This is a genomic window from endosymbiont of Lamellibrachia barhami (assembly GCF_011947365.2).
Lineage (GTDB): Bacteria > Pseudomonadota > Gammaproteobacteria > Chromatiales > Chromatiaceae > QGON01.
On the sequence record NZ_JAAVSH020000001.1, the window covers coordinates 3153333 to 3210687 of the forward strand.

At 53.4% G+C, this 57355-nt stretch carries 59 protein-coding genes and 1 pseudogene (1 of these 60 running past the window's edge); 35 read left to right on the forward strand and 25 right to left on the reverse strand.

Annotation, left to right across the window (positions count from 1 at the left end; all coding sequences use genetic code 11):
• Positions 1–105 precede the first annotated feature (105 nt).
• The 4 genes from G9Q73_RS14370 to G9Q73_RS14385 are packed head-to-tail and all read right to left on the reverse strand — an operon-like array spanning position 106 to position 3076.
• Entirely contained in the window at positions 106–903 is a 798-nt protein-coding gene (locus G9Q73_RS14370) for a hypothetical protein (RefSeq protein WP_177420380.1), read from the reverse strand.
• 44 nt (positions 904–947) lie between these two features.
• The gene (locus tag G9Q73_RS14375; RefSeq protein ID WP_177420381.1) at positions 948–1472 is read right to left on the reverse strand and encodes a DUF7931 domain-containing protein; all 525 of its coding nucleotides are present in this window, start codon (positions 1470–1472) and stop codon (positions 948–950) included.
• Positions 1465–1911 (reverse strand): GNAT family N-acetyltransferase, encoded by a 447-nt coding sequence (locus G9Q73_RS14380; RefSeq protein WP_177420382.1) that lies wholly within the window; start codon positions 1909–1911, stop codon positions 1465–1467. The genes G9Q73_RS14375 and G9Q73_RS14380 overlap by 8 nt, the downstream gene beginning before the upstream one ends.
• Complete coding sequence (locus G9Q73_RS14385; RefSeq protein ID WP_177420383.1) at positions 1904–3076, reverse strand: cupin domain-containing protein; 1173 nt, start codon at positions 3074–3076, stop codon at positions 1904–1906. Before G9Q73_RS14385 ends, G9Q73_RS14380 begins: the two co-directional genes overlap by 8 nt.
• A 281-nt stretch (positions 3077–3357) precedes the next feature.
• Between G9Q73_RS14385 and G9Q73_RS14390 the strand changes: the two genes are divergently transcribed.
• Positions 3358–4080 carry a spondin domain-containing protein gene (locus tag G9Q73_RS14390; RefSeq protein ID WP_177420384.1) on the forward strand — a complete coding sequence of 241 codons (723 nt, stop codon included), beginning with the start codon at positions 3358–3360 and terminating at the stop codon, positions 4078–4080.
• Between the two features lie 231 nt (positions 4081–4311).
• Here the strand turns inward: G9Q73_RS14390 and purB are convergent, their stop codons facing one another.
• The 6 genes and pseudogenes from purB to cspD all read right to left on the reverse strand — a co-directional run bounded on the left by purB (position 4312) and on the right by cspD (position 9284).
• On the reverse strand, positions 4312–5679 hold the full coding sequence (gene purB, locus G9Q73_RS14395) for an adenylosuccinate lyase (RefSeq protein WP_177420385.1): 1368 nt from the start codon (positions 5677–5679) through the stop codon (positions 4312–4314).
• A 196-nt stretch (positions 5680–5875) separates the two neighbouring features.
• Positions 5876–6352 (reverse strand): hypothetical protein, encoded by a 477-nt coding sequence (locus G9Q73_RS14400; protein ID WP_177420386.1) that lies wholly within the window; start codon positions 6350–6352, stop codon positions 5876–5878.
• 100 nt (positions 6353–6452) lie between these two features.
• Positions 6453–7076, reverse strand: coding sequence for a high frequency lysogenization protein HflD (gene hflD / locus G9Q73_RS14405; RefSeq protein ID WP_177420387.1), 624 nt, complete (start codon positions 7074–7076; stop codon positions 6453–6455).
• Complete coding sequence (gene mnmA / locus G9Q73_RS14410; RefSeq protein WP_246345734.1) at positions 7073–8191, reverse strand: tRNA 2-thiouridine(34) synthase MnmA; 1119 nt, start codon at positions 8189–8191, stop codon at positions 7073–7075. The genes hflD and mnmA overlap by 4 nt, the downstream gene beginning before the upstream one ends.
• Before the next feature lie 54 nt (positions 8192–8245).
• Positions 8246–8755: pseudogene (locus G9Q73_RS19775) on the reverse strand (pseudouridine synthase); the annotation flags it as partial.
• 316 nt (positions 8756–9071) lie between these two features.
• Positions 9072–9284, reverse strand: coding sequence for a cold shock domain-containing protein CspD (cspD, locus tag G9Q73_RS14415; RefSeq protein WP_177420389.1), 213 nt, complete (start codon positions 9282–9284; stop codon positions 9072–9074).
• Positions 9285–9721: 437 nt separating this feature from the next.
• On the opposite strand from cspD, the gene clpS reads away from it, so the two are divergent.
• Positions 9722–10042: an ATP-dependent Clp protease adapter ClpS gene (gene clpS, locus G9Q73_RS14420; RefSeq protein ID WP_177420390.1), complete on the forward strand. Its 321-nt coding sequence runs from the start codon at positions 9722–9724 to the stop codon at positions 10040–10042.
• Between the two features lie 15 nt (positions 10043–10057).
• Positions 10058–12313 (forward strand): ATP-dependent Clp protease ATP-binding subunit ClpA, encoded by a 2256-nt coding sequence (gene clpA, locus G9Q73_RS14425; RefSeq protein WP_177420391.1) that lies wholly within the window; start codon positions 10058–10060, stop codon positions 12311–12313.
• A 35-nt stretch (positions 12314–12348) separates the two neighbouring features.
• On the opposite strand, the gene infA is transcribed toward clpA, so the two are convergent.
• From infA to aat, 3 genes are all read right to left on the reverse strand, one after another.
• On the reverse strand, positions 12349–12567 hold the full coding sequence (gene infA, locus G9Q73_RS14430; protein WP_005959039.1) for a translation initiation factor IF-1: 219 nt from the start codon (positions 12565–12567) through the stop codon (positions 12349–12351).
• A 156-nt stretch (positions 12568–12723) separates the two neighbouring features.
• Positions 12724–13476 carry an arginyltransferase gene (locus tag G9Q73_RS14435; RefSeq protein ID WP_177420392.1) on the reverse strand — a complete coding sequence of 251 codons (753 nt, stop codon included), beginning with the start codon at positions 13474–13476 and terminating at the stop codon, positions 12724–12726.
• Positions 13469–14173, reverse strand: coding sequence for a leucyl/phenylalanyl-tRNA--protein transferase (gene aat, locus G9Q73_RS14440; protein WP_177420393.1), 705 nt, complete (start codon positions 14171–14173; stop codon positions 13469–13471). The genes G9Q73_RS14435 and aat overlap by 8 nt, the downstream gene beginning before the upstream one ends.
• Positions 14174–14411: 238 nt before the next feature.
• Between aat and G9Q73_RS14445 the strand changes: the two genes are divergently transcribed.
• Positions 14412–15083, forward strand: a complete 672-nt coding sequence (locus G9Q73_RS14445; protein ID WP_177420394.1) for a flagellar brake protein — start codon at positions 14412–14414, stop codon at positions 15081–15083.
• Positions 15084–15149: 66 nt separating this feature from the next.
• On the opposite strand, the gene trxB is transcribed toward G9Q73_RS14445, so the two are convergent.
• Positions 15150–16112, reverse strand: a complete 963-nt coding sequence (gene trxB / locus G9Q73_RS14450; protein WP_177420395.1) for a thioredoxin-disulfide reductase — start codon at positions 16110–16112, stop codon at positions 15150–15152.
• A gap of 241 nt (positions 16113–16353) precedes the next feature.
• Here trxB and G9Q73_RS14455 point away from each other — a divergent pair, with 241 nt between their 5' ends.
• From G9Q73_RS14455 to serS, 7 genes are all read left to right on the forward strand, one after another.
• Positions 16354–17418: an alanine dehydrogenase gene (locus G9Q73_RS14455; RefSeq protein WP_177420396.1), complete on the forward strand. Its 1065-nt coding sequence runs from the start codon at positions 16354–16356 to the stop codon at positions 17416–17418.
• Between the two features lie 216 nt (positions 17419–17634).
• Positions 17635–19941 carry a DNA translocase FtsK gene (locus G9Q73_RS14460; RefSeq protein ID WP_177420397.1) on the forward strand — a complete coding sequence of 769 codons (2307 nt, stop codon included), beginning with the start codon at positions 17635–17637 and terminating at the stop codon, positions 19939–19941.
• 100 nt (positions 19942–20041) lie between these two features.
• Positions 20042–20662 (forward strand): outer membrane lipoprotein periplasmic chaperone LolA, encoded by a 621-nt coding sequence (lolA, locus tag G9Q73_RS14465; protein WP_177420398.1) that lies wholly within the window; start codon positions 20042–20044, stop codon positions 20660–20662.
• Entirely contained in the window at positions 20659–21981 is a 1323-nt protein-coding gene (locus G9Q73_RS14470; protein WP_177420399.1) for a replication-associated recombination protein A, read from the forward strand. The genes lolA and G9Q73_RS14470 overlap by 4 nt, the downstream gene beginning before the upstream one ends.
• Before the next feature lie 224 nt (positions 21982–22205).
• Entirely contained in the window at positions 22206–22580 is a 375-nt protein-coding gene (gene crcB / locus G9Q73_RS14475; protein WP_177420400.1) for a fluoride efflux transporter CrcB, read from the forward strand.
• Positions 22577–22879 carry a DUF190 domain-containing protein gene (locus G9Q73_RS14480; RefSeq protein WP_177420401.1) on the forward strand — a complete coding sequence of 101 codons (303 nt, stop codon included), beginning with the start codon at positions 22577–22579 and terminating at the stop codon, positions 22877–22879. Before crcB ends, G9Q73_RS14480 begins: the two co-directional genes overlap by 4 nt.
• A gap of 10 nt (positions 22880–22889) precedes the next feature.
• Positions 22890–24161: a serine--tRNA ligase gene (gene serS, locus G9Q73_RS14485; RefSeq protein WP_177420402.1), complete on the forward strand. Its 1272-nt coding sequence runs from the start codon at positions 22890–22892 to the stop codon at positions 24159–24161.
• Between the two features lie 106 nt (positions 24162–24267).
• Here serS and ccmI read toward each other — a convergent pair whose 3' ends face one another.
• Genes ccmI through ccmA form a run of 9 tightly spaced genes read right to left on the reverse strand, consistent with a single transcriptional unit; the run spans position 24268 to position 31279 of the window.
• On the reverse strand, positions 24268–25545 hold the full coding sequence (gene ccmI, locus G9Q73_RS14490) for a c-type cytochrome biogenesis protein CcmI (RefSeq protein ID WP_177420403.1): 1278 nt from the start codon (positions 25543–25545) through the stop codon (positions 24268–24270).
• Positions 25542–26021 (reverse strand): cytochrome c-type biogenesis protein, encoded by a 480-nt coding sequence (locus tag G9Q73_RS14495; protein WP_439654694.1) that lies wholly within the window; start codon positions 26019–26021, stop codon positions 25542–25544. The genes ccmI and G9Q73_RS14495 overlap by 4 nt, the downstream gene beginning before the upstream one ends.
• Positions 26022–26026: 5 nt before the next feature.
• Complete coding sequence (locus tag G9Q73_RS14500) at positions 26027–26572, reverse strand: DsbE family thiol:disulfide interchange protein (protein WP_177420405.1); 546 nt, start codon at positions 26570–26572, stop codon at positions 26027–26029.
• Positions 26569–28578, reverse strand: coding sequence for a heme lyase CcmF/NrfE family subunit (locus G9Q73_RS14505; RefSeq protein WP_177420406.1), 2010 nt, complete (start codon positions 28576–28578; stop codon positions 26569–26571). Before G9Q73_RS14505 ends, G9Q73_RS14500 begins: the two co-directional genes overlap by 4 nt.
• Positions 28575–29042 carry a cytochrome c maturation protein CcmE gene (ccmE, locus tag G9Q73_RS14510; RefSeq protein ID WP_177420407.1) on the reverse strand — a complete coding sequence of 156 codons (468 nt, stop codon included), beginning with the start codon at positions 29040–29042 and terminating at the stop codon, positions 28575–28577. Before ccmE ends, G9Q73_RS14505 begins: the two co-directional genes overlap by 4 nt.
• On the reverse strand, positions 29039–29206 hold the full coding sequence (gene ccmD / locus G9Q73_RS14515; RefSeq protein WP_177420408.1) for a heme exporter protein CcmD: 168 nt from the start codon (positions 29204–29206) through the stop codon (positions 29039–29041). Before ccmD ends, ccmE begins: the two co-directional genes overlap by 4 nt.
• Entirely contained in the window at positions 29203–29949 is a 747-nt protein-coding gene (locus G9Q73_RS14520; RefSeq protein WP_177421466.1) for a heme ABC transporter permease, read from the reverse strand. The genes ccmD and G9Q73_RS14520 overlap by 4 nt, the downstream gene beginning before the upstream one ends.
• A gap of 2 nt (positions 29950–29951) precedes the next feature.
• The gene (gene ccmB / locus G9Q73_RS14525; protein ID WP_177420409.1) at positions 29952–30635 is read right to left on the reverse strand and encodes a heme exporter protein CcmB; all 684 of its coding nucleotides are present in this window, start codon (positions 30633–30635) and stop codon (positions 29952–29954) included.
• Positions 30632–31279, reverse strand: a complete 648-nt coding sequence (ccmA, locus tag G9Q73_RS14530; protein WP_177420410.1) for a cytochrome c biogenesis heme-transporting ATPase CcmA — start codon at positions 31277–31279, stop codon at positions 30632–30634. Before ccmA ends, ccmB begins: the two co-directional genes overlap by 4 nt.
• Positions 31280–31731: 452 nt before the next feature.
• Here ccmA and G9Q73_RS14535 point away from each other — a divergent pair, with 452 nt between their 5' ends.
• From G9Q73_RS14535 to moaA, 12 genes are all read left to right on the forward strand, one after another.
• Positions 31732–32472, forward strand: coding sequence for a Crp/Fnr family transcriptional regulator (locus G9Q73_RS14535; RefSeq protein WP_177420411.1), 741 nt, complete (start codon positions 31732–31734; stop codon positions 32470–32472).
• Between the two features lie 152 nt (positions 32473–32624).
• Positions 32625–32933: a type IV pili methyl-accepting chemotaxis transducer N-terminal domain-containing protein gene (locus G9Q73_RS14540; RefSeq protein WP_177420412.1), complete on the forward strand. Its 309-nt coding sequence runs from the start codon at positions 32625–32627 to the stop codon at positions 32931–32933.
• Entirely contained in the window at positions 32911–34536 is a 1626-nt protein-coding gene (locus G9Q73_RS14545; RefSeq protein ID WP_177420413.1) for an ATP-binding protein, read from the forward strand. Before G9Q73_RS14540 ends, G9Q73_RS14545 begins: the two co-directional genes overlap by 23 nt.
• Entirely contained in the window at positions 34517–35161 is a 645-nt protein-coding gene (narL, locus tag G9Q73_RS14550) for a two-component system response regulator NarL (protein ID WP_177420414.1), read from the forward strand. The genes G9Q73_RS14545 and narL overlap by 20 nt, the downstream gene beginning before the upstream one ends.
• Before the next feature lie 286 nt (positions 35162–35447).
• Positions 35448–35954 (forward strand): ferredoxin-type protein NapF, encoded by a 507-nt coding sequence (gene napF, locus G9Q73_RS14555; protein WP_369408905.1) that lies wholly within the window; start codon positions 35448–35450, stop codon positions 35952–35954.
• 30 nt (positions 35955–35984) lie between these two features.
• Positions 35985–36254 (forward strand): chaperone NapD, encoded by a 270-nt coding sequence (locus G9Q73_RS14560; protein WP_177420415.1) that lies wholly within the window; start codon positions 35985–35987, stop codon positions 36252–36254.
• On the forward strand, positions 36241–38814 hold the full coding sequence (gene napA / locus G9Q73_RS14565; protein WP_177420416.1) for a nitrate reductase catalytic subunit NapA: 2574 nt from the start codon (positions 36241–36243) through the stop codon (positions 38812–38814). The genes G9Q73_RS14560 and napA overlap by 14 nt, the downstream gene beginning before the upstream one ends.
• Positions 38815–38899: 85 nt before the next feature.
• Positions 38900–39760, forward strand: coding sequence for a ferredoxin-type protein NapG (gene napG, locus G9Q73_RS14570; protein ID WP_177420417.1), 861 nt, complete (start codon positions 38900–38902; stop codon positions 39758–39760).
• Positions 39760–40668, forward strand: a complete 909-nt coding sequence (napH, locus tag G9Q73_RS14575; protein ID WP_177420418.1) for a quinol dehydrogenase ferredoxin subunit NapH — start codon at positions 39760–39762, stop codon at positions 40666–40668. The genes napG and napH overlap by 1 nt, the downstream gene beginning before the upstream one ends.
• A 55-nt stretch (positions 40669–40723) precedes the next feature.
• On the forward strand, positions 40724–41152 hold the full coding sequence (locus G9Q73_RS14580) for a nitrate reductase cytochrome c-type subunit (RefSeq protein ID WP_177420419.1): 429 nt from the start codon (positions 40724–40726) through the stop codon (positions 41150–41152).
• A 92-nt stretch (positions 41153–41244) separates the two neighbouring features.
• Positions 41245–41814, forward strand: coding sequence for a NapC/NirT family cytochrome c (locus G9Q73_RS14585; RefSeq protein ID WP_177420420.1), 570 nt, complete (start codon positions 41245–41247; stop codon positions 41812–41814).
• Between the two features lie 308 nt (positions 41815–42122).
• The gene (moaA, locus tag G9Q73_RS14590; RefSeq protein ID WP_177420421.1) at positions 42123–43097 is read left to right on the forward strand and encodes a GTP 3',8-cyclase MoaA; all 975 of its coding nucleotides are present in this window, start codon (positions 42123–42125) and stop codon (positions 43095–43097) included.
• A 441-nt stretch (positions 43098–43538) separates the two neighbouring features.
• Here moaA and G9Q73_RS14595 read toward each other — a convergent pair whose 3' ends face one another.
• Positions 43539–43832 carry a hypothetical protein gene (locus G9Q73_RS14595; RefSeq protein ID WP_177420422.1) on the reverse strand — a complete coding sequence of 98 codons (294 nt, stop codon included), beginning with the start codon at positions 43830–43832 and terminating at the stop codon, positions 43539–43541.
• 119 nt (positions 43833–43951) lie between these two features.
• Between G9Q73_RS14595 and G9Q73_RS14600 the strand changes: the two genes are divergently transcribed.
• Both G9Q73_RS14600 and lolD read left to right on the forward strand, forming a co-directional pair.
• Positions 43952–45199 (forward strand): lipoprotein-releasing ABC transporter permease subunit, encoded by a 1248-nt coding sequence (locus G9Q73_RS14600; protein ID WP_177420423.1) that lies wholly within the window; start codon positions 43952–43954, stop codon positions 45197–45199.
• The gene (lolD, locus tag G9Q73_RS14605; RefSeq protein WP_177420424.1) at positions 45192–45911 is read left to right on the forward strand and encodes a lipoprotein-releasing ABC transporter ATP-binding protein LolD; all 720 of its coding nucleotides are present in this window, start codon (positions 45192–45194) and stop codon (positions 45909–45911) included. Before G9Q73_RS14600 ends, lolD begins: the two co-directional genes overlap by 8 nt.
• 71 nt (positions 45912–45982) lie before the next feature.
• On the opposite strand, the gene G9Q73_RS14610 is transcribed toward lolD, so the two are convergent.
• Entirely contained in the window at positions 45983–46498 is a 516-nt protein-coding gene (locus G9Q73_RS14610) for a DUF2062 domain-containing protein (protein ID WP_177420425.1), read from the reverse strand.
• Between the two features lie 110 nt (positions 46499–46608).
• Here G9Q73_RS14610 and G9Q73_RS14615 point away from each other — a divergent pair, with 110 nt between their 5' ends.
• The 10 genes from G9Q73_RS14615 to G9Q73_RS14660 all read left to right on the forward strand — a co-directional run.
• Positions 46609–48903, forward strand: a complete 2295-nt coding sequence (locus G9Q73_RS14615; protein WP_177420426.1) for a DNA internalization-related competence protein ComEC/Rec2 — start codon at positions 46609–46611, stop codon at positions 48901–48903.
• A 72-nt stretch (positions 48904–48975) separates the two neighbouring features.
• Positions 48976–49596: a MotA/TolQ/ExbB proton channel family protein gene (locus G9Q73_RS14620; protein ID WP_177420427.1), complete on the forward strand. Its 621-nt coding sequence runs from the start codon at positions 48976–48978 to the stop codon at positions 49594–49596.
• Positions 49593–50012, forward strand: coding sequence for an ExbD/TolR family protein (locus tag G9Q73_RS14625; protein WP_177420428.1), 420 nt, complete (start codon positions 49593–49595; stop codon positions 50010–50012). The genes G9Q73_RS14620 and G9Q73_RS14625 overlap by 4 nt, the downstream gene beginning before the upstream one ends.
• Positions 50009–50998, forward strand: a complete 990-nt coding sequence (gene lpxK / locus G9Q73_RS14630) for a tetraacyldisaccharide 4'-kinase (protein ID WP_177420429.1) — start codon at positions 50009–50011, stop codon at positions 50996–50998. Before G9Q73_RS14625 ends, lpxK begins: the two co-directional genes overlap by 4 nt.
• Complete coding sequence (locus G9Q73_RS14635; RefSeq protein ID WP_177420430.1) at positions 50991–51179, forward strand: Trm112 family protein; 189 nt, start codon at positions 50991–50993, stop codon at positions 51177–51179. The genes lpxK and G9Q73_RS14635 overlap by 8 nt, the downstream gene beginning before the upstream one ends.
• A gap of 5 nt (positions 51180–51184) precedes the next feature.
• A complete protein-coding gene (gene kdsB / locus G9Q73_RS14640) occupies positions 51185–51943 on the forward strand; it encodes a 3-deoxy-manno-octulosonate cytidylyltransferase (protein WP_177420431.1) in 759 nt (252 codons plus the stop codon).
• A gap of 397 nt (positions 51944–52340) precedes the next feature.
• The gene (locus G9Q73_RS14645) at positions 52341–53666 is read left to right on the forward strand and encodes an OprO/OprP family phosphate-selective porin (RefSeq protein ID WP_246345285.1); all 1326 of its coding nucleotides are present in this window, start codon (positions 52341–52343) and stop codon (positions 53664–53666) included.
• A gap of 39 nt (positions 53667–53705) precedes the next feature.
• A complete protein-coding gene (locus G9Q73_RS14650; protein ID WP_246345287.1) occupies positions 53706–54632 on the forward strand; it encodes a phosphate/phosphite/phosphonate ABC transporter substrate-binding protein in 927 nt (308 codons plus the stop codon).
• A 62-nt stretch (positions 54633–54694) separates the two neighbouring features.
• A complete protein-coding gene (locus G9Q73_RS14655) occupies positions 54695–57091 on the forward strand; it encodes a putative bifunctional diguanylate cyclase/phosphodiesterase (protein WP_246345289.1) in 2397 nt (798 codons plus the stop codon).
• A gap of 207 nt (positions 57092–57298) precedes the next feature.
• Positions 57299–57355 carry the 5' end (the start) of a YebC/PmpR family DNA-binding transcriptional regulator gene (locus tag G9Q73_RS14660; RefSeq protein WP_177420434.1) on the forward strand. It continues 690 nt past the right edge of the window, so the window shows 57 of its 747 coding nt (coding positions 1–57); it begins with the start codon at positions 57299–57301; its stop codon lies beyond the right edge, outside the window.

Consider the following 57355-nt stretch of genomic DNA (forward strand, 5'->3'; position numbering starts at 1 on the left):
ACCACTATGCTGGTGTTGTTGGTAGTACCGGCACTGTTCAGCATACTGAACGACTTTGGCCTGCTGTCTGAACAGGATGAGGAGGAAACGCCGGGAACCACCGAGTTACCTGTCGAGTAGTTCCACCTTGATCCAGGTGGAGTGCTCGTCGCTGGCACGGGTCTTCGCCTGCATGCCGATATTGGATGTGCTGTTCGAACCGGCTCGGCCTGTGCTGTTGAGGGGAATCCATTCTCCAGGTTTGACACTCACCACGGTTGTGCTTTCGGTGTGCCTGACTGTTTCCTGACGGCGTTCGGGTTGTGCGTGGCGGCTGGTGATCTCCAGCCTGATGCGATCACCGATGATCTGGGACGTTACATGGAAACCGGAGCTGATATCCTGATACTCCGTAGTGCTCTGATATCCGACAATGGGGCCCGCTATTACCCCGGTTCCGGTTTCAACAGGCCGGATGATACCCGTTTTTATGAAGGCGGATTGACCCTCCAGGGTCTGTATCGTCCGGCTGGCATCAGTGTGGCTTTGGGTTGTGTAGCGTTTGATACTGCCCCTTTCCGATTGAGTGCCGATTCTGATGTTGTCATTCCCGGCGTGAAGTTCGACCTGCTGTCTCTGACGCTGTGACGGTGCATGTTCACGAACATGGATCAACATCCGTCTTGGCGCATGGTCGAACTCGTTGATGATCTTTTTTATCTCAACCATGCGTTCTGGCGAGGTGCGAATAATCAGCTTGTTGTGCATCCCCTCGACCGTGCCATCAGGACCCACGAAGGGTTTGAGCAGAGGGATCATCTCCTGGGGTGTCCTGCCCTTGAGTTCAAAGATTTCCAAACTCTCTGCCTGGGCCTGGAGTGGAAGAAATATGAGGATGATGATCAGGCAGATGGATCGGGCCATGGGGTTTTCCAACGATAGACTACGGCAACAGGCTATGAGTTTCACTACAAGTGTAGCCGCCAGAGTTCTGCATCCGGCTCCCCAGTCTCCCAGGCTTCATCGAATATCCCTGTCAGTTGATGAACCCTGGGTCGGGCATTGAAGGCGGCAACGGCATCGTAGCGGGTCGGCTGTGTCCGGTGCAGATAGCCGCAGCCATCCACCAGCATGAAATTCTCTGGAAATTGTTGGTAGGTATCACCAGATTTTCTGATCTCAATGGTGGTGGTCAAGCGTTGAGCCAATGTGGCCAGGCGATGCCCCGTTTTTTGTATCGTACTGTTGTCCTGCAACAGTATCCGTATTCTGGCAAAACGGGAGTTGAGCGCCAATCGCTTAAAGGGTTCGAGGAACCCTGTTTTGTCAAATATCTGTGGATCGAGATTGCGGGTGAATATCTGTAACTCGCGTTTTGCCTGTTCGACAAGTCGTGATGCAACGGCAAGGTTTTCGCCGGGATTATGCAGGTAAAAAGTGTCGCTGGTAACACCAAGGATTGCATTCTGAAAAGTGGGCGCTTGATCAGGCATTGTTCAGAGGCTCCTTTGTCATCCGGCGGTGTGGGATGCCGGCATCCATGAACTCATCACCCTCTGCAACGAAGCCATGCTGTGCATAGAAGGAGAGCGCTGTTGATTGGGCATTCAGGAACATGCCGGGGTAACTGTTCTGATCCGCGATGACCAGCAATTTTTGCAAAAGGGCTTTGCCGACGCCGCGTCCGCGCCAGGAGCGAATGACTGCCATACGCCCAATCTGGCCAGTTCGCAGCAGACGTGAGGTGCCGATCGGCTCTCCTGTCCCCCGTTCCACGGCGAGCAGGTGCAGTGCGCCTTCATCCAGACCATCCCACTCGAGCGTCGGCGGTACATGCTGTTCATGAACAAAGACGATCTCTCTGACCTGCTTCAGCAAAACCTGGTCTTCAGACCAGTGGGCAATACGTATCTGAAAGGCCAGCTTAATCATCAGGAAACCTAAAATGGCCGTCGTTGTAGAGGTCACAGACCAGTTGCAGATAGTCGGGCTGTTCCAGCCATGCCTCAAGATAGCCGTAGTGCAGTGCCTGGTAGTGGGTGATGACCGGGAGGAAATCCCCCTCATCCGAGGGAAGCGGATACTCTTTGCCGTTGGCAAAGAGTGAGTCGTTGCCCTGGTTGCCACGGCTGAACGCCAAACGCGTGTAGGGATTGCGCTGGATGACCGCTACCTCCCTGAATCGGTTGTGGAAGATATTGGGATTGAGTGGCTGATCCTGTGCCTCCACCTGAAGATTCAGTTTGCCCTCAGTGATAAAACGTCCGAACCAGCGGCGCTGGTGATCGCTATCTTCAGTGAGCAGTTCCCCGAGCAGATTCCTTATTTGTTCAAGCGCCTGGGGTTTTATCTCGGCGCTGGCAGACTGGGGTTTGAGCGGCTTGTCGCGTAACCGACCCGTTGCGATACGATTTTGCACCAGTTCTTCACACCAGGCGGCTGCCATCTCTCTGAATGCAGGTGCCTGAAACCCTATCGAACAACTCAGACATTCACCCTCAGCGACGCCCCAATGGGCAACATTGGGAGGCAGATAGAGCATATCTCCGGGTTCCAGCAGCCACTCCTCTTCAGCATTGAATTCCGGCAGGATGCGTAGGTCGAGACCGGGGATATAATCATCCTCGGTGACTCTCTGATAGTGGATCTTCCAGCGGCGGCGTCCCTTTGCCTGGAACAGAAAGACATCGTAATCGTCGATGTGGGGGCCTACCGAACCCTGGTCAGCAGCATAACTGACCATGACATCATCGAATCGCCAATCGGGCAGGAAACGAAAATATTCCGTTAGTCCGGCGACTTCAGGCAGATGCTTGTCCACATCCTGTACCAGGAGCGTCCAGTGACTCTCAGGCAGTTTGGAAAACGTCTCGTCATCGAAGGGGCCGTGGCGGGCTTCCCAGGGTGTTGACCCGTGTTTTTCCAATACCAGACGGGATTCGACATCGTCCTCACAGGCAAGTCCTGCCAGTTCGTCAGGTTCAAGATGGCATTTGAAATCAGGCAGCGCCTGGCGAAAGAGCAGGGGTTTCTGCTGCCAGTAATCGGCGAGGAACTGCTCGGCAGTTAATCCGTCGGGAAATTTCAATGTCTGCATAGTCTGATCTGTGTGGTCACTGCGATTCGGGGGGATTATCCCTCATTGTCATCTCGACGAAATGAGAGATCTCCTGTCGGTTTGCCATTGCTCAAAAAGACAGTTGGTTAATGATTCCTCAAAGTATAAACCAACCCTCTCGACAGGGCGGGGGCTGATAAATGGTTTTTTCTACTGAAAGTTAGTGAATTGTGACAATTTCGGGACGGTTGCGAGATTACCAGGACTCAGACTTGATTGTGCAGGAGATCCTGTAACAACACTGTTTTGAGGAGATCATTATGAAAAGACACATCGCTACCCTTCTATTGGCAGGTGGCATCCTGGTTTCATCACCATTACTGGCAAGGGATATCAATGTAGAGATCACCAATCTTACAGGTGGCGTCTACTTCACCCCATTGTTGGTTGCTGCGCATGATCGGGAGACCCATCTTTTTGAAGTCGGCACTGAAGCAACAGTGAATTTGCAGGCTGCAGCTGAAGGCGGGAACATCTCTGGCCTGATTGGCGATGTTGAGGCGGCCGGTGGTGAATATGTGGCCAATCCGGCTGCCGGGCTACTGGGTCCCGGTGAGACTACGGATGCTGAACTGGATATTCATGGCCACTCTACCTCGCGTCTGTCAATTATCGGCATGCTGCTGCCCACCAATGATGGCTTTGTTGGATTGGATGCGATCAAAATCCCCAAAAAGAAGGGTATCTATACCTATTTTCTCAACGGCTACGATGCCGGCACAGAAGCAAACGATGAGATCGTAAATGGGGGCGGCGCCCCAGGTGTGCCCGGTATTCCCGCCGATCCGGGTGGCTACAACGGTAGTGGCGCCACCGGTGTATTTGACGCAGAGCAGAATGCCCGCGTGCATATCCACAAAGGCGTGGTGGGTGACCAGGATTCGCTCGGTGGAAACAGCGATATCGACAGTCGTGTCCATCGCTGGCTGAATCCTGTTGCCAGGGTCGTTATTCGTGTCGGCAAGTATCGGGATGATGATTGAGAGATCCGGATTAACGAGAGGCATGTAGAACGGGCAAAAGAAAACCCGGCACACCAAGTTGGGGGAGGTGTGCCGGGTTTTAAATTGCACGCACAGCTGAAGACCCTGTGTTTGCGGACACGAACGGGAGGACAAGCCAATCAGGTTCGTGCGTGCAAAGTTAGTATGAACTAAATTCCTTATGCAAAACTGTGCTGGAGATCACATTTTTGAGCAGATTTGCGATCTGCGTCATATTTTTTCTGCCTGCTGAACAGCATTTCCGATATAGCTCATCGGGGTCATGTTTTTCAGTGAGACCTTGGCCTCCTCGGGAATCTCAAGACCCTCGATAAAGCGCTGTAGATCTTCTGGCGTAATACGCTGTCCACGGGTCAGTTCTTTGAGCTTTTCATAGGGCTTTTCGATGCCGTAGCGGCGCATCACGGTTTGTATCGGCTCCGCCAGTACCTCCCAGTTGCCCTCCAGATCCTGCAGCATGGCGTCGCCATTGGCTTCGAGTTTGCTGATACCGCGCATGATGGACTGCAGGGCGATGCTGGTATGGGCGATACCGACCCCCAGATTGCGTAGCACGGTGGAGTCCGTAAGGTCGCGCTGCCAACGGGAGATCGGCAGTTTGGCGGCCAAGTGGCCGAAAAGTGCATTGGCGATGCCCAGATTCCCCTCGCCGTTTTCGAAATCGATGGGATTGACCTTGTGCGGCATGGTGGAGGAACCGACTTCACCGGCGATGGTTTTCTGCTTGAAATAACCCAACGAGACGTAACTCCAGATGTCCCGGCAAAAATCGATCAGGATAGTGTTGAACCGGGCGGTTGCATCGAACAGTTCCGCGATATAGTCGTGGGGCTCGATCTGGATGGTGTAGGGGTTCCAGTCCAACCCCAGGGATTCAATGAAGTCTTTGGCGAAACCGGGCCAGTCGACCTCCGGGTAGGCAGAGAGGTGGGCGTTGTAGTTGCCCACGGCCCCGTTGAATTTGCCCAGCATCTGCAGATTGGCGATCTGTTCCCGCTGGCGATGCAGACGGTAGACCACGTTGGCCATCTCTTTTCCCATGGTGGAGGGAGAGGCAGGCTGGCCGTGAGTGCGGCAGAGCATCGGCTGATCCGCCAGTTCATGAGCCAGACTGCGGATGGCGCTGATCACCTCGTCCATCTGAGGTAGCAGGATCTGCCCGCGGCCTTCACGCAGCATCAGGGCGTGAGAGAGGTTGTTGATATCCTCGGATGTGCAGGCGAAATGGATAAACTCGCTGATCGCCTCTAGCTCATTGTTGCCGGCAATCTTCTCCTTCAGGAAATACTCCACCGCCTTGACGTCGTGGTTGGTGGTGCGCTCGATGTTTTTGACCCGCTGAGCATCCTCTTCACTGAATCTTTCGACAATCCCATCGAGAATATTGTTGGCGTGTTCGCTGAGCGGGGGGACTTCCACAATGCCGTCGTGCTCTGCCAATGCCTGCAGCCAGCGGATCTCCACCAGCACCCGATGCCTTATCAGGCCGAATTCGCTGAAGATTGGACGCAAATCGGCGCTCTTGCTGCCATAACGCCCGTCCACCGGGGAGACTGCGGTAAGTGTGGAGAGATCCATGATTGTTGACTCGTCTTGGTAAATCGAAGACGAGGATTATAACCGTATGTTCACTCTGATGGTGAGAGTCCTCTGGGCGATTTTCATGCAGGCGCCAAAAAAGCAGGAGGCGAAGTCGGTGAGGCCTATAGCTGTTTTCGCTGTTGCCTGATCGACTCCCCTTTATGCATTGCGTGACAGGGTGGATAGCGCAGATCTACTCCGCTTTCTCTTCCGCGCCGCCCATCATCTCCATGCCTTTTGCCTTGGCGGCATCGTAGTACTCGCTCGATGTCTCGCCGATTGAGCTACCGATATCACCGGCGGCCTCTTTGGCGGCGTCATAGTATTCGCCCGATTTTTCCTTGATGCTGCCACCGACTTCGCCGGCAGTATCTTTGGTTGATTCGTAGATCTCTTTGCTTTTCTCTGCAACGGCATCATAGGTGTCAGCGGAGACTTCCTTGGTTTTTTCCCAAGTCTCTTTCCCCATCGTTTTGGCTTGATCGGTCAGTGATGGATCAGTCGCCGATACCGGGGGGGCTGCAGTTTCCACCTGTGGCGCCTGGGCCGGTTCATTTGATACGCTGATGGCCGTCTGTTCCGGTGCTACAGGTGCGGGGGTGTTGGACTCACCGCAAGCGGTGAGGGCTAAAGCGATGACGAGGAGTAAAGCTGAATGGAGCAGTTTCATAATAAAATATCCTGATCGTTTGAAATTTCGATTTTCAGGGTACTACAGGCCCTGATTGTGAGACCGGCGACACTGTCGCATTTAACAATTGTTCAAATACTCATGCGGACTGATCCAGCAGTTTTTTTACGGTGGCCAGATAATTTTTCCTGCCGAACGCGATTTGCATCCTGCGTCCACCGGTTTGGTGCCATAACATGGCGGAGCGGATGCCCGCGAGCAACAGGGAGCGGATACGATTCACGTTATCAGGATTCTGCAGGTAGACAGCTTCCCCCTGAACCATGATTCTTGGTTGCAGAGTGCTGACGTTCTCGGCATATATCTCCGCCAGGGAGGCGAGAATATTGGAGTGCATCTCAGGAAAATGTGCCAGTCGGGTTGTGGTCAAATCGATGCCCTGGCGTATTTTCGTCAACCGCTCCGGCAGCTTTGAGAGTTTGCGTTCGAGTTGAATCAAAGCGAGAAGATACCTGGTGACTTCCGCATCCTGTTTGGCTTCACCACTCAGTTGACGGTATGCCTCGCGCAGGCCGAAGGCAACGCCATTGATGCCACCGAAAACATCGGAAACAGTTCCTGCATCTGTCTCGAACAGACTGTGGATACTGCGGGTCATGATCTCCGAATCCGCCATTCCCTGCCGCCCAATCTGCTGCACCAGTTTTGCTGCCTGGAAGATGCCGGCCAGCGCCAGGGTACGGTCCTCTATGCTGTATTTCACGGTGGGTAAGCCTCTCCAGGGGGGTATGAGGATTCGATAATGCCGCCGCCGAGGCAGTCGCCATCCCGATAGAATACGATTGATTGACCAGGTGTCGCGGCCCTTTGGGGTTCGTCAAATGCGACTTTACAGGTGTCGCCCGGTCGCAGAAGGACTTCACAGCCTTGCAGGGACTGACGGTGCCGCAGTCGTGCTTCGCATGACAAGGGAAATTGGGGTGCTTTGCTGGAGACCCAGTGTAGCTGAGTTGCGAGGACTCCTCCACTCATCAGCCGGGGATGGTTGTGGCCCTGTGCTGCTATCAATACGTTTCGTTGCAGATCCTTTGCCACCACGAACCAGGGAGCCTCGGCGCTATTCTTCCGGCCGCCGATACCCAGACCTTGTCTTTGTCCCAGGGTGTAGTACATCAGTCCCTGATGATTTCCGAGGGCCATACCTTCAGGATCTTCGATACGACCCGGATTGGCCGGCAGATATCGACTGAGAAACTCGCGAAACTTTCGCTCCCCGATAAAACAGATGCCGGTGCTGTCCTTTTTTTTATGATTGGGAAAACCGGCTTTCTCGGCAATTCTTCTCACTTCCTCCTTCTGCAGGTCACCCAGTGGGAAGAGGGTGCGGGAGAGTTGTGTCTGACCCAGCATATAGAGGAAGTAGGTCTGATCCTTGCCTTCGTCTGCCGCTCGCTGAAGCTGATATTCACCTGTGTGTCGGCCCAGTCGTGCATAGTGCCCCGTAGCGATGCGTTCCGCACCCAGAGACTCCAGTGCGTAGTCGAGAAAGGCCTTGAACTTGATCTCCCGGTTGCAGAGTACGTCGGGGTTGGGTGTTCGTCCTGCACGGTACTCATCGAGAAAATCGGCGAATACCCGATCCCAATATTCAGCAGAGAAATTTACGCTGTGCAACGGAATGCCAAGTATGGCTGCCACATCCCGGGCATCCTTGAGGTCTTCTGCCGCAGAGCAGTACTCTGCGTCGTCATCCTCCTCCCAGTTTTTCATGAACAGGCCTTCGACCCGGTAACCTTGTTCTTGCAGAAGCAGGGCTGCGACGGAAGAGTCGACACCACCAGACAGGCCGACAACGACCAGGCCCTGGTCACCACTCATTTTTGGTCCCATTTTTTGTGCACTGCTGTTCTGATCACCATATTGTCGCCATTTTCCAGGTTGCAGATCGCCCAGATGCCAACGCCCGACAGTCGTGCGTACGAGCCGTAGGGTAGGGTGTCCAACTGCGGCAGTCATACGCCGGACTTGCCGGTTGCGGCCCTCGCGAATCTTGATCTCCAGCCATTGGGTGGGAATCTTCGCCCGATATCGTACCGGTGGGTCCCGTGACCAGAGGTCCGGTTCTTCCAGTAGTTTTGCCTGTGCCGGCAGAGTGGGGCCATCCTTGAGCTGGACCCCCTGTCGTAACTGTTCGATCGCCTCTGCACTGGGTATTCCATCCACCTGTACCCAGTAGGTTTTCCAGGTTTTTTTTCGTGGATTGGTCAATTGATGTTGAAGTTTTCCATCATCGGTCAATATCACCAGACCCTCGCTGTCGCGGTCGAGTCTCCCGGCGGCGTAGACCTGTTTTACGGGGATGAAATCGGCCAGCGTGGGGCGATCCTCATTGTCGGTAAACTGGGTCAGGACGCCGTAGGGTTTGTTGAACAGGATCAGCATGAAAGGATCAATCGTGGAACGAGGGGGGATTATATCGCTCTCTGTCTATCGATAGAGTTTTTTCTATATGGCTGGGTATTTATCAATCCGCAAATGGCGCTGACAACGCCAAATTATTTGCTCAAGCCATTCAGTAATCCAGCAAAAAAATTAAACTTTTGCGGGCTTAGCGTTATTTACGGATTCAATGAATTTTAACGCAGACGAAGGAAATTCGTGGGACAAGTAAAGCATGTGGAGCACAACATGGCAGCAAAAGGGCCGATGAATTGAACTCATCGACCCTTCAGGAAGGTCATTCTGGCTGGAAGCTCAGCTATTCATTGGCAACCCGCTGTATGTTGACCGCGTGAAGGCCTTTTGGACCTTGATTGATCTCAAATTGCACTTGTTGCCCCTCTTTGAGGGTCTTGTAACCGTCCATCTCAATAGATGAGAAATGGACGAATACGTCCTGCTCTCCTGAATCCGGGGTCACGAAACCGTAACCCTTCGCATTGTTAAACCATTTTACAACTCCAGTGGCCATAACTTGATACTCCTCGCGTTCAATGCCCCGAATTGGTGAAAAATTTATAGATTTCATTATTAGGAACGAGCCGGATTTACCGGAACCCACTCTGTTATTGTCAGGGTTTTACGATGGTCTATGCCCCGTTAAAACCCACGCCAGCCATTCACCGGCTAAACCGGCGGCTTTGATTTCGGCAGCATGAAACAAAACCGCTGATGGCTAAGTATAGTGAACCAATCGATTTGGTCAACTATTGCCCAAGTAAAATAGTAGGATATACTTATCGACTGAACTGAACCGATTGGAACGACTCAAACGAGTCGAGGCGTTTCTGTTTACGGATTTCGACACCCTGTTAGGCCCCGCATATCGCAAAACCGGAGAGAAATAGTGAATTTTGTTCTCTTCGATTCGGTCGTGCTAACAGTAACAGCCTGCTAATATTCCTTACTATGACAGAGAGAAAAGAAAATTCGCACGATGGTAGCCTTGCGGTTCAGGAGAAACTGCCGAAGCTGAAAAAGCCTCCAATGTATAAAGTAATACTTCTGAATGATGACTACACGCCGATGGAGTTTGTCATCCAGATTCTGGAGAGCTTTTTCCAAATGGAGAGGGAGAAGGCGACGAGGATCATGCTGCATGTCCACACCCGTGGGGTTGGGGTTTGCGGTGTCTTCAGTCGGGACATTGCGGAAACCAAGGTTTTACAGGTCAATGATTACTCGAGAAACAATCAACACCCTCTGTTATGTGATATGGAAGAGGCTTGAGGAAAGAGTAGACAGATGTTGAGCAAAGAGCTGGAATTTACCCTGAACCAAGCGTTTAAACGCGCTACAGAGAAACGTCACGAATTTATGACGGTGGATCACCTGCTGATGGCGCTGCTGGATAACAGTGTGGCGGCTGAGGTTTTGACTGTCTGTGGCGCTGACATACAACAGCTCAGGCAGGAGATCACCCGTTTTGTCGATGAGACCACACCGACAATTTCGGAAGATGATGAACGTGAGATACAGCCGACTCTGGGTTTTCAACGTGTGCTCCAGCGTGCGGTTTTTCATGTCCAGTCATCTGGACGTAAAGAGGTGACCGGTGCCAACGTGCTGGTGGCTATTTTCAATGAACAGGATTCCCAGGCTGTCTACTTTTTGGATCAGCAGGACGTGGCCAGACTGGACGTCGTCAACTACATCTCCCATGGCATTTCCAAGTTTGATGAGGAACAGGAAGAGGGTGATGATGCCGTTGATTCCACTGGTGAACCCAAGCCGGAGGGCCAGCCCAGCCCGCTTGATAGTTATGCCAGTAATCTGAATGAACAGGCGGCAGCCGGAAAGATAGATCCGCTGATCGGCAGACGGCCCGAGATCGAGCGAACGATTCAGATCCTCTGTCGCAGGCGCAAAAACAACCCTCTGCTTGTCGGCGAGGCAGGTGTCGGCAAAACAGCGATTGCCGAGGGACTTGCGAAGATGATTGTCGATGGTGAAGTGCCGGAGGTCCTGGCCGATGCAACGATCTACTCATTGGATCTTGGCAGTCTGGTAGCGGGTACAAAGTATCGCGGCGACTTCGAAAAACGTCTGAAAGCAGTACTTGCCCAGCTGAATAAAACCCCTGACTCGGTGCTGTTTATCGATGAAATTCACACCATCATTGGCGCAGGGGCGGCTTCCGGCGGGGTGATGGATGCCTCTAACCTGATCAAGCCCGTTCTTGCTTCAGGTGAGTTGCGCTGTATCGGATCAACCACCTATCAGGAGTTTCGCGGCATCTTTGAAAAGGATCGTGCTCTGGCCCGGCGTTTTCAGAAGATCGACGTGGAAGAGCCATCGGTGGAAGAGACGGTGGATATTCTGAAGGGGCTTAAAACCCGTTTCGAAGAGCACCACGAGATAGAGTACACCCTGGATGCCCTGCTGAGTGCGGCGGAACTTTCCGATAAATATATCAATGATCGGCATCTGCCGGATAAGGCTATCGATGTGATCGATGAGGCGGGTGCCAATGTGCAGCTGCAACCGAAAGATGCGCGCAATAAACTGATCGGTGTGGAGGAGATCGAAGCGATTGTTGCAAAGATTGCACGAATCCCGCCGCGTAAGGTCTCCTCGTCGGATACTGAATCATTGCGCAACCTCCCCCGCGATCTGAAGATGGTGGTATATGGGCAGGATCCTGCGATCGATGCGCTGACCAGCGCCATCCGCATGAATCGATCCGGGTTGATAAGCGAAGGACGTCCGGTGGGTTCCTTTCTGTTTTCCGGTCCCACGGGTGTCGGCAAGACTGAGGTGACTCGTCAGCTGGCCAGAATCATGGACATGGAGCTGATTCGATTCGATATGTCGGAATACATGGAGCGGCATACGGTTTCGCGTCTGATCGGCGCCCCACCAGGTTACGTGGGTTTCGATCAGGGAGGCCTGCTCACTGAGGAGATCAACAAACATCCACACGCTGTGCTGCTGCTCGATGAGATCGAAAAGGCCCATCCGGATGTCTTCAACCTGCTGTTGCAGGTGATGGATCACGGCACACTGACCGACAACAATGGCCGCAAAGCCGATTTTCGGAATGTGGTCCTGGTAATGACCACAAATGCCGGTGCCCAGGAGATGAGTCGGGCATCCATTGGTTTTACCATACAGGACCATGCCTCTGACGGCATGGAGGCGATCAAGAAACTCTTTACCCCTGAATTTCGAAATCGTCTGGACGCGGTCATCCAGTTTTCCGCACTCTCCGCTGAGCACATTGCCAAAGTGGTGGATAAGTTCATTTTTGAACTGGAAGGGCAATTGCAGGAGAAGGGCGTAACGCTGCTGATCGATGCAGAGGCGCGGGTCTGGCTGGCTGAGAAGGGCTATGATCCGAAGATGGGTGCCCGTCCGATGGCCCGGCTGATCCAGGAGGAGATCAAGAAGCCATTGGCAGAGGAGCTACTGTTCGGCCGCTTGGCTGAGGGAGGATCGGTTGCAGTGAATGTGGTGAACGGCAAACTGCAGTTTGGGATTCAGGGTGAACCCGTCCATTGATCCGCCCATGCTCACTTGAGGGAGGGCGCCGGGGATCATCGTGCGCGATAGGTAATGCGCCCCTTCGACAGATCGTATGGGGTAAGCTGGACGGTAACCTTGTCACCGGTGAGAATGCGTATGTAGTGTTTGCGCATCTTACCTGAGATGTGGGCTGTTACTACGTGACCGTTCTCCAGTTCCACACGGAACATGGTGTTTGGCAACGTTTCGGTAACGGTGCCTTCCATTTCGATAAAATCTTCTTTCGCCATGCTGTTACCTGAACAATTATGGAAGGTCGGGGCGTGAGTTCGCCGGACCCCTGAAAATCAAGAACGCCATTATCAGCATAATTCAGCGTAAAGCAAGCCTGATATCCACTATTTTCCCTGTTCGCCCCAAGAAATAATGGGAATGAAGGGTGGGTTTTATGGCAAGACCAGTGTCTCACCACTCCCAAAGCGTAGCCACTCCTGACCATTCCAGGCCTCCAATGGACGATAGCGGGATTTATAACTCATTTTGCTGCAGTTGCGGATCCAGTATCCGGGATAGAGCCAGCGTCGCCCAAGCTTCTCGGCGTGTTGAATCTGCCAGAGCAGCGCAAACACACCAATGCCCTCGGTCTGTATGCCAGGATCAAAGAATGTGTAGACGGAGGAGATCCCTTCAGGAAGGAGGTCGGTGGCTGCTACGGCCGCCAGTCTGCCTTTATATCGAAATTCGTAAAATACTGTCTCCGCCCAAGGTGTGATGAGGAAACTCAGGTACTGCTGGGGATCAGTATTGCTCATCGAGCCGTCGGGGTGACGCTGTTGCAGGTATTCCTCATAGAGTGCGTAATGCTCCTCATCGAATTCAGCCGGACATGGCGTGATGGAGAATCGGCCAAAATTCCGCTTCCAGCAGCGTCGCTGACTGCGGTTTGGTCTGAATTCGGCAACGGGCAGGCGCAGTGAAGTACAGGCGTTACATGAATTGCAGGCAGGTCGATAGAGATGGGCGCCACTGCGACGAAATCCCTGGTCGATCAGAAACTGGTAGAGCAGCGCGTCGACTGAAGTGGAGGGATCCAGAAAAAGCGTCCTGGCTTGTTGGTCAGGGAGATAGGAACAGTCGTGTTCCTGGCTCAGATAGAGCGCGAGTGTTGGGTTTTTTGTGAAAACCTGGTCGTTATTCATGCGTTGATTGAGTGTTTTTCCAGGAGTCGGTGTCTGTCGCGAGAGTACACCAGACATCCAGGGAATGACAGAAATCGCTGCGGGGGATCTCCTCTGCACCAAGGCTCGCCAAATGCTCTGTATAGACCTGACAGTCGATTAAACGGTAACCCCACCGGTGCAGATGTCGACAGAGAAAAACAAAGGCCACCTTGGAACTGTCCGTTACGCGGCTGAACATCGATTCACCAAAAAAGACGCTGCCGATAGCGACACCATATAGTCCACCGACCAGTTGCTTCTCTTTCCATACCTCTACGGAGTGTGCGACTCCCCGCTCGTGCAGTTCGGCGTAAGCCGCTTTCATCTCGGGCATCAGCCAAGTACCGGGTGACTTCGGCCGAGGCTCGGCACATGCATGGATAACCTCGCTGAATGCCGTGTCCAGGGTGACATGAAACTTCTCTTTGCGCAGCGTTTTTCCCAGCGAGCGGGAGATCTTGACTCTCTCGGGATAGAGAACGGTTCGAGGATCCGGCGACCACCAGAGGATCGGTTCATTATCGCTGTACCAGGGAAAAACCCCGTGTCTGTATGCGTTAACCAGCCGTTCCGGGGAGAGATCTCCGCCCACTGCCAGCAATCCGTTGGGCTCCCGCTCAGCAAACTTGACTGCGGGAAAGGGGGTGCGAGGATCATTTTTCAGTAAGAAGATCATAGTCCAAGATAAATCTGAAAAGAAATCAGCGCCTTGCAATAGCTGTTGTCTAGTGTTTAGGAGCCCCCGCCGCCTGCGAGGCGGGGACTCCTAGGGAATTTGGACCCTATCTCCAGAGAAAATAATTCGCATTTTTCGTGGCAGGAATTATAGTTCCAAGGAGAACTGCCGATAGGTGAACTTGTCAGCATTGCGACAACATTGCGTCCTCAACTATAGGGCAATCCAGGAAAATCCCTTGTCAGATATTGTAACGAATTTACAGATAGGAGAGGTGTTGCAGCTGCAGTATGCCCCTCCCAGTGAAAATCAGGATCGGTATGCGGTCAAATTGATCGGATATCTTCCCGGCGAGAGCCTGGTTATCACCACTCCCAGAAAGCAAGGTAAGGCAATCCTGGTCAGGGAGGGGCAGATGTTCACTGTCCGCGTACTTCAAGGCAGCAATATTTTTGGGTTCGTGGCAAAAGTGTTGCAGATCTCATCAAAACCCTACCCTCATCTGCACCTGGCATACCCGGAAGAGGTAGAAAGTGCGGTGGTCAGGAATGCGCCACGGGTACATACCTCACTTCAGTCGGTTGTTCGCAACACAAAGAACCCGGATGATTCAAAACATGTCGACCGCGCCAAAGTTCTCGACCTGAGCCGGACCGGTGCCCGTCTTTCCAGTGAAAAGCCATTGGGAAAGCTTGACGAGACGCTGCAACTGCAGTTATCGATAAAAAGTTGCGATGGTGATGATGTACTTCAGTTACTGGGTATCATACGCACTGTCCGTGAAGTTGAGGTGATTGAGGGCAAGACTCGCTATATCCACGGTCTGGAGTTCAGTGGGTTGAATCGTTTTCAGCAGGTTTTGCTCTGCGCCTTTGTGTTGGGCCAGATGGTGCACGAGCATGAGATGTAGAAGAGTCGATCAAAGCCATACCGCACCAATCGCAGCATGGCCATGATCTGCACTTTCTGGCGCTGATTACCCTTCAGACCCCAGGGCATCCAGAAAACGTTCGGCATCCAGTGCGGCCTGGCAGCCTGTTCCGGCTGAAGTAATTGCCTGACGATAGACATAGTCCTGTACGTCACCGGCAGCAAAGATGCCTGGGGTGCTGGTCTGGGTTGCATGTCCCTCCAGTCCGCCCTGTACATTGAGATAACCATTGGTCATCTCCAGTTGCCCATCGAACAATCCCGTGTTGGGGCTGTGGCCGATAGCGATGAAGACACCCTGCAGGTCGATATCTCTGGTGGAACCATCTTCCACATTTTTAATGCGCATGCCGGTGACGCCGGTCTGATCGCCAAGCACCTCCTCGAGTACCTGACCCAGCTCCAGGGTGATATTGCCTTCCGCCGCTTTCTTTCTGAGTTGCTCAGAGAGGATCTTTTCCGAGCGGAACTCATCACGACGATGAACGACCACCACTTCGGAAGCGATATGGGAGAGATAGAGCGCCTCTTCGACTGCTGTGTTGCCACCGCCGATGACAGCAACCTTCTGATTCTTATAGAAGAACCCATCACAGGTGGCACAGGCTGAGACGCCGCGTCCGCGGAAAGTCTGTTCTGATTCCAGGCCGAGATAGCGTGCAGAGGCGCCGGTGCAGATGATAAGGGCATCACAGGTGTAGATTGCCTGGTCGCCGGTGAGTTTGAAGGGACGTTCGCCCAGCTCCGCTTTGTTGATGTGATCGAAGATGATTTCAGTGTTGAAACGCTCGGCGTGCAGACGCATCCTCTCCATCAGATCGGGTCCCTGTACACCTGCGTTGTCGCCAGGCCAATTATCGACCTCAGTCGTGGTCATCAATTGGCCGCCCTGTTCCATGCCGGTGACCAGAACAGGATTGAGGTTGGCGCGTGCGGCGTAAACCGCAGCGGTATAGCCAGCAGGGCCGGAACCCAGGATTAACAGGCCGCAATGCTTGGTTTCGCTCATGTATACTTACTCCTGATCTGATGGGATTCCAGCGCACTGGAACTTTCTAAAACGGGTTAACAATCTTTAAGCTTGATAACAGTGAAATGTGGGGATGGAAACAGAGGTTTCAAGTCCCGGGCTCAATCATCGAATTTTACGAAATGATCTGCCTCGGGTAAAGGTGACTCACCCTGTTTTGAATGGATAAATGGGTCGCTCTGACTGATGCAGAAGATTGCTCAAAGGATAGAATGAGAATATGCGCATAGGTATACCGAAAGAGATCAAGCCACTGGAGGCCCGTGTCGGGCTGATTCCGGAGGCTTGTGCCGAACTGGTTCGGGCGGACCATGAACTCTTTCTTGAGGCTGGTGCTGGTGTGGCAAGCGGCTATCCTGATGAGTCCTATACCCAACTGGGTGTCACGCTTCTGCCGGATGCTGCGGCGCTTTTTGGTCGGGCTGAAATAATTGTCAAGGTGAAGGAGCCTTTTGCCGGGGAACCGGAGATGCTGCGGCGGGATCACCTGCTGTTCTGTTTCCTTCATCTTGCAGCCAATTCCCAATTGACCCATCAACTGCTGGATTCCGGCGTCACCGCAGTGGCTTTTGAGACGCTCGCGGATCGAGGTGGGTTACCGGTGTTGGCGCCGATGAGCGATATCGCTGGCCGCCTGGCCGTGCAGATAGGTACAGGGCTGCTGCATCAACCGGCAGGTGGAAAGGGAATCTTGCTGGGCGGACTTCCCGCTGCTGAGCGGGGCAGGGTGGTTGTGCTCGGTGCTGGGCAGGCCGGAGGCAACGCTGTGCGCATGGCCGCTGCCATGGGTGCCCAGGTGACAGTGTTTGACCGGCAACGGGAACGCATGGCTGCAATGCGTGCCGTCGGTGATAATGTCACGGCGCTCTATCCCTATTCGACAAGCATCTCCGCTGCGGTTGCGGGAGCAGATATTCTCATCGGTGCGGTGTTGATCCCCGGTGCCAAAGCGCCGCACCTGGTTTCCAAAGCCCAAGTGGCGAGCATGCAGGCAGGCAGTGTGGTCATCGATATCTCGGTGGATCAGGGAGGATGTATTGAGACAACCCGCCCGACGACCTACGAGTCACCCACTTTTCTGGTGGACGGCATCATCCATTTCGGGGTGACGAATATGCCGGGCGCCGTACCCCGTAGCGCCTCGCAAACCCTCTCCGCTGCAATGCTTCCCTACCTGCAACGTCTGGCTGCCGGAAAGCTGGCAGAGGACGAAGTGCTGTCATCTGCGGTCAATGTTTCGGCTGGGGAAATTGTGCATCCAGTCTTGCGCAACCAGTACATGTGAAACTAGAATAAGAATGCGCGCTAACTCAATAATTATTAGGGTCATTCATCAGTGCGATGTCGAAACTTAGATATGCACCTGCTTCCGGTGTAGGCCTGATCAAGCGTAGCGGATCAGGCGTTCCTGGGTTGCCGGCGTACATGGGGTTGCCGGTTCCGCTACGCTTGAATCGGCCTACGTATCAGAACAATTTTTTGCATACTCCGGGATAGTCAATTGCAGGCAAAATCAAAGGATTCGGTTGATCAGACACCCTTTGCGGCGCATGTCAGTCATGCATTGCGGGAGGGCGCCATGTGGAGTCTGTTCTGTCTCAGTGGTTATCTCCTGCTTGCACTCATTACCTATTCGGGTAATGACCCGGGCTGGTCCTACACGGGACCCTCGGCTCAAGTGCTCAATTCAGGTGGTCCTGCGGGCGCCTGGTTTGCCGATGTGTTTTTCTACCTGTTTGGTATTTTTGCCTACCTCTTTCCCATCATGCTGAGTTGGAGTGCCGTACTGGTTTTCAGGCGCCGCAATCCGGACGATAGCGTCAACGTCAATCTGGTCGTCGTTCGCTGGATCGGTTTCTTCATCACCCTGGCTGCCGGCAGTGCGCTGGCGGCGCTGCATACTGCACATTTGAAGATCGGATTACCCACCGGCACGGGTGGCGTACTCGGTGCCTCTCTGGGCAGCTATTTTGAGGCGATATTCAGCCGCTCTGGCAGCAGCCTGCTGCTGCTGGCGCTTTTTCTCAGTGGATTTACCCTGTTTACCGGTGTCTCCTGGTTTACGGTGATGGACGGAATTGGTGGAACTGTGCTGAACACGCTGAGGTGGATGCTGTTCAAGATCAGCGATCTGCGAGAAAGACGTGTTGCCAATCAGGCACGTAAAAGCCGGGCAGAGACGGTACAGAGAGAGAAGAAGCGGGTCAGCAAACGTAAACCGCCGCGGATTGAGCCGGTTATCAAGGCACTGAAGCCCAGTATGCGGGAGGAGAGAGAGCGCCAAGTGCCGCTCTTCGATGCCGATCCCAACAGTGAGCTCCCCCCGCTGGCGCTGCTGGAACCCGCAAAGCACTCCGGCCCCCAGTTCTCTGAAGAGTCTCTACAGGCCATGTCACGCCTGGTGGAGTTGAAATTCAGCGACTTCGATATCGAGCTGGAGGTCGTGGCAGTACACCCCGGGCCTGTGGTCACTCTCTACGAGTTGCAACTGGCTCCAGGCACCAAGGTGAGCAAGATAACCAGTCTGTCCAAAGATCTGGCCAGGGCGCTCTCCACGGTGGCGGTACGCGTGGTAGAGGTGATTCCGGGCAAGTCTGTGGTTGGTCTGGAGATTCCAAACGAAAATCGTGAGATGGTCTATCTCAGCGAGGTGCTCAAGTCCGAGGTTTACGACTCGGCGAAATCACCCCTCACACTGGCGCTGGGTAAAGATATTGCCGGCAATCCCATGGTGGCGGACCTGGGGCGCATGCCCCATGCGCTGATTGCCGGTACCACCGGTTCCGGTAAATCAGTGGCGATCAACGCCATGATTCTAAGCCTGCTCTACAAGGCCAAACCCACTGATGTCCGCATGATCATGGTCGATCCTAAGATGCTGGAGTTGTCGGTCTACGAGGGCATTCCCCATCTGCTGACACCGGTCGTAACCGATATGCAGGAGGCCGGCAACTCCCTTCGTTGGTGCGTCGGTGAGATGGAACGGCGCTACAGACTGATGGCAACCCTGGGCGTACGTAATATCGCCGGTTTCAATCGTAAGGTAAAAGACGCTATAAAAGCGGGCGAACCGATCAAGGATCCGCTGTTTCAGCCGGAGCCGACTGAAATCATCGAGGCGATGGCCTACCCGACGCTGGAACCTCTGCCCTATATCGTGGTCATTATCGATGAGCTGGCGGACTTGATGATGGTGGCCCGCAAGAAGGTGGAAGAGTTGATCGCCAGGTTGGCGCAGAAGGCCCGCGCTTCCGGCATCCACCTGATTCTTGCCACGCAAAGGCCCTCCGTGGACGTGATTACCGGTCTGATCAAGGCCAATATACCGACCCGGATCGCCTTTCAGGTCTCATCCCGCATCGACTCCAGAACCATTCTGGATCAGATGGGCGCCGAGCATCTGCTGGGGCATGGCGACATGCTCTATCTCGGGCCAGGGGGGAACATTCCCCAACGCATGCACGGTGCCTTTGTGGATGACAATGAGGTTCACAGGGTGGTGAATCATCTGAAAGCGAATGCCGATCCTGACTATCTGGATGAGATTGTGCAGGAGGCAACCGAGTCGGTTCCCGGTTTTCCGGCGGAATCCGGTGACGTGGAGGATGTTGACCCGCTCTATGATGAAGCGGTGCAGATTGTGACCCAGACACGTCGCGCCTCAATTTCCGGCGTACAGCGCAGGCTGAAGATTGGCTACAACCGGGCGGCCAGAATGATCGAGGAGATGGAACGTACCGGTATCGTCACACCGGTGGAATCGAACGGCAGCCGCGAGGTATTGGCCCCGCGGCCGCCAGAGGATTAAATTGCAGGAGTGGCGCTTCGCCGCGAAAACCCCGTAGATTAAGTAAATCGCGGCGTAGGCGCCGTTCCTGACTACAGCGATTAAATAATTGGCATATAATATGACTCCCAGATTTTTACTGTTGCTGGCACTATTTTTAACCCCCATTGCCGTTCAGGCGGATGAGGGGGCCAAACAGCTGCAACTTTTTCTGCACAATCTGAACACCTTGCAGGCGGATTTTCAGCAGACCCTGACGACCCCGGAGCTTGAAGGCGTCTTTATTACCAACGGCACCTTCTATCTCAACCGCCCCGGGCGTTTTCGCTGGGAATATGCGCCACCGAATGAACAGATCATTGTCGCCGACGGCAACCGTGTCTGGCTCCATGACGTCGAGTTGGAACAGGTTTCCCACCGCAGTCAGTATGAGGCGTTAAAGGGAACGCCGGCACTGCTGCTGAGCGATACCAGCCCGGTTGAGCGCCATTTCGATATACGGGAGCTGGGGGAAAAAGAGGGGCTGATCTGGGTGGAGCTTCTGCCAAAGCAGAAGGATGTGCAGTTCAACAGTCTTCGCCTTGGATTGGCTGATCATGAACTGCGGCGCATGGAGATGTCCGACAGTTTTGGACAGGTAACCCGTTTTGTCTTTTCCAACATAGCACGCAACACAGAACTGCAAGACGAACTGTTTGTCTTCGATCCCCCATCAGGCCTTGATCTGATCGGCGATCTATGATCGAAGCCGACCTGTTCAGCCGCGAGCCCGATAGTGGGATGCGCCCGCTGGCGGATCGCGTTCGCCCCCGTACTTTGGATGAGTTTGTCGGGCAGACGCACATCATTGGTTCGGGTAAACCACTGAGGCGGGCAATCGAGGAGGATCGGCTGCACTCGATGATCTTCTGGGGGCCGCCGGGAACCGGAAAGACCACCCTCGCCAGTCTTATTGCCAGGCACTCCGGTGCCAACTTTCTCAGCCTCCCGGCGGTGTTGTCCGGTGTAAAGGATATCCGAGCTGCAGTTGAGCAGGCGCGTCTCTCCCGGCAGCAGGAGAATCGGGCGACCGTGCTGTTCATCGATGAGGTGCACCGCTTCAACAAGTCCCAGCAGGATGCGTTTCTTCCCCATGTGGAGGATGGCACTGTCGTCTTCATCGGCGCCACTACAGAGAACCCTTCGTTTGAACTCAACAATGCACTCCTCTCCCGCGCACGAACCTATGTACTCAAGTCACTGACCAAGGAAGATGTAAAACGCATCATCCGACAGGCATTGAGCGAAAAGGAGCGTGGGCTGGGAGAGCGTGGACTACAGATGGACGATGAGGTTTGCGGGATGCTGGCAGAGGCGGCGGATGGCGATGCCCGCCGAGCTTTGAACCTGCTGGAGATTGCCTCTGACCTGAGTGAAAACAGCGTGATTGGTAAACAGGTTATCGAAGAGGTTGCGATCGGTACATTGCGGCGCTTCGATAAAGGTGGTGAGGCTTTTTATGATCAAATCTCCGCGCTGCATAAATCGGTACGGGGTTCGGCCCCACAAGCAGCGCTCTACTGGCTTGCCCGTATGATCGATGGGGGTTGCGATCCCCTCTATATTGCCCGCCGTGTGGTGCGTATGGCATCCGAGGATATCGGCAATGCCGACCCACGGGCGCTGGAGATAACACTCAATGCCTGGGATACCCAGGAGCGTCTCGGCAGCCCGGAAGGGGAGTTGGCCATTGCTCAGGCAGTGACCTATCTGGCCTGTGCGCCAAAAAGCAATGCAGTCTATAGCGCCTGGAAAAGTGTACTTGCCGAGGTAAAGCAGTCCGGTTCTCTTGAGGTGCCTTTGCATCTTCGCAATGCGCCGACCAAACTGATGAAGGAACTCGACTACGGCAAGGCCTACCGCTATGCCCATGATGAACCCCATGGCTATGCCGCCGGGGAAAACTATCTGCCCGAACAGCTTGCCGGTCGTGAATTCTATTTTCCCGTGGACAGGGGGTTGGAGATCAAGATTGCCGAGAAGCTGGCCTACCTGAAAAAACTGGATGCTGAATTTTTGTAGTGAGTCGCTGGCCGGTTCAAGCGCAGCGGAACCGGCAATCCCTCTCGCTCTATCAATTTTGAGCGCCCGATCCGCTACGCTTGATCGGGCCTACATGCCGGATGCCGAGATTTTGTAGTGAGTCGTAGGCCGGTTCAAGCGTAGCGGAACCGGCAATTCCACTACCCATCCCATACCAGCACAGGTAAAATGCGCCGTTTCAGCATGCTCAGAGGATAGTAGGTTTGACGCAGCTATTTGCCATCGCGGCAGGCGGCGCCGCAGGGGCGGTTTTCCGCTTCTGGGTTTCCAGCGGTATTTACGGTCTGTTTGGTCGTAGCTTCCCGTTTGGCACCCTTGTGGTCAATGTTGCTGGCTCACTACTGATGGGTTTTCTCTACATTATGTTGCTGGAGAGAATGACCGTTGCGCCGGAGATGCGTGCCGCGCTGCTGGTGGGTTTTCTGGGGGCGTTTACCACTTTCTCAACATTCTCCATTGAAACTTTGAACCTGATCGAGCAGGCGGATTTTTTGAAAGCGGGCCTGAACATTGTTTTCAGTGTCACCGCTTGTCTGCTGGCCTGCTGGTTTGGCGTCTTACTTGGGAGACAGCTATGAATCAGACCGAAGTTACCATGGTCAGGATCTACCTGACCGAAGGGGATCATCAGTTAAGACAGCTGTTGGATTTCCTGCATCAGCAGGAGCAGGTGCGTGGCGTGACGGCCTTTCGCGGGATTGCCGGTTTCGGCAAGTCAGGCAAGGCTCATGAATCGTCTCTGCTGGATATCTCGCTGGACCTGCCGTTGGTGATAGAGTTCTTTGATTTGCCTGAAAAGGTAGAGCAGGTACTACAGAATCTGAACAAATTGATTGAACCGGGCCATGTCGTGAGTTGGTCCGCCAGACTGAACTAGGAAAAAAGAGATGCTGGACCCCCGACTGCTGAGAAATGATCTGGACAACACTGCGGCGTTACTCGAACGCCGGGGTTTTAAGCTGGATAAATCGCGGATTTTGTCTCTCGAGACACGCCGCAAGGAACTGCAGGTTCAGGCACAGGAGCTGCAGAGCGAACGTAACAGCCGTTCCAAGTCGATCGGCAAGGCCAAGGCTGCTGGAGAGGATATTCAGCCTCTACTGGCGGAAGTGGCGAATCTCGGCAACAAGCTGAAGCAACTGCAGGAGGTCTTGAGCAAGGTTCAGACTGAGCTGCGCGATATCACCCTGGTCATTCCAAATATTCCCCATGATTCGGTGCCGGACGGCAAAAGTGAAGACGATAATCGGGAAGAGCGCCGCTGGGGTAAGCCGCCGACATTCGATTTTGAGCCCAAGGATCATGTCGATCTTGGGGAGGCCAAGGGATTGATGGATTTCGATGCCGCCGCCAAACTGACCGGTTCCCGTTTCGTCACGCTGCATGGACCGCTGGCCAGACTCCAGCGTGCGCTGGCCCAGTTCATGCTGGATACCCACACAGATGAACACGGTTATACTGAAACCTATGTACCGTTCCTGGTGAACCGTGACAGTCTGCGTGGTACCGGGCAACTGCCGAAATTCGAGGAGGATCTGTTCGCCCTCAAAGGGGAACATCAATACTACCTGATCCCCACTGCCGAAGTGCCTGTTACCAACCTCGTGCGGGACGTGATCATCGACGACAAGGAGATGCCACGCCGCTGGGTTGCGCAAACGCCCTGTTTTCGTAGTGAGGCTGGATCCTATGGGCGGGATACCCGGGGTATTATCCGTCAACACCAGTTTGAAAAGATCGAGATGGTGCAGATCGTGCGGGCGTCAGACTCCTACGATGCACTGGAAGCACTCACTGGTCATGCGGAGGCGATTCTGCAAAAACTGGGGCTACCCTATCGTGTCGTAACCCTTTGTACCGGTGACATTGGTTTCTCAGCTGCCAAGACCTACGATCTTGAGGTATGGCTACCGGGGCAGGGGAAGTATCGAGAGATCTCCTCCTGCTCCAATTTCGAGGATTTTCAGGCTCGTCGGTTACAGGCGCGCTGGCGTAACCCGGAAACAGGCAAACCTGAGCTGGCACATACCGTCAACGGCTCAGGGTTGGCTGTGGGACGGACACTGGTTGCGGTGATGGAGAACTATCAGGATCGAAACGGCAATATCACAGTGCCGGAGGTTCTGCGTCCCTATATGGGTGGATTGGAGATTATATAGAACCCATGAAGGAGTAGGCCGGTTCAAGCGTAGCGGAACCGGCAACCTTAAAGACGCCCGATCCGCTACGCTTGATCGGGCCTACTGCCGAGGATATATCGGCTGTTCAGGGATGCAGCCCGTTGATGACAACTTTTACTGTGCCTGCCTGGCCGGGTGTGACGGGTTTGACCTCACCCTCCGGGTCACCGCTCTGAGCAATGGGGTTGCCGGAGAGTGAGATGCGCGCCCCCACCACAACCTCAGGAAAGTTGGAGAGCTTGAATTGCGGCATCATCGCCATACCGTCATCCAGTTCTATTGTCAGGGGCAGATCCCGCACCTGCTTGCGCGCGGCCGCCAGTGGCATCGGCGGTCCCTCCAGCGCCTTGGCGTAGATAAACACCAGATCCCCAGGTTTGGTCTTTGCCCGCATCTCATCGGATAGCACGACCTCCAAGATAATTTTTGACTTGCTTGCTGCATTGGCCGTCGGCGCAGATTTGGCGACGGCCTGCGGTATGATACTGGGCAGTTTGGGTGCCTCACCCATCTCTCTGCGCGCATCAGCAAGTGCGTTCGTGATGGTTGCCGCATCCTTGTTATCCGGGCCGAGCAGAGTCTGAGTCCTCTCCCAATGTTCGACGGCCGCAGAGTAGTCTCCACGCTGGTAGGAGACTATCCCCATCATCCAACGTGCATTGGGGTTATCGCCATCCAGCTTGATGGCCTTTTCGACGAGGGATGCAGCCTTGCCGGTGAAGTTGTTGCTATCTGTTTTAGCCAGGCCCTCTGCGTAGGCCAGCAAAACGGCGGTGTTTTCCGGGGCGAGTCTCATGGCCTGTCCATAGGCTTCAAGCCCTTCTTGAACTCTATCCATGGACATATAGCTGCGGGCCAGCATCAACCAGCCGTCTATGTTCTCGGGTTGCTCCACCAGTTTATCAGCCAGTTTTTGCACCAGCTCTTCCATTGGCGGCATGTTTTTGGCTTTTTCCTGGGCGCTGTTCACAGTAGTGTCAGGTACCTGGCCCGTCAGACGTGGAATGATTTCAGGGGTACCCAGTATCTGATAGAGGATCACGGCGCTGACAGGGATAAGCACTGCTGCGCCTATTACCCACCTTCCGCTGCTGCGGTTCATCGTTGCCGGCGCCACCTTGTTCCCCGAGACATCGGTCAAGAACTCTTTTTCAAGATCCTTGCGTGCAGCATCATAACGGGCCTGATCGAGAATGCCGCTGTCGAGATCGTTATCCAGTTCTTCAAGCTGTTGCTGGAAAACCTCAAGATTGAGTTCATCGGAACTGATGCCTGTATTCTTAAGGCCTCTTAGTAAAGGCAGAACAACAAAGGCCATGGCCAGGAGGGTCAACCCGGCCGCAATAATCCAGAAAAGGGTCATTTTTTTGCGTCCTTGGAATCAGACGGTTGCTTAAGAAGGGTATCGAGCCGCTGCTGCTCATCGTTCGAGAGTTTGGTCTCTTGGGTCACACTTTTTTTCCGTAGCGCCCGGATAAGTACCAAAGCGCCAATGATCAGCAGCACCAGTGGGCCGAACCAGAGGGGGTAGGTCGAGGGTTTCATCGGCGGATCGTAGAGGACAAAATCACCATATCGGGCAACCATGAAACGGATGACGTCGTCTTTATCCTGTCCCGCCGTCATCATATCGAAAATCTCGTTGCGCAGATCCACCGCCAGCTCGGCATTGGAACCGGCCAAGGACTCATTCTGGCAGACGAGACAGCGCATCTCCTCGATGATGTTGCGAAAATCAGCTGCCTTTTGCGGGTCCTCGAATGTGTAATCCGCCAGTGTGGCGGCAGAGAGAGGGGTGGTGGATATGAGGAAAAACAGGCTCAATAGAAAAATACGCACGAACATCATCCCTTCTTCTTGAGTTCCGCCACCATCGGCAGGATCTTGTCACGAATCAGATCCGGGCTGACCGGACCGGCATGTTTGTAGCGGATGATGCCTTGGGCATCGACCAGGAAGGTCTCCGGTGCACCGTAAACCCCCAAATCGATAGCTGTGCGGCCCTTCTTGTCGAAGATATTGGCCGTATAGGGATTACCCAGTTGCCTGAGCCAGGCCTGTGCTGCGACGCGTTCATCCTTCCAGTTGAGGCCGTAGATATCGACCTTGTTCATGCGGCCGAGTTGAACCAGGGTTTCATGTTCCGCCCGGCAGGAGACACACCAGGTCGCCCAGACGTTGAGCAGATAGACCTTGCCCAGCAGATCCTTGTTGGTGATCTGAGTCTCCGGCTGCTCCAGCAGGGGCAGCGAGAACTCGGGAACCGGCTTGCCGATCAGAGGAGAGGGGATGGCTCTCGGATTGTAATTCTCATCCAGTCCCTTGAATAGAAAGGCTGCAATCACTGCAAAGATCGCCAAAGGTACGAGGAAACGCAGGTAACGGCTCATGAATGACTCTCCGCGGCGGCCGGGGTCGAACTCCCTGCCGTCAGGGTGGCAGTGGCACTGGCTCGTTTGCGGGCGGTGCGATAGCGTCTGTCCGAGATGGCAAGCAGTCCGCCGAGGCCCATAAAGATCGCGGCTATCCAGATCCAGCGAATATAAGGTTTGTAGTAGAGGCGCATACTCCAGTCACCGCCACCCAGGGATTCACCGAGAGAGACATAGAGATCACGGGTCAGTCCCCAGTCGATCCCCGCTTCAGTCATGGGGCGAGTCTGCACAAAATAGGTGCGTTTTTCCGGCTGCAGGATGGCGATCTGTTTGCCATCTTTAGATATCAGAAAACGTCCACGCTGGGCATTGTAGTTCGGTCCGGGAAACTCACTGACGCCCTCGAACTTGAACTCATAGCCGGCAATGTCTGCGGTATCACCGGGAGACATGCGGATGTCCTGCTCAATGCCGTAGTTGGAAACCATGGTAACGCCGACGATAAACATGGCCACACCCATATGGGCGAGAATCATGCCGTAGTAGCTGCGGCCTCCACCCGAGAGATCACGCAGGAAGCCGTTGAATCCTGCTTTGTGCTTGAGCCGTTCTTTGACGTTAACCAGATGGGAGGTCACCACCCACATCGCCAGTCCCATGCCCAGGCCCACCATCAGGTTTCCACCGGAAAACAGGGGCAGCAGAGTGAGCAGGCCGAAGACCAGGCTGATGACAAACGCGACTTTCAACTGTTTGACCAGGAAAGCGACATCGGTGTGTTTCCAACGGGAGATCGATCCCACGCCCATCAATAGCGCCAGAAAAGGCGTCAGCAGGACGAACATCTTGTTGAACCAGGGAAATCCGACGGAGATCTTGCCCCACTCCATGGCATCGTAGATCAGCGGCGCCAGGGTGCCGAGCAGGATCAGACCGGCCAGTACGGATAATAGTAAGTTGTTGCCCAACAGAAAGGTCTCACGGGAGATCAGGTCGAAGCGGCCACCGCCGGAGATATAGGGGGCACGCCATGCATAGAGTAAGAGGGAGCCACCGATCGCGACCAGCAGAAAGATCAGGATGAAGACGCCGCGCTCCGGATCTGATGCGAAGGAGTGGACGGAGGTCAATACGCCGGAGCGGACGAGAAAGGTGCCGAGCAGACTCAGGGAGAAGGCAAACAGCGCTAACAGCACGGTCCAGCTCTTGAAGGCGCCCCGTTTCTCGGTCACCGCCAGTGAGTGCATCAGGGCAGTGCCTATGAGCCATGGCATCAAAGAGGCATTTTCCACCGGATCCCAGAACCACCAGCCACCCCAGCCCAGCTCATAGTAGGCCCACCAACTGCCCAGTGCGATACCCACGGTCAGAAAGACCCAGGCCACCGTGGTCCAAGGACGTGACCAGCGCGCCCAGGACGCGTCCAGCTTGCCGCCAAGGAGGGCGGCAATGGAGAAGGCAAACGCAACCGAGAAGCCGACATAACCCATGTATAGCAGCGGGGGGTGAATGGCCAATCCCGGATCCTGCAGCATGGGGTTGAGCTCACGGCCCTCAAATGGTACCGGAAAAGTGCGGTCGAAAGGGTTGGAGGTCAGCAGCAGGAACAGCAGGAAACCGATGCTGATCATACCCATTACTGACAGTACGCGAGCAACGACGGGCAGCGGCAGGTTGCGGCTGAAAAGGGCGATGGCTGCGCTCCAGGCGGCAAGCAGAAAGGCCCACAACAACAGTGATCCTTCGTGAGCGCCCCATACAGCGGAGATCTTGTAGAGATCCGGCAGTTTGGTGTTGCCATGCTGAGCGACATAGATGACCGAGAAGTCGTTGGCCAAAAAGGCATTTGCCAAAACTATGGTTGAGAGGGTCAGGAAGAGCAGCTGGCCCCAGACCAATGGCCGTGACAGGGCCATCCAGCTGTAGGTGTTCGTGTAGGAACCCGCCAACGGGACGATTGCCTGGATGATGGCAAGGCTGAGTGCCAGGATGAGCGCATAATGACCGATTTCCGGGATCATTGGACACTCACCTGCTGCTGCCTCTCACTGACACCTTCATCGTGGGCCGTTTTCAGTGAGTCAGCCACTTCCGGCGGCATGTAGTTCTCATCATGTTTGGCCAATACTTCACTGGCGACGAAAATACCGCTTTCGTTCAACTGCCCCAGCGCGACGATGCCCTGGCCCTCGCGGAACAGGTCAGGCAGAATGCCGGTGTACTCCACGGTGACGGTCTCGGCGTTGTCCGTAACGTCAAAGGCCGTGGTAAGTCCGTCCGGTTTGCGCTTGACGCTGTTATTACTCACCAGTCCGCCGACGCGGAAGGGGTGGCCTATGGGCGCCTTGCCCTCTGCTATTTCGGAAGGCGAAAAGAAAAACATCAGATTTTCATCGAAGGCGTTCAGAGCGAGCCAGGCAGCAACGCCGACACCGGCAACCATCATGCCAATCAGATAAAGGCGTTTTTTTCGGATAGGATTCATTTTTGCTCTCTCTTTTCGCGACGCAGTTTGCGGGCGATGTCAGTTAGGACTCGACGGCGCTGTAAAAGCGGGCTGACCCAGTTGGCAACGAGGATGACGAAAGCCAGTCCGTAAGACGGCCATACATACATCGCATAACCCCCCATATCCAGAAATTCGCTCATTTCATCTCCCCTTCAACCAGCTCGCGCACCCAGCGGGTATTGCGGTCACGCTCCAGTACTTCAGCTCGTGCCCGCATTAAGACCACGGCACCGTAATAAAGTTTAAAAGAGATGCCCATCAACAAAAGTGGGATTAGCATGCTGGTCGACATGGCTTGCTTTCCGGTCACGGTCACGGATGAGGTCTGATGCAGCGTGTTCCACCACTCCACCGAGTAGTGGATGATCGGGATATTGACCACGCCCACCAGCGCCAGAATAGAGATGGCTCGTGCAGCCACGCGTTTGTCCTCTATAGCGCTGTAGAGCGCGATGATGCCGAGGTAGAGGAACAGCAGCATTAGCTCAGATGTGAGACGTGCATCCCAGACCCACCAGGCCCCCCACATGGGTTTGCCCCACAATGAGCCGGTCACCAGTGCCAGAAAGGTAAAGGATGCCCCGACCGAGGCACTGCTGATAATCGTGATCTCCGTGATTTTGATACGCCAGACCAAGCTGATCAGGCCGGCGACCGCCATCACGATATAGATGAACATCGACATCCAGGCCGCAGGTACATGAATGTACATGATGCGGTAGCTATCACCCTGCTGATAGTCGGGCGGGGCAACGAACAGCCCGTAGTAGACGCCGGCGATCAGGGTGAGTAGAAAAGAGATCGCGAACCAGGGAATCATCTTGCCCGCGACATTGTAAAAGTAACGGGGCGAACCCATCTGATGGAAAAATCGAACTATCATAGTCAACTTAAACTAATTCTCAGAGAAGCGGCGGTGGCCAGAGGGGCCAGAACCAGGGAACCTATCAGCATTGCGGCAAGGAAAGAAATCTGCGCGCTGGTGGGAATCCCCACGATGGAGGTCTTTACAGCATCGGTGGCAAAGATCAATACCGGGACATAGAGCGGCAGCACCAACAGCGAAAGAATGACGCCCCCACGGCGCAAGCCGACTGTCAATGCCACGCCGACCGAACCGATCAGGCTTAATACCGGTGTTCCGAGCACCAGCGTCAGCATCAGGGTCGGTATGGCGTCAGTGGGAACATTCAGCATCATCGCCAGCAGAGGGGCGGCGATGAAAAGTGGCAGTCCGGTGATCATCCAGTGTGCCAAAATCTTTGCCAGGACCAGCACTGAGATTGGATGGGCACTGAGCATGAACTGCTCCAGGGTGCCATCATCAAAATCGGAGCGAAACATGGTGTCGAGGGAGAGTAGGGCGGCGAGCAGGGCCGCGACCCAGATAACGCCGGGGCCTACCGCCTGAATCAGTTTGGGATCGTTGCCTATACCCAGGGGGAACATGGCGGTGACCAGCACAAAAAACAGCAGCGGGTTGGCCAGTTCGGCTCGTCGCCGGTAGGCCAGAACCAGGTCCCTTTTGAGGAGCAGGGTGAATGCGCTGGTAAGAGAGAGCGTGCTCATCGTTCCGACAGATTGATCCGTACCAGTTTGACATCTTCCTTGAAGCCAATACGGTGGTGAGTCGTCATGGCCGCCATGCCACCAGACTGCAGGTGCGCTTCAAAGAGCCGTTCCATGTGTTCTATGCCTTTTCTGTCCAGTGAGGTAAAGGGTTCATCCAGAATCCAGAACTTTGCATCGGTGACCAAAAGCCGGGCAATTGCCAGGCGCCGCTGCTGTCCTGCTGACATGTTGCGGGTTAGCACGTCCTCAAAGCCGTAGAGTCCTACCTGATCCAGCGCCTCTTCCAGGGCGATCCCCTCTTTTGCCTTACCGAACCCGCGGGCCACCCGCAGGTTTTCCAAGGGGGTCAGATCGAGTTTGCTGCCGTCCTTGTGCCCGAGGTATGCGGTGTGTTCGTGATATTCAGGACCCAGCCTGAAGATATCTTCACCCTTCCAGAGCAGTTGTCCCGATTCCGGCAGCCGGATGCCGCACAAGATGCGCAGCAGGGATGTTTTGCCACTGCCGTTTCGCCCCTCGAGCACAAGCGCTTCGCCAGGGTTCACGGTGAAACACAGGCCCGAAAAGAGCACCCGGTCGTCACGGATGCACTCAAGGTCCTTGGCTTCAAATGTTGCAGTATCGGAAAGAGGTGAAGTCACGTTTTATATTTTGGGTGTGGTTCTGGAGGTGATCACACTATCTATATCAGCAGTTCAGAGTGCCGCAAGACGTTAATTTCAATAAGGCGCAACCATACCTGATACGAGGGGTGAATCACAAGAATTGTGCGGCGAGATTACCCGATTTTTTCGACCTGATCACGTTGTTTAGATCATGCTTATAAAGCATCCGTTCTATCCCTTGAAAATTGAGGGTAAGAGAATCGCTACAATTTTGTTTTATCGGTGAATAATACCGAAATATAGGTAGCTTTGCATATCAGCAAGTTGGCAACTGGTTGATTGTTTTAATAAAATATTCTAATAAACTTATCCATCATTGATAATTATCATTCCAAATCGATACCGGTATAAGGAAAATATTCATGTACATTTTTTTGGCTGAACGATGACAGATCGCTTACTTGAACAATTGCGTTCAAGAGATGCTCGTGATTTCGACAGCCGACCATTGTTTACTTAAGGGTGACAATATGGATGTAGCGGTGCGTGAAATTCAGCTGGCGTCGTTTTTGGGTGATTGTCCACTTTTTAGGGGCATTACAGCTGAAGTGCTTGAATACCTGTCGAACAATGCACGAATTGTTTCAACAAAGCGCGGTGGGAGTATCGTAACCAGCAGAATGGAGCCTGTCGCCCTGTATCTCGTAATGCACGGCCAGGTCAAATTGAGCATCCTATCATCCAGCGGTTCCGAACGGGTTGTTAACATCCTTTCTCAGGGGGATTCCTTTGGAATTTCATCACTTTTTTCCGGCCAGCCGATGACGATCTCCGCCTATGCGTTGAATCGCTGTGAAGTCGTCGAGCTGCACAAGGATGCGATTCTCAGCGCCGTTTATCGGTGGCCGGAGTTATCGGCAGCACTGCTTCAGCATATGGGCGCTTGTCTCGATAATCTGTATGCCGACCTGGAGTCCTGCTGCCTAAAGTCGGCTACTCAGCGCGTTGCCGGTTATCTGTTGAAGATTGCGGGTGAGGATTTGTGCGGCGATAAACCGCAGGAAGTCGTACTACCCGTGAGTAAATCCATCGTGGCGTCCTCTCTCGATTTGACGCCGGAGACCTTTTCCCGTGAGCTGCATCGGCTCTCGACCCGGAAACTAATCTCCGTCAAACACAAAAACATTCTGATTTCAGATATTTCCGGGCTGCAGATGCTTGCGGAGTAGGTCGGTACTTCCAGTAGAAAAACCTGATTCTTTGTTGATCAGTCAAATAGGGATATCATTTGGAGTAGCCCGGCACCCTGATTGCCGCCAGTACTCTCTCCGGTACAGCCTAACAAGTGAACCGTTCATTACTCCTTCGGTTTGGCATCGCCATGATGACCATTTTGGGTCTGGCGGTCATCAGTATGCTGATTTCGGTCTTCGTGGCAGAGACTACAGAGGGATTTGCCGCCGCCATCAATCAGGCCGGCACCCTGCGCATGCAATCCTATCGCATAGCCAGCAGTCTGGTTCACGGCCCCTCAGATGATACGGAAAAATCGGTTTCGACAACCGGGAATCTGATCACCGAGTTCGAAGAGCGGTTATTCAGCCCCCCGCATCCACAATGTTCTGGAGAAAGGGCCCAGCAAACGGGTACAGGCGGCCTATCAGGCGGTGGCAAGTCAGTGGCAGACTGACATCTTCCCCCATCTTCGCGTCTACCTGGAGTTGCTTGCACTCAATTCGGATTTTTCTGATATTCGGCACGAGGTCACCAGGCAACAGCTGTACTTCCTTTCGAATGTGGATGGATTTGTGAAACGCATCCACCATTTCGTGAAAGTGCTTGAACTTGATGCTGAGGAGAAAAATTCTCAGTTACGCATCATCCAGATTTTCTCACTAATTCTGATTCTCCTTGTGGCGTTGGTCAGTCTCTTTCTGTTGCACATCAATGTGTTGAGGCCGCTCCGCGATCTGCTGGCCTGTGCGCGGGCGGCTCGACATGGGGACTTTACGGTTAGAAGCAGATACCTCAGCGAAGACGAACTAGGCCAACTTGGTCATGCGTTCAACGTAATGGCGGAGGATCTGTCGAAGATCTATTCGGATCTGGAGACGCGCGTTCAAGAACAGACTGCACATCTGGAACGAAGCAACCGTTCTCTGGAGCTGCTTTACAAGACAACCAGGAGGTTGAACGATTCATCCCTGGAAAGTGAGGTGCAGGTAGCGCTCATTCACGACATTGAGGATCTGATCGGGGTCAATAGCGGCACGATCTGTCTGGGCAGATCCGGTGACGAGAGTGGCTACCAGTTGGCCTCGACAAATTCGCTCAACAACCGGCGGCAGGCAGATCTGCTGGGCAATTGCCAGCGATGCATCAGAGATGGCACCACTCACACCTTCGGCGCCGACACTATCGATGGCAAAAGGGTCAATGTGTTTTCCACTCCGATCCGTGATCAAGCAGAACAGTTTGGCATACTCCTGGTTGAATTTTCCGAGAAAAAGGTGCTTGAAGAGTGGCAGCAGCGCCTGTTGGAAACCGTGGCCAGCCACATTGCCTTGTCTATCAATGTGGCTCAGCGAGCATCACAAAGCCGGATGCTGTCACTCATGGAGGAACGCAGTGTGATTGCCCGGGAGCTACACGATTCGATTGCCCAATCTCTCTCCTACCTCAAAATACAGGTCAGCCGTCTGGAAAAGAGTGTCTCCGAAGAGCATGACCAAGAGAGTATTCTCTCCATCACACAAGTCCTGCGCTCGGCGCTCAATGGTGCCTATCGGCAGCTGCGGGAATTGCTGACTTCATTTCGGTTACGGGTCAATGAAGCAGGACTCGTCGCCACGCTGGAAAATACCGTCCGTGAATATGCCGACAGAAGCGGCATCCGGATTGAACTCGTCGACCGGATCGCAAACTGCAGATTCAGTCCCAACGCGGAGATTCATGTCATACAAATCATACGCGAAGCACTCTCAAACGTAATCAGACATGCCAGCGCAACAACCGTTCAAGTGCTGCTTGAGTGCCAGACCGATGGCGTTGTCAGAGTTCGGGTCGAAGATGACGGTATTGGCATCACCGGTGAAAACGGCGATATGATGCAGCATTATGGCCTGACGATCATGACAGAACGCGCCGCATGGCTGGGTGGTGAACTATCGATCACAGAGACGGATACCGGCGGGACTAGAATCGAGTTGACATTCAGCATTTCTGGTAGCGACCATACCTTATCCCATGAAAATCTCCTTCAGAAGATGAATAATGCCCGAAACAAAGCTTAGTACTGTACTTGCCATTGACGATCATCCTCTGTTCAGGAAGGGCGTGGCAGACCTGATAGATATGGAGGAATCTCTGATGCTCGCAGGTGAAGCCGCAAATGGACTCGATGGTCTGGCGCTTGCAAAGCGTATCAATCCGGACTTGATCCTGTTGGATATCAATATGAAGGGAATGAACGGAATCGAAACCCTGCGGGCGATCAAAAAAGAAAATCTCGACGCACGAATCCTGATGCTTACGGTTTCTGATAATGAAGAGGATGTCATTGCCGCACTACGCCAAGGTGCGGACGGTTATCTGTTAAAAGATATGGAGCCCGAGGATATACTCAGATCGCTCCGTAGAGCGGTCAAAGGGGAAATGGTCATCAGTGAGCAACTGACCCGGTTACTTGCCCAAGCGCTTCGTGAAGAGGAAAAATCGCCACAATCAGTGGTTCTGGCAGGGCTGACCACCCGTGAACGGGAAATTCTGGATCAGATTGCTTGTGGCAGGAGTAACAAATTAATCGCCCAGGTGCTGGATATTTCCCAGGGAACGGTTAAGGTCCACGTTAAACATCTGCTGAAAAAACTCAATCTGCATTCACGGGTCGAGGCAGCAGTATGGGCGTTAAAAAAGTAGTTAACCGCGTTGCTTGCCCATCGTTATTCCTAAGATCTCGGCAGCCCGCCATTGAACGTTTACATAACTAAGGTTAATCTCCCTTTTCTATAGGGTAAACATTAATCTACCTCAGAGAGGCCTTATACCAATTATTAGGTATACGCGAGTAACTATTAAATGGTAATTGGTTGAATAATTTAAAGAAAGTTGGCGCCCTGTTTTCCAATCCCTTGACCAGCGTCAATGATGTTGCCAGGCGCTAGTGACAGAATCTCGCAAGGTTCTAATAAAACACCATTTGATAGTGTCAGTTAACAGAACACAATTTCTCCGTGGCGACCTGCGTGGGACACAGTCCTCTATCAGACCGCCATGGTCAAAACCTGAAGCGGAATTCGTCGAAAAGTGCGAACGATGCGACGATTGCATCTCAGAATGTCCGCAACATATCATCCAGCGGGGACCCGGTGGATTTCCCAGAATAGATTTCTCACAGGGTGGCTGCACATTCTGCGGGGATTGCGTAAAGGCCTGCACTCATAAGGTGCTGGCCTTTTTTAATGACCTGAATCAGCCGCCCTGGCCGTTGAAAGCCGAGATCGCAGACAACTGTCTTTCAATGCAGGGGGTTGTCTGCCGCAGCTGCGGCGAGGTCTGCGATGAGTCAGCTATTCGCTTCAAACTGGAGGTCGGCGGCAAAGCCAGACCTTTGCTCAATCCAGAGGACTGTACGGGCTGCGGCAACTGTTTTGCCGTCTGCCCCTCTCAGTCTGTCACTCTCAAGCCGCAGCAACAAGACCAAGCGGCATAGTGGTTAGATACCAGGAGGAATTCCAAACCTATGAATATCTGTAGCCTTGTTGTGCATACCCAGCCAGAGAAGGGAGCGATTGTCTCGCAACGGTTGGAAAAATTTACCGGCGTGGAGGTCCACGGAGGTACAGATGTGGGCAAGCTGATCGTGACCATTGAAGATGAGGGGGAGGAGATCTCACCTGTCTCGGACACAATGAACGCGCTTAGAGATGTAGAAGGGGTTGTTAGTACAGTTTTGATTTATCACTATGGTGGTGAGGAATCGATGGAGGAGATGAAACGTGAAGTTAACTAGACGAGAGTTTATCAAGAGCAATGCAGTTGCTGCGGCGGCTTCGGTGGCAGGAGTAACCCTGCCGACGATTACAACCGCTGCTGCTGCAGAAGGTGACGATGGTATCCGCTGGGATAAAGCAGCCTGCCGCTACTGCGGTACCGGCTGCAGCGTTCTCATGGGTGTCAGAGACGGCAAGGTGGTGGCCAGTCAGGGTGATCCTGACGCGCCGGTCAACAAAGGCCTGCAATGCATCAAGGGCTATTTCCTGCCGAAGATCCTGTATGGCGCGGACCGTCTGACCCAGCCGATGCTGCGCAAGACCAACGGCAAGTATGACAAGAATGGCAAGTTCGAGGCAGTTTCCTGGGACGAAGCCTTCAAAACGATGGCTGAAAAATGGGTCGCAGCCCGTAAGGCCAAAGGTGCTAAAGGCGTCGGCATGTTCGGCTCCGGACAGTGGACTGTCTGGGAGGGTTATGCCGCCGCCAAACTCATGAAGGCGGGTTTCCGTTCCAACAGCCTGGATCCCAACGCTCGTCACTGCATGGCCTCTGCTGTAGGTGCCTTCATGCGCGCCTTCCGTATCGATGAGCCCATGGGTTGCTACGATGATCTGGAGCACGCCGATGTCTTCGTCCTTTGGGGCGCTAACATGGCGGAGATGCACCCTATCCTCTGGTCACGTCTTACCGACACCCGTCTGACCAAGAAAGGTTGTGAAGTACATGTGCTCTCCACCTATGAGCATCGCTGTTTCGAGCTGGCGGACAATCCGATTATCTTCAAGCCTCAAAGTGATCTGGCGATTGCCAACTACATCGCCAACTACATCATCCAGACGAAATCCTACAACAAGGACTTCATTGGCAAGCACGTCAACTTCAACAAGACCACCACCGATATCGGCTATGGTCTGCGCCCTGAGCATCCGCTGCAAAAGGCTGCGAAGAACCCCAACAAGGGCAAGTTCAACAAGATCGCCTTTGACGAGTTTGCGAAGCTGGTCTCCGAGTACACGGTTGAGAAAGCCAGCAAGATTTCCGGTGTGTCTAAGAAGAAGCTGGAGCGTCTGGCCAAGGTCTACGCCGATCCCAAGAAGAAGGTCTCTTCCTACTGGACCATGGGCATGAACCAGCACACTCGCGGTGTCTGGATGAATGGCTTGGTCTATAACATCCATCTGCTGATGGGTAAGATCTCCGAACCCGGCAACAGTCCCTTCTCTCTGACCGGTCAGCCCTCTGCTTGTGGCACCGCACGTGAAGTCGGCACCTTTACCCATCGTCTGCCGGCTGATCTCGTGGTCAAGAAGGACGCACACTGCAAATTTGCCGAGAAAGTCTGGAAACTGCCCGCAGGCACTATCCCAAGACATAACGGCATGTCAGATAAGGCTGCTCAATCGGACATCAGCGGGAAGCCAATGGGCAAGACCCTGATTCACGCGGTCGCCATGCATCGTGCGCTCAAAGATCGCAAGATGAACTGCTTCTGGGTCATGTGTAACAACAACATGCAGGCCGCTGCCAACATGAACGAGGAGTCTCTCCCCGGTTGGCGTGATCCGGCTAACTTCATCACTGTCACCGACCCCTATCCCACAGTATCGGCTCAGGCGGCCGATCTGGTCCTGCCGACCTCCATGTGGATCGAGAAAGAGGGCGCCTACGGTAATGCAGAGCGGCGCACCCAGTTCTGGCGTCAGCAGGTGCAGGGGCCGGGCGAGTCTCGTTCTGACCTGTGGCAGCTCATGGAATTCGCCAAGTATGTCAAAGTGGAGGATGTCTGGCCGGAGGATCTTATTGCCAAGAAACCTGAGTATGCAGGTAAGACGCTTTACGATGTTCTCTTCGAGAATGGGGTGGTAAACAAGTTCCCGAAACAGAAGGTCACCGATGATCGTGGCAACGAGTATGGCAACGATGAGATGGACTACTTCGGCTACTACGTACAGAAGGGTCTTTTCGAAGAGTACCGCTTGTTCAACTCCGTGCCTGGTATCCCCAAGAAAGGCCATGAGATGGCTGAATTCGAGGTCTATCATAAGGCGCGCGGTCTACGCTGGCCTGTGATCGATGGCAAGGAGACCCTGTGGCGTTTCCGTGAAGGCTATGATCCGCATGTAGAGAAGGGCAGCGAAGTCCAGTTCTATGGCGCCAAGGACAACAAGGCCAACATCATCTTTGGCCCCTACGAGCCTGCCGCAGAAATGCCGGACAAGGAGTACAACCTGTGGCTCTGCACCGGTCGTGTTCTGGAGCACTGGCACTCAGGTTCCATGACCCGTCGCGTACCTGAGCTCTATCGCGCGGTGCCGGATGCCGTGGTCTTTATGAGCAAGAAGGCTGCCAAGAAGCGCAAATTGCGTAACGGCTCCATGGCCAAGATCATCTCCCGTCGTGGTGAGATCGTCTGCCGGGTAGACACCAAAGGGCGCAATAAAGTGCCTGATGACTTGGTGTTCATTCCTTGGTTTGATGCCGGTCGTTTGGTCAATAAGCTGACCCTCGACGCCACTGATCCACTCTCGAAAGAGACGGATTACAAGAAGTGTGCGGTGAAGATCGTTAAGGCTTAAGAAGACGGAATCCGGTCCGTTTTTCCGGACCGGAGAGCGTCAAAACTGAAAAACGTGTAATCGAAAGCAAATCAACTGGTCAGTAATGTCAGATACAGACAAAAAACATGAGATGAATCGACGGCAGTTCCTGGGCAATATGCTCAAGACAGCTTGTGGGGTCGGATTGGTCGGTGTGGGTTTGGGGATCTATTCCAATAGAGCCTCATCCATGCCTGCCCACTATATCCGGCCACCGGGCGCACTGCCGGAAGAGGATTTTCTGGGTGCCTGTATCCGATGCGGGTTGTGTGTGCGGGATTGTCCGTACGACATCCTGTTCCTTGGTGAGGTCGGTGACGACGTTGCAACGGGAACTCCCTATTTCGTAGCCCGCTCCGGGCCTTGCGAAATGTGTGAGGACATCCCCTGCATCGTCGCCTGTCCGACCAATGCCCTGGATCATGGTCTTACCGATATCGAGGAGTCCCGCATGGGGCTTGCGGTTGTGGTGGATCAGGAGACCTGCATTGCCTTTCACGGTCTTCGCTGTGAGGTCTGTTTCAACGTCTGCCCGATTCGGGGCAGGGCCATATCGCTGAATATGCAGCATAACGTCAGGTCAGGAAAGCACGCACTGTTTATTCCAGTGGTGCACTCCGACGCCTGTACCGGCTGTGGTCTCTGCGAGCGGGCTTGTATCCTGGAAGAGGCAGCGATCAAAGTGTTTCCGACAGATCTTGCGAAGGGCGAATTAGGTAAACATTATCGACTTGGCTGGAAGGAGAAAGAGAAAGCGGGTGGGGCCTTGGTTACGCCGGATGTAGAGCACAAATACAACCTCCCAGAGGGTGTGCGCTATGACTTGCAGGGCGAAGGTCTGATTATCGAAGGGAAACCGGAGGAGACGCCGTTCTCGTCCAATCCCCTGGATTCACTCAATAGCAGTTTCATGGATAACAAGTAATGGTTGATCTGACGACATTAGGTGACGACGCCATTGCTGCCAAGGGCTGGATAAAAGCCCATAAGTGGCTGATTCTGCGACGTTTGAGTCAACTGGGGATACTTGCCCTGTTCCTCGCCGGCCCCGTTTTCGGGGTGTGGATTGCAAAAGGCAATCTGGCGTCAAGTCTGACGCTGGACATTTTGCCGCTGACCGATCCGCATGTGCTGCTGCAAGCGGTGCTTTCCGGTGTGGTGCCTGAGACCACCGCCATCATAGGTGTGGTGCTCGTCCTGCTCTTCTACTTTGTAGTGGGTGGACGGGTCTACTGCTCCTGGGTCTGCCCGGTGAATATGATCACCGATCTGGCCAGTTGGTTGCGGCGAAAGTTGGGTATCAGGACGACCTCTCAGATCTCCCGTAATGCCCGCTACTGGATGCTTGCCCTGACTCTGATTCTGCCGTTGGTGGTTTCCGGGGGTATCGTCTGGGAACTGATCAACCCTGTCTCCATGATGTTTCGAGGTATCGTCTTCGGAATGGGGGCGACTTGGGTGGTGATATTGGCGGTCTTTCTCTTTGATTTGCTGGTGGCCAAAGAAGGCTGGTGCGGACGTCTCTGTCCGGTCGGCGCCTTCTATAACCTGATCGGGAGTCGAAGCCTGTTGCGTGTCAACGCCAGCAACAGGGCGGAGTGCAACGACTGCATGGAATGCTTCGTCGTCTGTCCCGAACCACAAGTGATCAGGCCGGCATTGAAAGGGGGAAGCAAGGGTATCAGCCCGGTAATCCTCTCTTCTGACTGCACCAACTGCGGTCGTTGCATCGATATTTGCGCGAAGGATGTTTTCAGTTATGGCGGTCGAACCGTCTCCGAGACCATAAGGTCGAATCCCGAAGTGATTAAGAAACAAGAGGTCCATATTTAATGGGCCTGCTTATGAATTCGCAACTCATATATATAGAGCGATGATGGAGAATGAAATGAAGAAAACTATTCTGGTCATGATGGCTGCAGTGCTGACTCTGTTTTTTACAGCATCAGCAATGTCGGAAGTGATGTCTCTGCGCGGTAACAGTGACCTCAAGGCAATGGCTGAGAAACCTGATAAGAAGAAGGTTCAGTCTGTTAAAGGCGGTATCGCCCGCAGTTACAAACAGCAACCACCGATGACTCCTCACACAGTCGACAAGTACAAAATCAATCTGAAGAACAATGGCTGTTTGAAGTGCCATAGTGAGAAAACCTACAAGAAGGAAAAATCTCCTAAAGTGGGTGACAGCCATTACATAACCCGCGACGGCAAGACTCAAAGTACCATTTCCAGCCGCCGCTACTTCTGTAACCAGTGCCACGCTACCCAGACGGGGGCTGAACCGCTGGTCAAAAATCTGTTCGAAGGCGTGAAATAGGGTATATTTCGACAACCGATGCGCCCCGTCCTTAATTGGATTGGGGCGCATTATTTTTTTCAACTATTTTTCTGTAATTCAGGTAAAAGATCATGAGTAATGGCAAGAGAAAGGGTGGTTTCACCCTGATTCTGATCGGAATCGTAGCGGGTATCATCCTCTGGGGCGGCTTCAATACCGCGATGGAGGCAACGAATACTGAAGAATTTTGTATCTCCTGCCATGAGATGGAACAGGCTGTTTACCAGGAACTGCAGGAGACCATCCACTTCAGTAACAGAACCGGTGTGCGCGCCACCTGCCCGGACTGTCATGTGCCCAAAGAGTGGATCCATAAGATTATCCGCAAGATCAAGGCAAGTAACGAGCTCTACCACATGATGCTGGGTACCATTGACACAGTGGAGAAGTTCGAGGAAAAACGTCTGGAGTTGGCACAGAATGTCTGGAAGGAAATGAAAGACACTGATTCCCGTGAGTGCCGCAACTGCCATAATTTCGATTCAATGGATTTTGATCGTCAGGAAGAGCGTAGCGCTGATCGACACGATGAAGCGATTGAAGCGGGATATACCTGTATAGACTGCCACAAGGGTATCGCACATTCGCTGCCGGCAGGCTATGACCCTGCAGACGACCTGCCTGGCGAAGCTGAAGAGTAAAAAGTCATTTTAGGCGCGATTTTTGCTTAGTAATAACGAAGCTTGTTCGTCAGTTAACCGAAAATCAATCGGTTAGCCGGTGTTTAAGAGAAATAAGCTGGGTAGTTTTGTCCGTAGAGTGAATGTTTTGTTCACTCTGCGGAAAAGACCAGTCAGATATTGAAGGATTTGTTTATCCATCAGATTTTCTCTTAAAAAATATGTCTTTAGCGTAACAAAACCAGAAGCACTGAAGTGCATCTGTTGTTTCGCGATAGGCTACAATCAGCAGGCCTGGGAATTTTCCAGCTACGAGAGAAGCAAATGCCATGTTGATAGACCCGTTTGGTCGTAACATCGAATATCTCCGTTTGTCAGTGACAGATCGCTGTGACTTCCGCTGTTTTTACTGCATTCCAAAAGGGTACAAGGACTTTTCTCAGCCTGACAGTTGGCTGACCCTGGATGAGGTTGAACGTCTTGTCCGTGTTTTTTCCGAGATGGGCATCAGTAAGGTCAGACTGACTGGCGGCGAGCCTCTGGTAAGGAAGGAACTGCCTGAGATGGTACGCCGTATTGGTGCGCTGCCACGCATAGAGGATCTCTCCCTTAGCACCAATGCATCCCAACTGGCAAAACATGCTGTTTCTCTGAAGCAGAGCGGCGTGAGCCGCATCAATGTGAGCTTGGATTCATTGAATCCTGACAGCTTTCGTGAGATTACACAGGGTAATCTGGATAACGTTCTCGATGGCCTGATGGCTGCCAAGGAAGTGGGTTTAAACCCCATCAAAATTAACATGGTTGTGATGAAAGGGATTAACGACCATGAAATTGGCGGGATGGTCGATTTCTGTCTTGAGCATGATTTCACCCTCCGCTTCATTGAGACCATGCCGGTCGGTGAGACAGGCAAGAATGCCACGGATCGATATGTCAGCTTGAAAGAGATCAAGGCTGATCTTGAAGAGCGATTTCAGCTGGAACCTGCAGTCATGCGAGGCGCAGGCCCTGCCTCCTACGTCAGAGTGAAAGAGACGAACCTGCGTATTGGCTTCATTACGCCCATGTCCCAGCACTTCTGCGAGAGTTGTAACCGGGTGCGTATATCTGTTGAAGGAACACTCTATCTCTGCCTCGGAAAGCACGACAATGCTGAATTGCGCCCGCTAATGCGGCAGGGTATCAGTGATGAGGGGCTGAAAGAGGTGATTTATGAAGCAATCTCCCGAAAACCCGCACGTCACGAATTCAATGAAAATCCAGGTGAGATTGTCAGGGTAATGTCCCTGACCGGCGGTTAATCGCTGGCCAGGGTGAAAATACTAACGTAGTGGTGATACCCGGTAGGGATCAACCATCGCCGTCCGAGGCGAATGTTTCACAACCTGTTCGTGCCCGACATCCTGTAACATCAAAGGGCGGTCTGCTCGACTTGAAGTCTGCCAGACCAAGGTCAATGAAAAAGCAACTGCCAACGCAAGCAGATATTTCATTATGTCCTCCGAAAAATGCCAATCGGCATTCATACTCCAGCTCTTGCGGCTGGTTGCCTATTCTTTTTGTATGTTTGTATAGCAGCGCCAATATAAAACATTTATTCCTGTATGGCTACTGCGGAAAATTGAAAAAGTGTGACTTGTGACCAAGTTACCTATTTTGTGGACTTTTGTCGGGGCAATATCCTCCTGTTCAACGGATTTTTCTGCATTTGCATTGAAAACGGACGCAAGATGGGCGGGTTATTATTGACGGCGAACCACAGAGTTCAAGACATATTCGTGTTCAAAAAAAACTGAAAAGTCCGTATAGTCCCAGCGTGTGATTGGTGGATAGCCCACCCAGGGGTGTTCCATGGAAGGCTCTCCAAAAACTGTTTTGACCTGTTTCATCGTCATGCCGCGATTTGGACGAGGAATCCCCTCTTCGCTGTTGAGCGGCGCCTCATTAATAGCGTCGATCAGCAATACATCAGAGACAGCGGGGGTGACCGCAATCAGCAGACTGGCTGCAAGAAAGAGCGAAATTGGGAATCTCATCAGGAACAACTCCTTAAGGCCTGTTTGCATTTCTGCAATCTAAAAATAAATATAGCACTCTTGCCTAACTATAGAAAATTTGGGGTCTTTTAATGCCTACTGTGGTTTAATGCCGGGCTATGTATAAACCCCTCGAACTCTTCATCGGGATGCGATATACGCGGGCAAAACGGCGTAATCATTTCATCTCGTTCATCTCTACGATCTCCATGCTCGGCATCATGTTGGGCGTGATTGCGCTGATTGTCGTGCTCTCTGTTATGAACGGCTTTCACAAGGAAGTCCGTGAACGTATTCTCGGAATGGCGTCACATGCCACTATTTCTGCCGTGCGGGGTGGCCTCAAGGACTGGCGTGAGGTGGAAGCAATGGCGGGAAAGAACCCCCATGTCATTGGACGCGCGCCTTATGTCGAAGGTCAGGGCATGCTTATCAATGGTCAGAAGGTTAGCGGTGTGTTGCTACGAGGGATTCTGCCTGCTGAAGAGGGCAAGGTTTCCGATGTGCTGACTGCCATGAAGAAGGGGAGCGTCGACGACCTTAAGCCGGGCAGCTATGGGATTATTCTGGGGCAGGAACTGGCCTACCTGCTTGGCGTCGGGGTGGGGGATAAGGTGACGCTGGTCACGCCGCAGATCAATGTCACACCCGCAGGCATCATGCCCCGTCTAAAACGTTTTACGGTGAGCGGCATCTTCGAGGTCGGCATGGGTGAATACGACAGAGGCGTAGCGCTTCTACACCTGCAGGATGCCGCCAAACTGATGCGCCTCAACGATAGCGTGACCGGCGTGCGACTGAAATTGGATGATCTCTACCTCGCGCCGAAGGTATCCCGGGAGTTGGCTCTAAAGATGGGAGGCTATTACCGCATCAGCGACTGGACCATGCAACATCGCAATTTTTTTGCCGCGTTACAGACCGAAAAACGCATGATGTCGATCATCCTCTCACTCATTGTGGCGGTGGCGGCCTTCAATATCGTTTCGACTCTGGTGATGGTGGTTACCGATAAGCAGGCCGACATTGCCATTCTGCGAACGTTGGGCGCTTCGCCGGGCACTATCATGGGGATCTTTATGGTTCAGGGCGCGGCTATCGGCTTTGTCGGCAATATCCTCGGCATGATCGGTGGGCTGTTACTGGCAACCAATGTAGAAGGGATCGTCATCTGGGTCGAAGGTGTATTCAATATCGATTTTCTCGATCCTAACATCTACTACATCAGTGAACTCCCTTCCGATCCGCATATGGAAGATATCCTCTCCATTGGCGTAACGGCGTTTTTCATCACTCTGCTGGCAACCCTCTATCCAGCCTGGAAAGCCTCCCGCACCCAACCGGCTGAGGCGCTACGCTATGAGTAGCCGGGAGGTTGTGCTACAGGCTGAGGGTATCGTACGAACCTTCTCTCAAGGTGACCTGCGGGTGGAAGTCCTGCGGGGTGTTGATATGACCATACGGCAGGGCGAGCGGATCGCGATTGTCGGCAGTTCCGGATCGGGTAAGAGTACACTCCTGCACTGTCTGGGTGGGCTGGATCAACCAAACGAGGGTCATGTATGGCTCTCCGGCATGGAGCTGTTGTCATTGGGCGAACGGGCAAGAGGAAAACTGCGTAATCAAAAACTGGGCTTCGTCTATCAATTCCACCACCTGTTGGCCGAATTCACCGCTCTGGAAAATGTCGCCATGCCACTGCTTATTGGTGGGTATAAAGTTGCTGATGCGAGCAGAAAGGCAGGGGAGATCCTTGAAAGGGTAGGCCTCGGCGCAAGAATTCAACATAAGCCCAGTGAATTGTCCGGCGGAGAAAGGCAGCGTACGGCACTGGCCCGGGCGTTGGTCCACTCACCGGCCTGTGTGCTGGCTGATGAACCTACGGGCAATCTGGACCGACGCACTGCTGAGCATGTCTATGAACTGATGCTGGAACTCAACCGGGAGCAGGGCACCAGTTTCGTGATCGTAACCCATGATCCTGATTTGGCAGCCCGTATGGATCACACCTGGCAGCTGATTGATGGCCGCTTGATAACAGATCAATCCCAGGAGTCTGTCGGGTTAGGGGGATCGTAACGAGCAAGGTAGGGGATCGTGGACAGTTTCTCGATCTTTTGCAGCGAATGGTGGACCGACTCCCAGAACCTTTATGAATGGCGATGACTGCGCCGTCTCCACTGATTGATGACATGCCGGCGCCAAAGCACCCGAATGGCGAAGTAGCTGAGCAGGGAAAAAAAGGTACCACAGATAAAACAACCCAACAGGAAGGGCAGCCAAACCCCATCGAGGCCATTTTGCAGCCATTCAACACTGAACTCAAAGGTCTGCGTATCCTGCGGTGAGCCAAGTACAGTGGTACCCACCAGATAGGCAAAAAAGAAGAGCGGAGGGATGGTGAGTGGATTGGTGATCCAGACAAGCGCCACGGACAAGGGTAGATTTACCCGACAGATGATGGCAGCACCGGCGGCAAGCAGCATCTGAAAGGGCACCGGTACGAAGGCCACAAAGAGTCCCACCGCAAAGGCGCCCGCTGCCGATCGACGATTCAGATGCCATAGATTGGCATCGTGCAGCAATGTCCCGAACACCCGCAAATGCTTATGGTTGCGGATGGTGTCATGGTCAGGTGTAATACGTTTTATCAGATGTTTGGGCATGGCTTCCGCGAAGATAATACGCCGGGCTCTGTGCGGTTAATACTATTGAATCACGGTGGGGCAGGATGCGCCACAAAAAGCTGCTGAAGTTTTCATGACAGGGATGTTTCATGACATTTATTCTGCTCGCCTTTGTCACCGGAACAGCACTCTTCCAACTGCTGCCGGTGTTGCCTGAGCCTGCCTGGTTCGCCGCTGCTGCAGCGATTCCTCTATTCTGGGTTTCACGTCTTACGAAGCTCTTGTCAGCGCTGCTTGCCGGTGGGTTTTGGGCCTTTCTCTTTGCCTGGCTCCACCTTTCACAGGCAATGCCACTTTCACTCGAAGGGGAAACCCTCATTGTCACCGGCACTGTTGCCTCTCTCCCTAAACAGACATCAACCATCAATCGATTTGAGTTTGAGCTGGAGACTGTGCAGTCGAAGCGTGGCCCCGAGTCTCTGCAGGGGCGGCTTCGACTCAACTGGTATCGTTTTGACGGAGTCTTGCTTCCTGGGCAGCGCTGGCAGTTGCAGGTCAGACTGAAAAGACCAAGAGGATTGCAGAATCCAGCAGGGTTCGGCTATGAAAAATGGCTCTACAGCCGCAGAATTCGCGCCACAGGTTATGTACTGCATAGCACCGATAACCAATTGATAGGTGAAGCAGATTTCAGCTACATGATCGATCGCATACGTCATCGAATCGGCAGTGACATAGAGCACTTGGTAGAGTCGCAAAAGTCATCAGGTCTGATTCGTGCCTTGGCGATTGGTGATCGGGGTGGAATCTCCAGCAGTGACTGGGAGGCATTTACCCGAACCGGCACCAACCATCTCATTGCAATCTCCGGACTCCACATCGGCATTGTGGCGGGTCTGATGTTCTTTCTTGGCCAGTGGTTGTGGCGACAATGGCCGAATTTGATGTTGTGGCTTCCAGCGCCAAAAGCCGGTGCAATAACCGGGTTATTGGGTGGGACGATATATGCCATGTTGGCCGGTTTTTCCCTACCCACCCAGCGGGCATTGGTTATGCTCTATCTGGTACTTGGGGCAACGTTGTTTGGGCGCACCCCTGTGATTAGCCGTTCTTTCAGTATGGCGCTCTTTCTTGTGATCCTGCTCGATCCGGCAGCAACGCTCTCTGCCGGATTTTGGCTCTCCTTCGGGGCGGTTGGTGTGATTCTGTTATCGGTAACCGGGCGGATCGGACGGCCGACAGGTTGGCGCCAATGGGGTCGAGTTCAATGGGTGGTTGCGCTGGGGCTGGCTCCCTTACTCTTTATCCAGTTTGGACGGGCATCTCTGGTCGCCCCCCTGGTCAATCTGCTGCTGGTGCCTTGGTTTACCCTTGTGTTGGTGCCCCTGATACTTTTTGGGTTGCCACTATTGAGCTTTCCAGCGGCAGCGGCTATGTGGGCGAAGCTGACGGAACTCTGCGTCACTTATACATTGGTGGCTATCGAATGGGCCGCAGAGATAAGTTTTGCCGCACTATTTCTACCTGACCAGCCGCTCTGGATCTGGGCTGGGGCGATGGGAGGGGTACTGCTATTTCTCCTGCCTGGAGGCTTGCCGGTGCGCGGGGCTGGTATATTACTGCTACTGCCCCTGATATTCAGTTCACCGCAGCGTCCACCTCCAGGCGGATTCAGACTCACCCTGCTTGATGTGGGGCAGGGATTGTCTGCGGTAGTGGAAACCGCACGGCACCAGCTGGTCTATGACACAGGCCCCGCTTTTCCTTCCGGATTCAATACCGCAGAGGCTGCGCTCCTGCCCTATCTCCACAGCCGGGGTATAGAGCAGATAGACCGACTGGTGGTAAGTAATGGCGATCAGGATCATGCCGGCGGTGTAGCGCCTTTGCTCAAGGGGATAACGGTGGTGGATCTGATCGGGGGCGAATCCATGGCTGTTCCCAATTTCCGCTACTGCCGTTCCGGTATGTCGTGGCAGTGGGATGGCGTCTCATTCGAGATACTGCATCCGGATGGGAGTGAAAAATTTCAGACGGGCAATGACGCCTCCTGCGTATTGAGAGTCGCGGGAAGCGGTGGATCATTACTGATTCCCGGTGATGTAGAGCAACAGGCGGAGAAATGGCTGGTAGAGAGATATGGCCAGGATCTGAAAAGTGATGTTCTGATCGCGCCGCATCACGGCTCTGCGACATCCTCCACCCAACCATTTGCCGATAGGGTGAGACCGAAATATGTGCTGTTCCCGACTGGATACCGAAATCGGTTTGGTTTTCCCAAAGCGGATGTCCAGCAGCGCTGGCGTGACCTGGGGGCAAAGTTGCTCAACAGCGCGGAGGAGGGCGCCATTCAAATTGAATTCCATCCGAAATCCGGACTCGGGAGGCCCTATCGCATTCGTCGGGAGAGGCGTCACTACTGGAGCACCTCTTGGAATGAGTGAACTCGTTCCCTTTCGGAGCCATGCACAGATACAGTATGATTATACGCAGATTCTTTAGAGGCCCAGACTACAGTGTTTGAATTTGTAAAAGCGGGTGGATGGCTCATGATTCCCATCGTTGCCTGTTCCGTCGTCGCCTTGGCGATTGTCCTGGAACGCTTCTGGTCTCTTCGCCGCAGACGGGTGATGCCTGCCATTTTGATGCAGCAACTTTGGCAGTTGTGTAAAGATGATCAACTCGAACGTGCCGATCTGAAAAAATTACGCAAAAGTTCTCCCCTGGGGAGAATTCTTGCCGCCGGCATGGTAAACCGTCACCACTCCAAAGAGGTCATGAAAGAGAGTATTGAAGAGGTGGGGCGCCAGGTGGTACTGGAGCTTGAACGCTACCTCAACGCCTTGGGTACCATCGCTTCCATTGCGCCACTGCTGGGATTATTGGGTACAGTATTTGGAATGATCAAAGTGTTCAGCGCCATCGTGACTGCAGGGGTCGGCGATCCGGGCATATTGGCCGGTGGCATTTCCGAAGCACTGATAACCACGGCGGCCGGTCTCTCTGTTGCCATTCCCAGTCTGATGTTCCATCGCTATTTCACCGGGCTTGTCGATAAACTGGTGCTGGGCATGGAGGAACAGGCGCTGAAACTGGTGGAGGTGATCCACGGTGAGCGGGAACGGGTCTCCGGGTGAACCTGCGGCCGCACCGAAAAAAAGCCATTGAGGTCGATATCACGCCGTTGATCGACGTGGTTTTCCTGCTGCTGATCTTCTTCATGGTCTCGACCACCTTCGACCGGGAGACCCAGATTAAGGTTGAGCTGCCGGAAGCTGCCGGAGAAGAGGCGCAGACAGCGGCGGATATGCTCGATATCACCATTGACGCGTCGGGTACCTTCTACGTCAATCAGCAGGAAGTCATCAATACCGAGATCGAAACCCTGAAAAAGGCCATCATAAAAGCCGCAGGGGAGAAGAAAGATCTTCCGGTCATCATCAATGCTGATGCCAAGACGCCCCACCAATCGGTGATGACGGTGATGGATGCAGCAAGCCAGCTCGGTTTTCTGCACATGACTTTTGCCGCGCATAAGCCGAAGAATCCTTGAAAAACATTGATCACTACTGGGAAGGATGGAACCCCGTCAGTCTGATCCTCCTGCCTCTCTCTCTGCTCTTCTGTCTGCTGTCATGGTTACGCCGGATCGCCTATCGGATCGGCCTTCTGAGCCGTGAGCGGATATCGGTTCCGGTTATCGTCATAGGTAATATCACCGTCGGCGGCACCGGTAAGACTCCGCTGGTCATCTGGCTTGCAGAATGGCTGAAGGGCAGAGGATTGCAGCCAGGCATCATCACCCGTGGCTATGGTGGCAAGGCGGAGTCCTGGCCGCGTGAGGTTTCGGTCGATAGTAGCGCGTCGGAAGTGGGGGACGAGGCGGTACTGCTCGCACGTCGCTCGGGATGCCCTGTCTTTGCCGGTCCCAATCGTCCCGACGTGGCCCGTGCGCTGCTTGCGGCACATCCATGTGACCTGATTCTCTCCGACGATGGCTTGCAGCACTACGCGCTGCAACGGGATGCAGAGATCGCCGTCATCGACGGGAAAAGAGGCTTCGGAAACGGGCTCTGCCTGCCTGCCGGTCCTCTCCGGGAGCGGCAATTCCGGCTCAATCAGGTAGACCTGCTGGTGGTCAATGGTGAGAAACCACTCCGTCACGATGCTTTTCAAATGCGGGTTGAAGGAGAAAAAGCGCTGCTGCTGGCTGACAGCGACCAGCAGCGAAGTCTGTCGGAGTTCATGGGGCAGCAAGTCGAAGCTATTGCCGCCATTGGCAATCCCGAACGCTTTTTCAGTATGCTCGAAGCGGCCGGATTGAAGATCAATCGCCATCCCTTTCCGGACCATCACCCGTTTGTGGAAGAAGATCTTTTGCCTTGGCAAAAAAAGACGGTTCTCATGACGGAGAAAGATGCGGTAAAGTGCACACCATTCGCGGGAAAAAACCTCTGGTACGTTCCCGCTGACGCGAGGCTCGATGACGGATTCATCCTACAGCTGACGCAAATCATCAACAGGTTGTGTAATGGATAATAAACTGCTCGATATTCTTGTTTGCCCCCTCTGCAAAGGCAAACTCTACTATGATAAGAAGGCTGCAGAGCTTATCTGCAGAGCCGATCGGCTGGCGTTCCCGATCCGGGATGACATTCCGGTAATGTTGCAGGATGAAGCGCGCGAACTGGCGGCGGATGAAGAGGTACCCGAGGGCTAATCGATATGGATTTCAAAGTTGTCATTCCTGCACGTTACTCATCGGTTCGTCTGCCGGGAAAACCCCTGCGGGAGATCGCAGGCAAGCCCATGATCCAGCACGTTTACGAACGAGCCCGGGAAAGTGGTGCTGACGAAGTGGTCATCGCAACAGATGATGAACGCATCAGTCAGACGGCCAAGGCCTTCGGCGCCGAAGTCTGTATGACCGCCGCGCACCATCGTAGCGGCTCTGACAGGATTGCCGAAGTGGTGGAGCAGTTGCGCTGGGCCGCAGATACCATTGTGGTAAATCTGCAGGGCGATGAGCCCACCATGCCGGCGTCATTGATCGATCAGGTGGCCGCCGACATGGAGAGTCACGAACCGGCAGGCGTTACCACGCTCTCGGCACCCATCGAAACCCATGAGATGTTGTTCGATCCTCATGTTGTAAAGGTCGTGACCGATATTGCAGGTTACGCCCTCTATTTCAGCAGGGCGCCGATTCCCTGGCACCGGGATGAGTTCCTCGAAGGCAGAGAGTCCCTACCGGCAAGTGTGGCCTTCAGTCGCCATATCGGCCTTTATGCCTATCGTACAGGTTACCTGAAGCAGTTTGTCTCCTGGGCCCACGCTCCACTTGAACAGGCGGAATCCCTGGAACAGCTGAGAGTGCTTTGGCACGGTGGGAAGATTCATGTCAGTCAGGCAATCGAAGCAGCAGGACACGGGGTGGATACCGAAGATGATCTGAAACGTGTGGATGAGATTCTATCCCGGTAGGGCGGGGGATTGCTCAATTAAAGAAAAATCACTCTTTCAGATGCCTTGCACTCAGTGGCTTCAATCTCTTTGGATTGGATTTCCCGCAGCTTTCTGCGAAGCGTTCCTGCAATTTAATACCCCATCCGCTTGTTGCGGGGATCTTTATCTGGGCCAGCGCTCTACTATTTTACCTGCAGCCACCCATCCAATCAGTCGTCCTTTCATTTAAAAGAAGTAAATGCCTATGAGAAGGCGGGGACGTGTACCGAGGTTTCATTACTATGTAGTATGTAAAGTTGGTCCAACTAAATCGTCCGTCGATAATTGGAAATTTTGTATGCGTAATAAGCTAGCGTGTGCCCTCGCTTTAGCAGGTGTTTTATCTCCGCTTTTGGCTCAGGCTGGACCACAGCAAATGCTGCTGCTCATCGACATGCTCAAGGAAAACGGGACCTTGACAGAGATCCAGCATCAGCAACTCAAGGCGGCCATGATGACCGAAGATCCCGCACCATCCACAAAACAGCCACTTGCACAACAAACTCTCCCGCTGCCCGTCTCTGAGCCAGCGGATGTCATGGTCTCTACTCAGGGTGGCAGCGTAAAGGCGGAGTCCTACGACGGCAGATCAAGCTTTCAGTTCACTGCGCAGATAGCGGCGGATGCCGCCTGGTATGACAGTGATATCACAGATATGGGAAACGCCGCAGAGATTCGGTATGCCCGCATCGGTGCGGAAGGTACACTTTTCGGTCCCTGGGAATACGAACTGGAGATCGACTTTGCCGGTGAGGATGTCGGTCTGAAAGATGCCTGGCTTGGATACCGCACGCTGGGTGACAGCCGTTTCAAGGTTGGCCTGTTCAAAACGCCATTTAGCCTGGAGGAGATGACCCCTTCGGCCCACCAGACATTCATGGAACGCTCATTGATCAACGCCATGACGCCGGGACGAAATGTCGGCGTAGGTTTCGAAACCTATGGTGGTCAGTGGAGTCTGGCTGGCAGCATCTTTGGTGAGGGCGCGGATGATGGTGACGATCGGCTCGACGACGAAGGATGGGGCGGCAGTCTGCGCGGCACTTGGGCACCTGTTGCAACAGACACCAGGGTCTTACATCTTGGCCTCTCCAGCACTGCCCGCACCTATGGCGGGGATTCGGATGACGAGGCGGTCTTCCGTATCCGAACTGACCCTGAATCTCATTTGGTCGATTCAAAGAACTACCTGCTGGATACCAATCAATACGAAACCAAGACATCGAAATACAAGATCCAGCATATGGAGCATACCACCAGCATCGGAGTGGAAGCTGCAATGGTGCAGGGTCCTGTTTCGTTACAAGGCGAGTTTGTTCGGACCTACGTCAATTCAGAGGACTACATGGAAAGTCTGGATTTCCATGGTTTCTATGTTGCCGGCAGTTGGTTCCTTACCGGCGAGTCGCGTAACTACGATCACACGCGGGGACGTTTCGGTCGCATTACCCCCTATAGCAACTTTGGCTGGGGAGAAGGCACCGGCGCCTGGGAGATAGCGCTGCGGTATAGTCATCTCGACCTGGACGATCAGGATATCGAAGGCGGCAGAGAGTGGAATGCCACAGTGGGGGTCAATTGGTACGTCAATCCAAATATCCGCTTCATGGCCAACTACATCGTTGTCAATTCCGAGCCGGATGCGGCAGGAGAAGAGGATGATCCGCGCATCATTCAGGTTCGTGGCCAATATAATTTCTGATGCGCATATACCGGATTTGAGGTAAAAGTGGCATCAATATTGAGACTCATCAAATGCATCCTGTCAGTGTCGATCATGCTCCATGTCTCCGGCCATGCGGCCGCTTCAGGTGCAGCAGACCTCCGTGCCCGGACACTGGTGATCGGCAAGGTCAGTGACAGCCCCCGAAAACATTTCACCCGCCTCAAGCCGATGGTCGAATATGTGGGGAAAAAGATGGCGGACCTCGGCATCACCCGCACCCGGGTTTTAATGGCGAAGAATAATGCGCAGATGATTCGCTATCTCAGGGAAGGGAAGGTCGACTGGGTGACCGAGACTGTTTTTTCATCACTGGTCTTTCGTGATCAGGCGGGAGCGGAGATCATTCTGCGGAAGTGGAAAAAAGGCGTGCCTGGTTATCATACGGTTTTTTTTACACGAAAAGAGAGTGATATTCACACCTTGAAGGATCTTCAGGGAAGACGTATTGCTTTAGAGGATCCAGGTTCGACTACAGCCTTTTTTGTGCCTATGACTATTCTCTTCGGAGAGGGGTTGCAACCGGAAAAACTCAAAACCATCCGTAGCACACCATCGCCGGATAAGGTGGGTTATGGCTTTGCAGGTGGAGAGATAAACATTGCAACCTGGGTCTATCAAGGGCTTGCAGATGCCGGTGCATATAATGATCTTGACTGGAACACGCCTGATCATACCCCACCTTCATTCAAAAAAGATCTGCGCATTTTCCATCGAGCTGAAAAAATGCCCAGGGGATTTGAATTGGTTCGTTCCGACCTGGATCCGAAGATCAAAATACGTCTCAAGAAAATTCTGCTTGAGATTGGTAAGGATCCTGATGCGGGTGATGTGCTTTTTTCCTATCAACGTACAGCGCGGTTCGACGAGATCGATGACGAAACCAACGCCGTATTGGAGGTCGTCAGACAGCAGATGGTTAGATTGGCAGGTAAACTGCATTGATAGGAACACGTCTTCAGTCCAAATACTCGATGATTATGTTCATACTGATCATAGGGGTTGTTTTGGCTGTATCAACGGTGCTTTTCCTGCAGTTCGACGAGGCCTTCGAAGACTATCAGAGCGCAAGTGCCTCGGCCTTGCAGGAGGTCCATTTTAAACAGTTGGAACACCAGGGACAGATCCTGGCAGAGATCCTTGCACAAAGTCTGGTCAATCCGCTCTATGAACTGGACATGGAAAGTATTGGAATGCTGTTGCGCACCGCCGTCTCTCAGCACGATATTGTCTATGCCATGGTCTACGATGCCCAAGGCAGAATCATCCATGACGGGAAAGAGACACTTCCCGGATTTGGAAAAACAACCGGGCATCAAATCGTCGAAAAGTCGCTGCAGGAAAAATCGGTAAAGAGCAAGATTGAAGACAATCATCTGGATCTGGCGACACCAATATTCATCGGCGAGGGTGTTGTGCTCGGCGGCATTCTAATCGGTTTTTCGCTGGAGGAGATGCAGAAAACTCTGGCGCACTCAAATAAGAGATTGGAATCGATCAGCAGTCACCATAGTCAACGCAACATCTACGCGGTCTTGTTGTTAGGCATCGCTTTAAGTGGAATAGGTATTCTGGCTGCCACCCTTGTCGCGAACCATCTCACCTCACCTATCGGAAAACTTGCCAGGCTTGCCGAACGTATCGGCGCCCATGACTACCGGGCATCGAGTCAGATCCATCGTCCTGATGAAATCGGCGACTTGGCCCATGCATTGGAAAAGATGGGACGGCAACTCGAAAAAACAACCATTTCAAAAGAGTATCTGGACGAGATCCTCTTCAGCATGAAGGATGCCCTGTTGGTAACGGATCGGCAGGGAATAATCAAAAGGGTAAACCGCGCTTTTTCCAATCTGACAGGCTACAACGAAGATGAGTTGCTGGAGAGTCCCCTCAGTCTGGTGCTACCGGCAAAGTCCGATCAATTTGAGTGGTATGAACTCATCCTGGAACAGGAGGATGTCAATGCCGAGGATGCAACCTTTATCCGGCGCGACGGCAGTAGTGTTCCAGTGCTTTTGTCCGCTGCCCAGCTATCCCATTCCCAGCACCATCAAGGCATGGTCTTTGTTGCGCAGGATATGACAGAACGTCATGCTGCGGCACAACAGATTCACAATCTTGCCTATTTCGATCTGGTTACCGGACTGCCGAACCGGGCGCTTTTTATTGACCGCCTGAATCAGATGTTGCAGCTGGCTGCACGGGAAAAAAGCCGTCTGGCACTGATGTTTCTTGATCTGGATCGATTCAAAAATATCAATGATACCTTAGGGCATCAGGTGGGAGATCGTCTGCTGAAGGCAGTGGCGGAGCGATTTCAGAATGCCAAACGCGCAGCGGATACGGTGGCGCGTTTTGGTGGCGATGAGTTCACGTTCGTTATCCCGGATATTCACAAGACAGACGATATCATCACCCTGGCGGAAAAGATCCTGGCCCTGTTTCAGCGTCCTTTCCAGATTGATGACTATGAACTCTTTGCCGGTACAAGCATCGGTATCAGCATTTTTCCGGATGATGCGGAGAATGCCGAATCGCTGATTCGGCATGCCGATATAGCCATGTACCGCTCGAAGGAAAAACAGTCCAACGGGTTTGAATTCTACACTGCGGACATGAATATTCGCGCCACCGAGTTTCTGCGGCTCGAACACGGCCTGAGACGCGCATTGGATAACGCTGAATTTGAACTTTACTATCAACCACAGATCAATCTCACAAGCGGGAGGGTAGAAGCCGTTGAGGCTCTGCTGCGCTGGAGACAACTGGATGGGTCGATGCAGTTACCGGACAGCTTCCTTCCTGTTATGGAGGAGACGGGGCTGGTGATTCCCGTCGGCGAGTGGGTGCTGAAAGAGGCCTGCCAACAAATGCTCCTGTGGCAGAAAACCGGGTTGGCGCCCGATCATATTGCTGTCAACCTTTCTGGCAGACAACTCTCCACTCCAGGGTTGGTCAGATTGATAGACGAGACCCTGAAACAATCGGGACTCTCCCCTGAATGTCTAATGCTGGAGATTACGGAAAGCAGCCTCATGCAGGATACTGACCGGGCCATTGATCAACTGACTCAACTATCGGCGATGGGGATAAAACTTGCTATCGATGACTTCGGAACCGGCTATTCATCGCTGGAACACCTGCAGCGCTTCCCAATCCATGTTCTGAAAATAGACCGCAGCTTCGTGCAGAATATGGAGATCAACAAAGACCGGGCCGCCATCGTCACGGCCATCATCAGCCTGGCGAGGATCATGGAGCTGGATGTGGTCGCAGAAGGGGTGGAGACAGAGCATCAGAAAATGCTACTTGACGAGCTTGGCTGCGATCTGGTTCAGGGTTTCCTGTTTGGCGATGCTGTAGCCGGGTCAGAGATCAAATTCAGCAATACCGCATGCTGAATTACCAGGGAAAATCACGGACTATTTTGTTTCGTCCTGAGTACCGTATAGGCTCAGCGCCTCGCCGCGTGAGTGTGGCTTTTACCACGATAGGGCCGGTTCTTTCGAGTTCGCCAGGATTATTGGCAAATCACTGCTTCAATGGTTTCTGCCCGGCAGGGGGAGTGGTAGAATCCGAGCGGTTTTATACTTCTCAGGGGAGTCACCATGGCTGGACACAGTAAATGGGCCAATATCAAGCACAAGAAGGCCGCCAACGATAAA

Bases quoted from the DNA above. Each gene is read 5' to 3' on its own strand.
- G9Q73_RS14370 (WP_177420380.1), bottom strand. From the start codon at position 903: ATGGCCCGATCCATCTGCCTGATCATCATCCTCATATTTCTTCCACTC.
- G9Q73_RS14375 (WP_177420381.1), bottom strand. From the start codon at position 1,472: ATGCCTGATCAAGCGCCCACTTTTCAGAATGCAATCCTTGGTGTTACC.
- G9Q73_RS14380 (WP_177420382.1), bottom strand. From the start codon at position 1,911: ATGATTAAGCTGGCCTTTCAGATACGTATTGCCCACTGGTCTGAAGAC.
- G9Q73_RS14385 (WP_177420383.1), bottom strand. From the start codon at position 3,076: ATGCAGACATTGAAATTTCCCGACGGATTAACTGCCGAGCAGTTCCTC.
- G9Q73_RS14390 (WP_177420384.1), top strand. From the start codon at position 3,358: ATGAAAAGACACATCGCTACCCTTCTATTGGCAGGTGGCATCCTGGTT.
- purB (WP_177420385.1), bottom strand. From the start codon at position 5,679: ATGGATCTCTCCACACTTACCGCAGTCTCCCCGGTGGACGGGCGTTAT.
- G9Q73_RS14400 (WP_177420386.1), bottom strand. From the start codon at position 6,352: ATGAAACTGCTCCATTCAGCTTTACTCCTCGTCATCGCTTTAGCCCTC.
- mnmA (WP_246345734.1), bottom strand. From the start codon at position 8,191: ATGAGTGGTGACCAGGGCCTGGTCGTTGTCGGCCTGTCTGGTGGTGTC.
- cspD (WP_177420389.1), bottom strand. From the start codon at position 9,284: ATGGCCACTGGAGTTGTAAAATGGTTTAACAATGCGAAGGGTTACGGT.
- clpS (WP_177420390.1), top strand. From the start codon at position 9,722: ATGACAGAGAGAAAAGAAAATTCGCACGATGGTAGCCTTGCGGTTCAG.
- clpA (WP_177420391.1), top strand. From the start codon at position 10,058: ATGTTGAGCAAAGAGCTGGAATTTACCCTGAACCAAGCGTTTAAACGC.
- infA (WP_005959039.1), bottom strand. From the start codon at position 12,567: ATGGCGAAAGAAGATTTTATCGAAATGGAAGGCACCGTTACCGAAACG.
- G9Q73_RS14435 (WP_177420392.1), bottom strand. From the start codon at position 13,476: ATGAATAACGACCAGGTTTTCACAAAAAACCCAACACTCGCGCTCTAT.
- aat (WP_177420393.1), bottom strand. From the start codon at position 14,173: ATGATCTTCTTACTGAAAAATGATCCTCGCACCCCCTTTCCCGCAGTC.
- trxB (WP_177420395.1), bottom strand. From the start codon at position 16,112: ATGAGCGAAACCAAGCATTGCGGCCTGTTAATCCTGGGTTCCGGCCCT.
- G9Q73_RS14455 (WP_177420396.1), top strand. From the start codon at position 16,354: ATGCGCATAGGTATACCGAAAGAGATCAAGCCACTGGAGGCCCGTGTC.
- lolA (WP_177420398.1), top strand. From the start codon at position 20,042: ATGACTCCCAGATTTTTACTGTTGCTGGCACTATTTTTAACCCCCATT.
- G9Q73_RS14470 (WP_177420399.1), top strand. From the start codon at position 20,659: ATGATCGAAGCCGACCTGTTCAGCCGCGAGCCCGATAGTGGGATGCGC.
- G9Q73_RS14480 (WP_177420401.1), top strand. From the start codon at position 22,577: ATGAATCAGACCGAAGTTACCATGGTCAGGATCTACCTGACCGAAGGG.
- serS (WP_177420402.1), top strand. From the start codon at position 22,890: ATGCTGGACCCCCGACTGCTGAGAAATGATCTGGACAACACTGCGGCG.
- ccmI (WP_177420403.1), bottom strand. From the start codon at position 25,545: ATGACCCTTTTCTGGATTATTGCGGCCGGGTTGACCCTCCTGGCCATG.
- G9Q73_RS14500 (WP_177420405.1), bottom strand. From the start codon at position 26,572: ATGAGCCGTTACCTGCGTTTCCTCGTACCTTTGGCGATCTTTGCAGTG.
- G9Q73_RS14505 (WP_177420406.1), bottom strand. From the start codon at position 28,578: ATGATCCCGGAAATCGGTCATTATGCGCTCATCCTGGCACTCAGCCTT.
- ccmE (WP_177420407.1), bottom strand. From the start codon at position 29,042: ATGAATCCTATCCGAAAAAAACGCCTTTATCTGATTGGCATGATGGTT.
- ccmD (WP_177420408.1), bottom strand. From the start codon at position 29,206: ATGAGCGAATTTCTGGATATGGGGGGTTATGCGATGTATGTATGGCCG.
- G9Q73_RS14520 (WP_177421466.1), bottom strand. From the start codon at position 29,949: ATGATAGTTCGATTTTTCCATCAGATGGGTTCGCCCCGTTACTTTTAC.
- ccmB (WP_177420409.1), bottom strand. From the start codon at position 30,635: ATGAGCACGCTCTCTCTTACCAGCGCATTCACCCTGCTCCTCAAAAGG.
- G9Q73_RS14540 (WP_177420412.1), top strand. From the start codon at position 32,625: ATGATGACCATTTTGGGTCTGGCGGTCATCAGTATGCTGATTTCGGTC.
- narL (WP_177420414.1), top strand. From the start codon at position 34,517: ATGCCCGAAACAAAGCTTAGTACTGTACTTGCCATTGACGATCATCCT.
- G9Q73_RS14560 (WP_177420415.1), top strand. From the start codon at position 35,985: ATGAATATCTGTAGCCTTGTTGTGCATACCCAGCCAGAGAAGGGAGCG.
- napG (WP_177420417.1), top strand. From the start codon at position 38,900: ATGTCAGATACAGACAAAAAACATGAGATGAATCGACGGCAGTTCCTG.
- napH (WP_177420418.1), top strand. From the start codon at position 39,760: ATGGTTGATCTGACGACATTAGGTGACGACGCCATTGCTGCCAAGGGC.
- G9Q73_RS14580 (WP_177420419.1), top strand. From the start codon at position 40,724: ATGAAGAAAACTATTCTGGTCATGATGGCTGCAGTGCTGACTCTGTTT.
- G9Q73_RS14585 (WP_177420420.1), top strand. From the start codon at position 41,245: ATGAGTAATGGCAAGAGAAAGGGTGGTTTCACCCTGATTCTGATCGGA.
- moaA (WP_177420421.1), top strand. From the start codon at position 42,123: ATGTTGATAGACCCGTTTGGTCGTAACATCGAATATCTCCGTTTGTCA.
- G9Q73_RS14595 (WP_177420422.1), bottom strand. From the start codon at position 43,832: ATGAGATTCCCAATTTCGCTCTTTCTTGCAGCCAGTCTGCTGATTGCG.
- G9Q73_RS14600 (WP_177420423.1), top strand. From the start codon at position 43,952: ATGTATAAACCCCTCGAACTCTTCATCGGGATGCGATATACGCGGGCA.
- lolD (WP_177420424.1), top strand. From the start codon at position 45,192: ATGAGTAGCCGGGAGGTTGTGCTACAGGCTGAGGGTATCGTACGAACC.
- G9Q73_RS14610 (WP_177420425.1), bottom strand. From the start codon at position 46,498: ATGCCCAAACATCTGATAAAACGTATTACACCTGACCATGACACCATC.
- G9Q73_RS14615 (WP_177420426.1), top strand. From the start codon at position 46,609: ATGACATTTATTCTGCTCGCCTTTGTCACCGGAACAGCACTCTTCCAA.
- G9Q73_RS14635 (WP_177420430.1), top strand. From the start codon at position 50,991: ATGGATAATAAACTGCTCGATATTCTTGTTTGCCCCCTCTGCAAAGGC.
- kdsB (WP_177420431.1), top strand. From the start codon at position 51,185: ATGGATTTCAAAGTTGTCATTCCTGCACGTTACTCATCGGTTCGTCTG.
- G9Q73_RS14645 (WP_246345285.1), top strand. From the start codon at position 52,341: ATGCTGCTGCTCATCGACATGCTCAAGGAAAACGGGACCTTGACAGAG.